The 43,954-nt window shown below is 68.9% G+C and carries 38 protein-coding genes, 1 tRNA gene and 2 pseudogenes; 23 read left to right on the top strand and 18 right to left on the bottom strand.

All coding sequences use genetic code 11. The features are described from left to right. Positions 1 to 40 precede the first annotated feature (40 nt). The gene (locus tag CVV76_RS21955) at positions 41 to 880 is read left to right on the top strand and encodes a TIM barrel protein (protein WP_102226830.1); all 840 of its coding nucleotides are present in this window, start codon (positions 41 to 43) and stop codon (positions 878 to 880) included. An 11-nt stretch (positions 881 to 891) separates the two neighbouring features. Here the strand turns inward: CVV76_RS21955 and CVV76_RS21950 are convergent, their stop codons facing one another. Then, on the bottom strand, positions 892 to 1,803 hold the full coding sequence (locus tag CVV76_RS21950) for a LysR family transcriptional regulator (protein WP_102226829.1): 912 nt from the start codon (positions 1,801 to 1,803) through the stop codon (positions 892 to 894). A gap of 134 nt (positions 1,804 to 1,937) precedes the next feature. Here CVV76_RS21950 and CVV76_RS21945 point away from each other — a divergent pair, with 134 nt between their 5' ends. The 3 genes from CVV76_RS21945 to CVV76_RS21935 all read left to right on the top strand — a co-directional run bounded on the left by CVV76_RS21945 (position 1,938) and on the right by CVV76_RS21935 (position 4,257). Beyond that, positions 1,938 to 2,360, top strand: coding sequence for a DoxX family protein (locus tag CVV76_RS21945; protein WP_102226828.1), 423 nt, complete (start codon positions 1,938 to 1,940; stop codon positions 2,358 to 2,360). A 49-nt stretch (positions 2,361 to 2,409) separates the two neighbouring features. Continuing rightward, entirely contained in the window at positions 2,410 to 3,228 is an 819-nt protein-coding gene (gene ygiD / locus CVV76_RS21940; protein ID WP_102226827.1) for a 4,5-DOPA-extradiol-dioxygenase, read from the top strand. A 72-nt stretch (positions 3,229 to 3,300) separates the two neighbouring features. After that, the gene (locus tag CVV76_RS21935; RefSeq protein WP_102226826.1) at positions 3,301 to 4,257 is read left to right on the top strand and encodes a glutathione S-transferase family protein; all 957 of its coding nucleotides are present in this window, start codon (positions 3,301 to 3,303) and stop codon (positions 4,255 to 4,257) included. A 59-nt stretch (positions 4,258 to 4,316) separates the two neighbouring features. Here the strand turns inward: CVV76_RS21935 and pdxR are convergent, their stop codons facing one another. Then, complete coding sequence (gene pdxR / locus CVV76_RS21930; protein ID WP_102226825.1) at positions 4,317 to 5,774, bottom strand: MocR-like pyridoxine biosynthesis transcription factor PdxR; 1,458 nt, start codon at positions 5,772 to 5,774, stop codon at positions 4,317 to 4,319. A 61-nt stretch (positions 5,775 to 5,835) separates the two neighbouring features. On the opposite strand from pdxR, the gene CVV76_RS21925 reads away from it, so the two are divergent. Further along, entirely contained in the window at positions 5,836 to 6,486 is a 651-nt protein-coding gene (locus tag CVV76_RS21925) for a pyridoxamine 5'-phosphate oxidase family protein (protein ID WP_102226831.1), read from the top strand. 9 nt (positions 6,487 to 6,495) lie between these two features. On the opposite strand, the gene CVV76_RS21920 is transcribed toward CVV76_RS21925, so the two are convergent. The 8 genes from CVV76_RS21920 to CVV76_RS21885 form a co-directional block, all read right to left on the bottom strand. After that, positions 6,496 to 7,473, bottom strand: coding sequence for an ABC transporter ATP-binding protein (locus tag CVV76_RS21920; protein WP_102226824.1), 978 nt, complete (start codon positions 7,471 to 7,473; stop codon positions 6,496 to 6,498). After that, the gene (locus tag CVV76_RS21915; protein WP_102226823.1) at positions 7,467 to 8,477 is read right to left on the bottom strand and encodes an ABC transporter ATP-binding protein; all 1,011 of its coding nucleotides are present in this window, start codon (positions 8,475 to 8,477) and stop codon (positions 7,467 to 7,469) included. The genes CVV76_RS21920 and CVV76_RS21915 overlap by 7 nt, the downstream gene beginning before the upstream one ends. Then, positions 8,477 to 9,382, bottom strand: coding sequence for an ABC transporter permease (locus CVV76_RS21910; RefSeq protein ID WP_102226822.1), 906 nt, complete (start codon positions 9,380 to 9,382; stop codon positions 8,477 to 8,479). The genes CVV76_RS21915 and CVV76_RS21910 overlap by 1 nt, the downstream gene beginning before the upstream one ends. Positions 9,383 to 9,386: 4 nt before the next feature. After that, positions 9,387 to 10,418 carry an ABC transporter permease gene (locus CVV76_RS21905; RefSeq protein ID WP_102226821.1) on the bottom strand — a complete coding sequence of 344 codons (1,032 nt, stop codon included), beginning with the start codon at positions 10,416 to 10,418 and terminating at the stop codon, positions 9,387 to 9,389. A gap of 100 nt (positions 10,419 to 10,518) precedes the next feature. Then, positions 10,519 to 12,120 (bottom strand): ABC transporter substrate-binding protein, encoded by a 1,602-nt coding sequence (locus CVV76_RS21900; RefSeq protein ID WP_102226820.1) that lies wholly within the window; start codon positions 12,118 to 12,120, stop codon positions 10,519 to 10,521. 61 nt (positions 12,121 to 12,181) lie between these two features. Then, on the bottom strand, positions 12,182 to 13,672 hold the full coding sequence (locus CVV76_RS21895; RefSeq protein ID WP_102226819.1) for an aldehyde dehydrogenase family protein: 1,491 nt from the start codon (positions 13,670 to 13,672) through the stop codon (positions 12,182 to 12,184). A 150-nt stretch (positions 13,673 to 13,822) separates the two neighbouring features. After that, the gene (locus CVV76_RS21890; RefSeq protein WP_102226818.1) at positions 13,823 to 14,734 is read right to left on the bottom strand and encodes a CobW family GTP-binding protein; all 912 of its coding nucleotides are present in this window, start codon (positions 14,732 to 14,734) and stop codon (positions 13,823 to 13,825) included. Between the two features lie 51 nt (positions 14,735 to 14,785). Further along, a complete protein-coding gene (locus tag CVV76_RS21885; RefSeq protein ID WP_102226817.1) occupies positions 14,786 to 16,432 on the bottom strand; it encodes an amidohydrolase in 1,647 nt (548 codons plus the stop codon). 308 nt (positions 16,433 to 16,740) lie between these two features. Here CVV76_RS21885 and CVV76_RS21880 point away from each other — a divergent pair, with 308 nt between their 5' ends. From CVV76_RS21880 to CVV76_RS21870, 3 genes are all read left to right on the top strand, one after another. Continuing rightward, a complete protein-coding gene (locus CVV76_RS21880) occupies positions 16,741 to 18,111 on the top strand; it encodes an aminotransferase family protein (protein ID WP_102226816.1) in 1,371 nt (456 codons plus the stop codon). A 32-nt stretch (positions 18,112 to 18,143) separates the two neighbouring features. Next, positions 18,144 to 18,884, top strand: coding sequence for a sulfite exporter TauE/SafE family protein (locus tag CVV76_RS21875; protein ID WP_102226815.1), 741 nt, complete (start codon positions 18,144 to 18,146; stop codon positions 18,882 to 18,884). A gap of 218 nt (positions 18,885 to 19,102) precedes the next feature. Further along, positions 19,103 to 20,566, top strand: coding sequence for an aminotransferase-like domain-containing protein (locus CVV76_RS21870; protein WP_102226814.1), 1,464 nt, complete (start codon positions 19,103 to 19,105; stop codon positions 20,564 to 20,566). 12 nt (positions 20,567 to 20,578) lie between these two features. Here the strand turns inward: CVV76_RS21870 and CVV76_RS21865 are convergent, their stop codons facing one another. Then, positions 20,579 to 21,505 carry a BKACE family enzyme gene (locus tag CVV76_RS21865; RefSeq protein WP_102226813.1) on the bottom strand — a complete coding sequence of 309 codons (927 nt, stop codon included), beginning with the start codon at positions 21,503 to 21,505 and terminating at the stop codon, positions 20,579 to 20,581. 304 nt (positions 21,506 to 21,809) lie between these two features. Here CVV76_RS21865 and CVV76_RS21860 point away from each other — a divergent pair, with 304 nt between their 5' ends. The 12 genes from CVV76_RS21860 (at position 21,810) to CVV76_RS21805 (ending at position 34,049) form a co-directional block, all read left to right on the top strand. Further along, on the top strand, positions 21,810 to 22,592 hold the full coding sequence (locus tag CVV76_RS21860; protein ID WP_146010348.1) for an IclR family transcriptional regulator: 783 nt from the start codon (positions 21,810 to 21,812) through the stop codon (positions 22,590 to 22,592). 88 nt (positions 22,593 to 22,680) lie between these two features. After that, positions 22,681 to 23,814, top strand: a complete 1,134-nt coding sequence (locus CVV76_RS21855; RefSeq protein WP_102226811.1) for an ABC transporter substrate-binding protein — start codon at positions 22,681 to 22,683, stop codon at positions 23,812 to 23,814. Between the two features lie 7 nt (positions 23,815 to 23,821). Beyond that, positions 23,822 to 24,535 carry an ABC transporter ATP-binding protein gene (locus CVV76_RS21850; protein ID WP_102226810.1) on the top strand — a complete coding sequence of 238 codons (714 nt, stop codon included), beginning with the start codon at positions 23,822 to 23,824 and terminating at the stop codon, positions 24,533 to 24,535. Further along, positions 24,489 to 25,475 (top strand): branched-chain amino acid ABC transporter permease, encoded by a 987-nt coding sequence (locus CVV76_RS21845; RefSeq protein ID WP_102226809.1) that lies wholly within the window; start codon positions 24,489 to 24,491, stop codon positions 25,473 to 25,475. The genes CVV76_RS21850 and CVV76_RS21845 overlap by 47 nt, the downstream gene beginning before the upstream one ends. Positions 25,476 to 25,478: 3 nt before the next feature. Further along, complete coding sequence (locus CVV76_RS21840) at positions 25,479 to 26,252, top strand: ABC transporter ATP-binding protein (RefSeq protein WP_102226808.1); 774 nt, start codon at positions 25,479 to 25,481, stop codon at positions 26,250 to 26,252. After that, positions 26,245 to 27,144 carry a branched-chain amino acid ABC transporter permease gene (locus tag CVV76_RS21835; protein WP_102226807.1) on the top strand — a complete coding sequence of 300 codons (900 nt, stop codon included), beginning with the start codon at positions 26,245 to 26,247 and terminating at the stop codon, positions 27,142 to 27,144. Before CVV76_RS21840 ends, CVV76_RS21835 begins: the two co-directional genes overlap by 8 nt. 27 nt (positions 27,145 to 27,171) lie before the next feature. Then, on the top strand, positions 27,172 to 28,077 hold the full coding sequence (locus tag CVV76_RS21830) for a cupin domain-containing protein (protein WP_102226806.1): 906 nt from the start codon (positions 27,172 to 27,174) through the stop codon (positions 28,075 to 28,077). Positions 28,078 to 28,081: 4 nt separating this feature from the next. Next, positions 28,082 to 28,798: an NAD(P)H-dependent oxidoreductase gene (locus CVV76_RS21825; protein WP_102226805.1), complete on the top strand. Its 717-nt coding sequence runs from the start codon at positions 28,082 to 28,084 to the stop codon at positions 28,796 to 28,798. A 98-nt stretch (positions 28,799 to 28,896) separates the two neighbouring features. Further along, entirely contained in the window at positions 28,897 to 29,826 is a 930-nt protein-coding gene (locus CVV76_RS21820; RefSeq protein WP_102226804.1) for a DUF6282 family protein, read from the top strand. 70 nt (positions 29,827 to 29,896) lie between these two features. Further along, positions 29,897 to 30,670: an HpcH/HpaI aldolase family protein gene (locus CVV76_RS21815; RefSeq protein ID WP_233193097.1), complete on the top strand. Its 774-nt coding sequence runs from the start codon at positions 29,897 to 29,899 to the stop codon at positions 30,668 to 30,670. A gap of 73 nt (positions 30,671 to 30,743) precedes the next feature. Further along, positions 30,744 to 31,796: a beta/alpha barrel domain-containing protein gene (locus CVV76_RS21810; protein ID WP_102226802.1), complete on the top strand. Its 1,053-nt coding sequence runs from the start codon at positions 30,744 to 30,746 to the stop codon at positions 31,794 to 31,796. Between the two features lie 201 nt (positions 31,797 to 31,997). Next, positions 31,998 to 34,049 (top strand): methyl-accepting chemotaxis protein, encoded by a 2,052-nt coding sequence (locus tag CVV76_RS21805; RefSeq protein WP_102226801.1) that lies wholly within the window; start codon positions 31,998 to 32,000, stop codon positions 34,047 to 34,049. A 215-nt stretch (positions 34,050 to 34,264) separates the two neighbouring features. On the opposite strand, the gene CVV76_RS21800 is transcribed toward CVV76_RS21805, so the two are convergent. The 7 genes from CVV76_RS21800 to CVV76_RS21770 form a co-directional block, all read right to left on the bottom strand. After that, positions 34,265 to 34,339 (bottom strand) — tRNA-Glu (locus tag CVV76_RS21800). 103 nt (positions 34,340 to 34,442) lie between these two features. Further along, positions 34,443 to 36,242, bottom strand: a complete 1,800-nt coding sequence (recJ, locus tag CVV76_RS21795; RefSeq protein ID WP_102226800.1) for a single-stranded-DNA-specific exonuclease RecJ — start codon at positions 36,240 to 36,242, stop codon at positions 34,443 to 34,445. A 159-nt stretch (positions 36,243 to 36,401) separates the two neighbouring features. Then, entirely contained in the window at positions 36,402 to 37,652 is a 1,251-nt protein-coding gene (locus CVV76_RS21790) for an alpha/beta hydrolase family protein (RefSeq protein ID WP_102226799.1), read from the bottom strand. Positions 37,653 to 37,907: 255 nt separating this feature from the next. Further along, positions 37,908 to 38,876, bottom strand: a complete 969-nt coding sequence (glpX, locus tag CVV76_RS21785) for a class II fructose-bisphosphatase (RefSeq protein WP_102226798.1) — start codon at positions 38,874 to 38,876, stop codon at positions 37,908 to 37,910. Between the two features lie 150 nt (positions 38,877 to 39,026). Then, entirely contained in the window at positions 39,027 to 39,680 is a 654-nt protein-coding gene (locus tag CVV76_RS21780; protein ID WP_102226797.1) for a helix-turn-helix transcriptional regulator, read from the bottom strand. Positions 39,681 to 39,971: 291 nt separating this feature from the next. Beyond that, positions 39,972 to 41,273: a homoserine dehydrogenase gene (locus CVV76_RS21775; protein ID WP_102226796.1), complete on the bottom strand. Its 1,302-nt coding sequence runs from the start codon at positions 41,271 to 41,273 to the stop codon at positions 39,972 to 39,974. A 104-nt stretch (positions 41,274 to 41,377) separates the two neighbouring features. Then, the gene (locus tag CVV76_RS21770) at positions 41,378 to 41,635 is read right to left on the bottom strand and encodes a hypothetical protein (RefSeq protein ID WP_102226795.1); all 258 of its coding nucleotides are present in this window, start codon (positions 41,633 to 41,635) and stop codon (positions 41,378 to 41,380) included. Between the two features lie 106 nt (positions 41,636 to 41,741). Between CVV76_RS21770 and CVV76_RS21765 the strand changes: the two genes are divergently transcribed. The 3 genes and pseudogenes from CVV76_RS21765 to CVV76_RS25710 all read left to right on the top strand — a co-directional run. After that, a complete protein-coding gene (locus tag CVV76_RS21765) occupies positions 41,742 to 42,338 on the top strand; it encodes a TetR/AcrR family transcriptional regulator (protein ID WP_102226794.1) in 597 nt (198 codons plus the stop codon). Positions 42,339 to 42,877: 539 nt separating this feature from the next. After that, a pseudogene (locus tag CVV76_RS21760) lies at positions 42,878 to 43,771 on the top strand (IS110 family RNA-guided transposase); the annotation flags it as partial. Between the two features lie 58 nt (positions 43,772 to 43,829). Next, positions 43,830 to 43,954 (top strand): annotated as a pseudogene (locus CVV76_RS25710) (hypothetical protein); the annotation flags it as partial.

The following is a 43,954-nucleotide window of genomic DNA, read 5'->3' as shown; positions in this document are numbered from 1 at the left end:
CCGCGAAAGAGGTCGAACCGATCATGGAGCGAGACGCAAAATGAAAAAACGGTTCAAGAGGGCTCTGAACCAGAAGACGGCGCGGCATCTGCCTTTCGCCGGGTATCTCGACCTCGCGGAGCGGCTGGGCTGCGTGGGGGTGGAGTGCCGAAACGACCTCGGCCGGCCGTTCTTCGACGGGATCGCGCCGGCGGAGGCCGCGAAGATGGCGGAGGCGCGCGGACAGCGCCTGCTGGGGCTGAGCGAAGTCTATGCCTTCAACGTCTGGGACGCGGAGCGCGATGCGGCGATCCGGTCGCTGATCGCCACGGCGGAGGCGGCGGGGGTCGAGACCATCAGCCTGATTCCCTGCGTCGACGCGCGCAGGCCGCCGCCCGAGGCGCAGGACCGTGCGGTGCGCGACGCGATGGCGCGGGTGGCGCCGATGCTGGAGGGCACCGGCGTGGTCGCGCTGATCGAGGTGATCGGTTTCGAGACCTCGTCGATCCGGCACAAGGCGTGGCTGGCCCGGACGCTCGACGAGGTGGGGGCGGGGCGGTTCAAGCTTATCCACGACACGTTCCAGCATTGCATCGCGGGCGAGACCGGGGTCTTCGCGGCCCAGACCGGGATCGTGCACATCTCGGGCATCTCGGATCCGTCGGTGGCGCTGGATGCGGAGCAGGACGGGCACCGGATCCTCGTCGAGGCGGACGACCGGTGCGACAACGTCGGCCAGATGCGGGCGCTGCTGGCGGCGGGCTACGACGGGGCGTTCTCGGTCGAGGCGACGGCGCCGGAGGTGCTGGACAGCCCGACGCTCGAGGCCGATCTGCGCCGTTCCTTCGATCTGATCGACCAGGCGCTTTCGGTGCCGGGCGCCCAGGGCGGGGGCAACTAGGGCGGGGGCACCTAGGGCGGGGGCACCGTTCCGAGGCCCGCGCCGGGATAGTCGGCGCGGGCGAAGTCGATCAGCGCGCGCAGCTTGCGGGGCAGGGTGCGGCCCTCGAGATAAACCGCGCTGACCGGCAGGCGGATCGGCGCGTGATCGGGAAAGAGCCGCACCAGCCGCCCCGCGGCAAGGTCGTCACCAAGCACGAAGCTGGGACAGAAGGCGACCCCCTTGCCCGCCACGGCGAGGTCGCGCGCCACCCGTGCACTGTTCACCAGAAACCGCGTTGGGACGGTCACGCTGACCGGCGTGCCGTCGCGCACCAGCGTCCAGTGCCGAGGGTCGGCGCGGTTGGTGTCGGCGATGCAGAGGTGATCGCGCAGGTCCTCGGGCCGCACCGGTGCGGGGTGCTGCGCAAGGTAGGCGGGCGCCGCGACCACGACCGAGGTGATCTCTCCCATTCGGGCGCGTTTCAGCGACGATATCGCGGTGGTGCCGATGCGGAAGGCCAGGTCTATCCCGTCGGCCGCGAGATCGGCGTAGCGGTCGTCAAGCCGCAGGTCGATCGTCAGGTCGGGGTGGGGCGCGGCGAAGCGGCTGAGCAGGTCCATGACGTAGATCTCGCCGAACGTCACGGGGGCCGAGATCCTCAGCGTGCCGCGAAATCCGTGGGTGTCTTCGGTCACCGCCGCCAGCATCTCGTCGAGATCGTCCAGCAATGCAGGGGCGCGTGCCAGAAGGTCGGCCCCCGCGGGCGTCAGGCCAAGCCGGCGCGTGGTGCGCTGGATCAGCCGCGCACCCAGCCGGGTTTCAAGCTCGGCCACGTATTTCGAGGTCAGTCGGTTGGAAATGCCCAGCCGCTCGGCCCCACCGGTGAAAGACCCGGTCTCGACCGTCGCGACGAAGGCGCGCAGCCCGTCGATCACATCCATGCGCTGCCCCTATTAGGAACAATTTGGTCATAGTCATTCCATTTATTCTACATTTCATTCCTGAATGGCAAGGCGCATCTTCCGGGGCAGATGACCCCCCGGGCCCGACCGGCCCGCCCCATTGGAGAGAGACGATGCTCGACACCCGCACGGCCCCCTATGCCGCCCTGATCCTGCGCCTCGTGACCGGCGCGCTGTTCCTGACCCATGGGCTGATCAAGCTCCTGGTCTTCACCCCCGCCGGGACCGCCGGCTATTTCGCGTCGCTCGGGCTGCCGGGTTGGCTTGGCTACCTGACCATGGCGGTCGAGATCCTCGGCGGCATCGCCCTGATCCTCGGCCTCTGGACCCGGATCGTCGCGGTGATCGAGGTGTTCCCGCTGCTCGGCGCGATCCTGTTCGTGCATGCGGCGAACGGCTTTGGCTTCACCAACCCGGGCGGCGGCTGGGAATACCCGGCGCTGTGGATGATGGCGATGATCGTGCTGGCCCTTCTGGGCGACGGCGCCTACGCTCTGCGTCCGACGCCGGCCCCGCGCCGGGCGGTTGCCGCCTGAGCGGCGCCCCCTGGTTTCCACGACAGGCACCCGAGAGGAGGGACACGCCATGAGTATCGTTCAATCGCTCGAACGGCTGAAAGAGGGGCTGGCCGCCTCGGACCGGATGCCTGTCGTCTTCCTGGGGCACGGCTCGCCCATGAACGCGATCGAGGACACGCCCTATTCGCGCAGCTGGGAGGCTCTCGGACGTGCGTTGCCGCGGCCGCAGGCGATCCTCGTGGTCTCGGCGCACTGGATGACGCGCGGGTCGACTCTGGTGGACGTCTCGGCCATGCCGAAGACGATTCATGATTTCTACGGCTTCCCGCAGGCGCTGTTCGACCAGCAATATCCCGCCCCGGGTGCGCCCGACATCGCGAAGGAGGTCGTCTCGCTCCTGGCCAGCCACCATGCCGAGGGCGACGATACCTGGGGTCTCGACCACGGCGCGTGGTCGGTGCTGAAATGGCTTTATCCCGGGGCCGACGTGCCGGTGTTCCAGCTGTCGCTCGACATGACGAAGGACCTGCCGCATCACCTCGAGATCGGGCGGGCGCTGAGGGCGCTGCGCGACCGCGGGGTGCTGATCCTCGGGTCGGGGAACGTGGTTCACAACCTGCGCGCCATGCGCTTCGACGCGCCGGCCTACGACTGGGCCGAGGAATTCGACCTGACCTTCTCGGACCGGCTGGCGGCTGGCGATCTGGCCGCGTTGACCGACCGGGCGGGGATGGGAGACTTGCTGAAGCTGGCGCATCCGACGGTGGAGCATTACCTGCCTGCGCTGACCGTGGCGGGGGCGGCGGACGCCTCTGACCGCCTGACCTTCATGAACGCCTCGATCGACATCGCCTCGGTCTCGATGCGGTCGTTCATCTACACCTGAGGGGTGGCCGGCCCCCGGGCGCCGTAAAGGCCCGGGGCGCCGCGAGGCCCCCATACGCCCGAAAGGACCACCATGCTTGTCGATGGGAAATGGACGGGAGATTGGGACCCGGTGCAAAAGGCCGATGCCAAGGGCCGTTTCGTCCGTCAGGTGTCGAGCTTTCGCAACTGGATCACCCCGGACGGCGCCCCCGGTCCGACGGGCGAGGGCGGGTTCGGGGCCGAGGCCGGGCGCTACCGCCTGTACGTCGCCTATATTTGCCCCTGGGCCTCGCGTGCGCTGATGGCGCGCAAGCTCAAGGGGCTGGACGGGCTGATCCCGGTGACGGTTGTCAACCCGGTGCTGGGCGACGAGGGCTGGTCCTTCGGCGGCTACCCGGGGGCGGACGAGGATCCGCTGTTCGGGGCAGGCCACATGCACGAGATCTACACCCGCGCCGATCCGCATATCACCGGACGGGCCACCGTGCCCGTGTTGTGGGACATGAAGCGCGACGTCATGGTGAACAACGAAAGCGCCGATATCCTGCGCATGTTCGACACGGCGTTCGAGGGGCTCGTGCCATCGGACCTGCGGCTTTACCCCGCCGATCTGGCGCCCGAGATCGACGCGCTGAACCCGCGGCTTTACGACAAGCTGAACAACGGGGTCTACAAATCCGGCTTCGCCTCGACGCAGGCGGCCTATGACGAGGCGGTCGCCGGGGTGTTCGAGATGCTCGACGAGCTCGAGGACCGGCTGAGCGGCGATTACCTCTTCGGCGACCGGCTGACCGAGACCGACATCCGCGCTTTCGTCACGCTGATCCGGTTCGACGCGGCCTATCACGGCATCTTCAAGTGCAACCGCCGCCAGATCGCCGATTACCCCCGGCTTTCGGCCTACATGGAGCGCGTCCTGCACCTGCCGGGGATCCGAGAGACGGTGAACATGGATCACATCACCCGCGGCTATTACTCGATCAAGGCGCTGAACCCGACCTGCATCGTGCCCACCGGACCGGCCCATATCGCCCGGCTTCTGGGCTGAGGATCCACGGCATGGGCGTTGCGGGGGGCGTTTGAACGCGCCCTCTGCCGGCGCGGCGCTCAGACCTCGCGCAGCACGGCGATCAGCCGGGCGGCGGCGTCGCTCAGGGCCTCTTCGGGGAAGGCGGCATAGCCGGTGAGCAGGGCCTCGGGCGCCCCGGGCAGAACGCAGTGCGACGACAGGGCGCCGACCTGCATCCCGGCCCCGGCGCAGCGGCGGGCGATCTCGCGATCGGTCGCGCGGGCCGAGAGGGCGGGGCGCAACGGCAGGCAAAGGTGCATGCCCGCCGCGTCCGGCGCGAGATCCAGAAGGTCGCGCACCGGGGCCAGCGCCGCCAGCAGATGGGTCTGCCGCTGGGCATAGATCCGGCGCATCCGCCGGAGGTGGACCGCGAATTCCCCGCTCGCCATGAAGCCCGCAAGCGCCGGCTGGGGCACCAGCGACGCGCGCGCCCCCGCCCGGTCGAGATAGGCGCGCACCTGTGCCACATGCGCCCTTGGCACCACCATGTAGCCGATCCGGATGCTGCCGCTGACGAGCTTGGAGAAGCTGCCGACGTAGATCACGTGCCGCAGTCCGTCGAGCCCGGCGAACGAGGGCAGGGGCGACCCGCGGTAGCGGAATTCGCTGTCGTAATCGTCCTCGACGATCAGCCCGCCATGCCGCGCGGCCCAGTCGAGCAGCGCGACCCGGCGCGACAGCGGCAGGCTGCGCCCGGTGGGGTAATGCCGCGACGGGGTGACCACCACCGCCGTCGCCTCCGCCGGGATCCGGGCCGCGTCGATCCCGTCGCGGTCGATCCTGACCGGCAGCGGCCGGGCGCCCGCCGTGGCCAGCACCTCGCGCGCCCGGGGCCAGCACGGATCCTCCACCGCGACCGCCTGCCCGGGCGGGGTGAGCCCGCGAAACACGATCTCGTAGGCCTCCGCCGCGCCGGAGGTGATGACCACCTGGTCCGGGTCGCAGTCGAGCTTGCGCCAGGCGGCAAGGTGATCGGCGATCGCAACGCGCAGAGGCTGCCAGCCGAGCGGATCGGGGCGCCCCAGCAGCGCCGGCCCGGGGTCGCGCCACGCCCGTTCCAGGTGGCGCGCCCATTGCCGGTGGGGCACCAGTGCCGGGTCCGGGATGCCGGTCTGGAACGGTTGCCAGCCGCAGGGTTCCGCCCTGTCCGGGGCCCGCACGGCCCTTTGGGGCGCGGGTTCCCCGGGGGGTGGCGGCGCGAGGTGGGTGATCTCCTCGGCGACGAAGGTGCCGCTGCCCCGGTGGGCGACAAGGTAGCCCTCGGCCATCAGCTGGTCATAGGCCGCCTGCACCGTGGTGCGCGACACCGACAGTTCCGCCGCCAGCGTCCGGCTGGCCGGCAGCCGCGCGCCGGCGCGTCCCGGCGCGGCGGCGAGGATCGCGCGCAGCGCGTCGAGGAGCTGCGCCTGCAACGCCACCCCGCTGCCCGGGTCGAGCGTCAGGGCGAACAGGTCGCGGCTTAGATTGGACTGAGAGGATTTTGCAAAAGTGGCCATTTGTGAACGGCCAATAATGCGGCATCACGGCGGCAGCAAGTTCAACCTTTGGAATACAGCCATGTCCGACACGCTTCTCTCCACCGACAGATCGCGCCTGCGCCGCTCGCACGAGCGCGGGCATTTCGATCGCGCCACGGTGGATGCCATCCTCGACGCCCAGCCGATGTGCTCGGTCGGCTACGTGATCGACGGCCGGCCCTTCGTCACCCCGACACTGCAGTGGCGCGAGGGCGATCACGTCTACTGGCACGGCTCTTCCGCCAGCCGCGCGTTACGCAATTCCCGCGACGCCGAGGTCTGCCTGAACGTCGCCATCCTCGACGGCTTCGTGATGGCGCGGTCGGGGATGCACCATTCGGTCAACTCGCGGTCCGTCACGCTCTATGGCACCGCCTTCAAGGTCGAGGACCCGGCGGAAAAGCTGGAACGGTTGACGCGCTTCGTGAACGGCCTCTTTCCCGGGCGCTACGAGGGGCTGCGCCCGGACCATGCGCAGGACCTGAAGGCCACGACGGTGCTGGGGATGCAGATCCGCGAGGGCAGCGCCAAGGTCCGCACCGGCCCGCCCGGCGACGAGGAGGCGGATTACGCCCTGCCGATCTGGGCCGGGGTGATCCCGGTCCGCACCGAGGTGGGCGAACCGGTCCCCGACCCGCGCAACCTGCCCGGGGTGGAGATGCCCGACCACGTCAGGAACTTCCGGCTCTAGCGCCGGGTGTCAGACCGCCTCGGCCAGCTCCGGCAGGGGCGGGGTCAGCTCGCCCGCGTAGTGGCAGGCGACGGCATGGCCCTGGGTCATCGACCGCAGCACCGGTTTCTCGGCCCGGCAGCGGTCGGTGGCGAAGGGGCAGCGCCCGGCGAAGCGGCAGCCCGGCGGCGGGTCGACGGGCGAGGGCGGATCGCCGGTCAGCACGTAGTCGCTCTGTGCCCGGCCGGTTTCGGCCGAGGGTGCGGCGGCCATCAGCGACCAGGTGTAGGGGTGTTTCGCCCGCGCGAAGAGGGTTGCGGTATCGGCCACCTCGACGAATTCGCCGAGGTACATCACGGCGACCCGGGTGCAGATGTGCTGCACCACCGCCAGATCGTGCGAGATGAAGACATAGGCGAGGCGCTTGTCGCGCTGGAGGCCATGCAGAAGGTTCAGGATCTGCGCCTGGATCGCCACGTCCAGCGCGCTGACCGGCTCGTCGCAGACCACGAGGCGGGGCTCCGTCACCATGGCGCGGGCGATGCACAGACGCTGACGCTGCCCGCCCGAGAACTGGTGTGGAAAGAGGCGCCGCGCATCGGGATGCAGGCCCACGGCGCGGAACATCGCCTCGACCCGCTTCTCGCGGTCGGCCGGGGCGCCGATGCCCATCAGGTCCAGCGGCTCGCGCACCGCCGCGCCCGCCCGCATGCGCGGATTGAGCGACGAGAACGGGTCCTGGAACACCATCTGGAACTGTGCCCGGACGCGGCGCAGCGCGCCCGCGTCCATGGTGGCCAGGTCGTTGCCCAGAAGCTCGATCCTGCCCTCGGTCGGGTCGACCAGCCGCATCAGCGCCTTGGCCGTCGTGGACTTGCCCGAGCCGCTCTCGCCGACGATGCCGAAGCTTTCGCCCTCGCGCACCGAGAAGCTGACGCCATCCACCGCGTGCACCGTGGCGCCCGAGGAAAGCGGGAAGTGGACCTTGAGGTTCTCGACCGTCAGCATGCGGGGGCGGCCTCCCGGGCCTCGTTGGGGTGCCAGCAGAGCGTTTCGTGATCGGGGCCCAGGCGCACCGTCTCGGGGGGCGTCGCGTGGCATTTCTCGGTGGCACGCGCGCAGCGCGGGGCAAAGCGGCAGGCGGGGGGAAACTGGCCCAGCGGTGGCACCATCCCCGGGATCTCGCCCAGCCCGCGGGCAGGTGCGGTGAGGGCCGCGCGACCCAGCCGCAGCTTCGGCGTGCAGGCCATCAGGCCCGAGGTATAGGGATGGGCAGGCGCGGCCAGAAGCTGCGCCGCCGGCCCGGCCTCGATGCACTTGCCGGCGTAGAGCACTGCCACCTCGTCGGCCATCTCGGCCACCGCACCCATATCGTGGGTGATCAGCATGATCGCCGTGTCGGTCTGCATCTGCAATTCGCGCAGCAGGCGGAAGATCTGCGCCTGCACCGTCACATCCAGCGCGGTGGTGGGTTCGTCGGCGATGATCACGCGGGGACGGCAGGCCAGCGCGATGGCGATCATCACCCGCTGCCGCATGCCGCCCGAAAGTTCGTGCGGGTAGGCCGCCAGCCGCGTCTCGGGCGAGGGGATCTGCACCGCGCGCAGCATCTCCAGCGCGATCTCGCGCGCCTGGGCGCCGGTCTTGTCCTGGTGCAGTTCCACCACCTCGGCGATCTGGCGTTCCACCGTCAGCACCGGGTTGAGCGAAGTCATGGGTTCCTGGAAGATCATCGACATGGCGTTACCGCGCAGCGCGCGCAGGCGCTGCGGGCGGACCTGCACGAGGTCTTCCTCGCCCAGGAGGATCTGACCCGCCGCGATGCGGAACCGGTCGGGCAGAAGGCCCATGGCGGACAGCGCGGTCATCGATTTGCCGCAGCCGCTTTCGCCGACCACGGCCAGCGTCTGGCCGCGCCGGAGCGTCAGGGTCACCCCGTCGAGGACGGAATGCACGGCGGTGCCGGTGTCGACCTCGACCTTGAGGTCCTTGATCTGGAGAACGGGGTCCATCAGCGCCTCCGCAGTCGGGGGTTGAGGGCGTCGTTGATACCGTCACCGACGAGGCTGATCGCCAGCACGGTCAGGAAGATCGCGACGCCGGGCAGGGTGACGGTCCACCATGCGTCGAGCAGGTAGTTGCGGTTCTGGCCGACGATCAGACCCCAGCTCATGGTGTTGGGATCGCCGAGGCCGAGGAACGAAAGCCCCGCTTCGAACAGGATCGACGAGCCGACCGACAACCCGGCGGCCACCACCAGCGGGGGCAGCGCACCGGGCAGGATGACGCGGAAGATCAGGTAGCGGTTGCGGGCGCCTGCGGTACGGGCGGCCTCGACATAGTCGAGCTTGCGGATGCGCAGGAACTCCGCCCGGGCGAGGCGGGCGACCTGCGGCCAGCTGACGATGCCGATCGCCGCGGTGATGGTGTAGAGGTTCGATCCGAAGACCGTCACCACCACCATCGCCAGCAGGAGCGTGGGAAGGATCTGGAAGAATTCGGTCACCTTCATCAGTGCGGCGTCGATCGGGCCCTCGTAGAACCCGGCGAGCGCGCCCATGAGGATGCCCAGCACGACCGAGATCACCGCCGCGGCGGCGCCCACGGCCAGTGTCGCGCGGCCTCCGTTGATGATGCCCGACAGGATGTCGCGCCCGACGTAATCGGTGCCGAGCGGGGCATATTCACCCCCCGGCGGGGCGAAGGGCATGTCGACGATGTCGTAGGGGTTCACCGGGTAGATCAGCGGCCCGAGGAAGGTCATGCACAGGATCGCGATCAGCAGCACGAGGCCGAAGAGGGCCGGGCGGTTGGCCGCGAAGCTGCGCGCGAATTCAACCGCGGGGCGGGTGGGGCGCGCGGCCGGGGCCTCGGGGACCGGTGCGGTCAGCGGGGCGGTGTTGGTTGCGTCGGTCATGGTCTTATCCCTTGGCCGGGCCGGGGCTCTTGGAGCCCGGAGCGGCGGGTGTCTTCGTGGCCTTGCGGGTGCGTCCGCCTCCGATCCTCGGGTCGATCCAGCGATAGGCAAGGTCGGTCAGCGCGTTCGCCACCATCACCAGGATCGCTGAGAAGAACAGGATCGCGAGCAGGGTCGAGTAATCGCGCCGCAGGATCGAGTCGAAGGCCAGCCGCCCGAGCCCGGGCCAGTTGAACACAGTCTCGACCAGCACCGCGCCGGCGAGCAGCTGGCCGAACTGCAGCCCGACCATGGTGACGATCGGGATCAGCCCGTTGCGCAGCGCGTGGCCGAAGACCACCCGGCGCTCGCTCAGCCCCTTGGCGCGGGCGGTGCGGATGTAATCGGCCCCCAGCACGTCAAGCATGGCGGCGCGCGCCAGGCGCGAATAGGTGGCGATGTAGATCGAGGCCAGCGTGACCGAGGGCAGCACGAGGTGGCGCAGCAGGTCCAGCGTCTGGGCGAAGAACCCGCCGGTGTCGCGCACCGAGAACATCCCCGAGACCGGGAAGATCGGGATCACCGAGGCGAACAGGATCGTCAGCATGATCCCGGTCCAGAACACCGGCGCCGAGAAGCCGAAGAGCGAGACCAGCGTGACGAGGTGGCTCAGGATCCCGCGCGGCCGTCGGGCCGAGAAGATGCCCAGGAGCGTGCCGATCACCACGGCAAGGATCAGCGACGAGAGCACCAGCACGATGGTGGCGGGCAGCCGTTGCAGGATCAGGTCCAGCACCGGCATGTTGAAATAGACCGAGTAGCCGAAATTGCCGTGGAGCACCTGCCAGAGATACAGGCCAAGCTGCACCGGCAACGGCTTGTCGAGGCCGTATTGCGCCTTCATCTGGGCGATCAGCTGCGGCGAGGCGCCGCCCATGTCGCCGACGATCACCTGCACCGGATCGCCAGGCGCCGCGTGGATCAGCAGGAAGTTCAGGACCAGCACGGCCAGCAGCAGGCCGATGGCCGAAATCAGACGGGGGGCGAGCTTGCGCATGGACGCTCCTCGGGAAGGGGGCTTTCGGGGCCCGAATGGAAATGCCGCGACGGGCGCGGCACGGCGGGAAAGGGGGGCGCTGGCGCCCCCCGATCCGTCATCAGTTCTTCTTCGACCAGTAGACGTTGTCCCACGGCTGGAGCGAACCCCAGATCCCCGCCGGCACGTTCTCCAGCCCCTTCTTGTAGGCGATGGCGAAGGGCACGGTGTTCAGGAACAGGATCGGCGCGTCGCCCACCACGATCTTCTGGAACTCGGCGTAAAGTTCCTTGCGCTTGGCCGGGTCGCCCTCGACCGCGGCCTCGTTCAGCAGCTTGTCGACCTTCGGGTTGTCGTATTGCGCCATGTTGGCCCAGACCACGCCCTTGCGGATGTTCGACGACAGGTAGGTGCGCGCCACGCCGATCACCGGGTCGCCCCAGTTGTAGACGTCATCCTCGGTCAGGTCGAAATCGTAGTTCGAGATCCGGTTGGACCAGGTCGGGAAATCGGGCGAGGTGCGGACCTCGACCTTGATGCCCACCTGCCGCAGGGCCGAACGCATGTATTCCACCACGTTGCGGCCGATGTCGACCGAGCCGGGGATGTAATCCACCGTCATGGTAAAGCGGGTGCCGTCGGCGCCCTTCTTCAGCCCGGCCTCGTCCAGAAGCTCGTTCGCCTTCTTGGGGTTGTAGTCGTAGTGGTTCACGTCGGTCGTGGCCAGGGGCGAGCCCGGCGCGATCGGGCCGTAGGCACGCTTTGCCACCCCGCCCAGCAGCCGGTCGACGATGAACTTCTTGTTGATCGCGTAGCCGATCGCCTGGCGCACGCGCACGTCGTCGAACGGTTTCTTCTTGGTGTTGAACTCAAGCCAGTTGATCGGGCCGATCGCCTCGAACCCCTTGTTCGACACGGTCACGTCGGGCGCCTTCTCCAGCCGCTGGATGTCGCGCACGTCGCTGAGCAGCGGCGCCACGTCGACCTCGCCGTTCTGCACGGCCAGCACCATGTTCTCGGGGTCGGCGAAGATCTTGACGATGATCTTGTCGAGATGCGGGCGCCCCTTGAGGAAGAAGTCGGGGTTCTTCTCGAGCACGTAGCTGTCGCCCTGCTTGTAGCTGACAAGCTTGAACGGGCCCGACCCCACGGGTTTCAGGTTCGCGGGGTTGGTCTGGATGTCGCCCTTGCCATAGACGTGCTCCGGCAGGATCGGCATCAGCGCCGGCGACATCGCCAGCAGAAGCGCCGGGTAGGGATGGGCGAGGTGGATCACCACGGTGTACTTGTCGGGCGTGTCGACGGTGGTGACCGGGGCGAGCATGGTCTTGAACGGGTGATATTTCTTGATCGTCTCGATCGAGAATTTCACGTCCTCGGCGGTGACCGGCGTGCCATCGCTGAACTTGGCGTTGTCGACCAGGTGCAGCGTCACGCTCTTGCCGTCCTTCGCCACCTCCCAGCTTTTCGCGAGATACGGCTCGGGATCCCAGTTCTTGTCGTAGCGCAGCGGCGAGGCGAAGATCTGGGTCGAGGGCAGGGCGGTGGCGATGCCCGACTGGATCGCGCCGTCGAAATGGCGCGGCACGCCCACGGTGCCCATCACCAGCGTGCCGCCATCCTTCGGCGCGGATTGCGCCAGCGCCGGCCCCGCCGTCAGCGAGAGTGCCGCCAGCGAGGTGGCGGCGAGCGCGGCCAAGGCCTTGGTACGAAGTGCTGTCATGTCATTTCCCTGTTGGTCTCGTTGGACGAAAGAGGGGGCCGGCAGGTCCGGCCCCTCCGGATCAGTCGAAGTTCAGGACGATGGTCTTCTTTCGGGTGAAATGCTCGAGCATCGCCTCGAGCGACGCCTCCTTGCCGAGGCCGGATCGGCCGAAGCCGCCATAGCTGACGTTGGGCTGGATCGTCAGGTTCTGGTTGACCTGCACGTAGCCCGCATCCAGCCGCGCGGTGGCGTCCAGCGCGGTCGAAAGCGACGCGGTCCAGACCGTCGCGGCCAGCCCGTAATCGCTGTCGTTGGCGCGCGCGATGACGTCGTCGTAATCATCCCAGCGCTGGATCGCCGCGACGGGGCCGAAGATCTCCTCGCGCAGGCAGGGGTGATCCTCGGGCAGGTCGAGAAGCAGCGTCGGGCGCTCGAAGAGATCGGCCGCGAGGGCGGTATCGTCGGGCAGCGCGCCGCAGCGGAGGACGCGCGCGCCGGGCGTGGCTTCAGCCTTGGCCACGTAGTCGCGCACGATGGCGGCCTGCCGGGGCGAGACGATGGTGCCGATGTCGGTGGCCTCGTCCAGCGGGTCGCCGATCTTCAGGGCGTCCAGCGCGGCGGTCAGCTTGGCCAGGAAGGCGTCGAACAGGCTGTCGTGCACGTAGATCCGGCTGGACGCGGTGCAGCTTTGCCCCTGCCGGGTGAACCGCATGCCGGAAATCGCGCCGGCCACGGCCTTCTCCAGATCGGCATCGGCGCAGACGATCATCGGGCTCTTGCCGCCCAGTTCCAGGCTTACCGGGATGATCTTTTCAGCCCCGGCGCGGTAGACGATGCCGCCCACCTCCTCGGACCCGGTGAAGGTGATCTTGGCCACGTCGGGGTGCGCGGTCAGCACCGCGCCGCAATCCGGGCCGTCGCCGCAGACGACGTTGAGCACGCCGTCCGGCAGGTGGCGCATCAGCACCTCGGCCATCGCGAAGGTCGCGAAGGGGGCCTCTTCCGCGGCCTTGACCACCACGGTGTTGCCCGCCACCAGCGCCGGCGCAATCTTCAGCATCATCAGCACAAGCGGCACGTTCCACGGCAGGATCGCGGCCACGACGCCAAGAGGTTCGCGCGTGGTCAGCGTCATCATGCGAGGGTGGTAGGGCACCGTCTCGCCCTTCAGCTCCGACCCGAGGCCTGCATGGAAGTCGAGGATATCGGTCGCGGTCGCCACCTCGCCCCGGCATTCGGTGCGGATCGCCTTGCCGGTCTCCATCGCCAGGAGGCGGGCGATCGGTTCGGCCAGCGGGGCCAGCGCGCGGGCGGCATCGGCCAGCTTGCGGCCGCGCTGGCGGGCAGGCAGGGCGGCCCAGCCGGGGCCCGCGGCCCGGGCGGCGGTGACGGCGGCATCCACTTCGGGCGCGCGGCTGGCGGCGGCCTCGGCCAGCGCCTTGCCGGTGGCCGGGTTCTCGACCGTCAGGGTCGCGGCGGCGGAGAGGCGGGCGTTGCCGATCAGGTTCACGCCGGCATAGGCGGCCAGTAGATCTTCGGCAGAGGGAAGGACGGGGCTTTGTTCTGTCATGGGTCGATCATCCGTGCTGCACTGCAGCTTTGCTTGGTCCAGAGCGGCGCAATTCATGGGGCCAGTCCGGCCGCGTTCGCAGCCCGGGCCGCCCGGCATCCCGTCCCGCGCCGCAAGGACAGGTGCCGTGACTGGGGCTGGGTCAGAGGGTTAGAGCGTGACGGTATCGGCCAGCGCGGGCGCCAGCGCCTCGGCCAGCCGGAAATCCGGATCGGTGCCGATCGCGACGAGGCCGGGGCGGGCCTTGTCCGGCGCGGGGCTCAGGATCCAGCGGCCCGAGACCCATTGCAGCAGCTGCAACCCGTCCTCTTCCGCCAGATCGAGGCAGCCCTTCAGCCGCAACAGGCTGCGCGGCAGGTGCTTCAGCAGGGTTTCCAGCCGCGCCGGGTGAAGCGGCGCCGGGGGCACCCATGTCTCGCTGTGGAACACGCCCTGATGCGCGGCCTCGCGACCCGCCCCACCGCTTGGAGTCGCGAAGAGCGCGAGCGGCCGGGGCAGGAGAAGCTCGCGCGGGAGGTCGGCCCGCACCGTTTCGGCCCGCGCGGCGTTCGGCGCAAGGCGGGTCACCTCGTCCCGGGCGCGCTTCAGCACCGGGGCGGGGGCGGTGTCTGTGTGATTCAGAACCACGAGGTCCGCGCCGATGAACTGCCGCTCGACGATGTCGCCGACCAGCGGATCGGCAAGGTGCCGGGCGATCTCGCCCGCGTGGGCCAGCACGACGACGAGGTCCAGCCTCAGGCGCGGCTCCAGCAGGGCGAATTCGGCGATGCGGCGGGGTTCGGAGACGCCGCTCGCCTCAATCAGGATCGCCTCTGGCGCGTGGTCCAGCGCGCGAGAGATGGCGGGGCCAAGCCCGTCGGCGAGGGAGCAGCAGATGCAGCCGCCCGACAGCTCCATCGTCAGCCCGTCGTCCGATTGCACCAGCGCCGCGTCGACGTTCAGCGCGCCGAAATCGTTCACCAGCACCGCCGTGCGCGCCGGCGCCGAGGCGAGGATGCGGTTCAGCAGCGTCGTCTTCCCCGCGCCGAGGAAACCGCCGAGGATGGTGGCCGGGATGCTCATGCGCGCCTCCTCATGATGTCACGGTCCTGCCGTCACCTGCCTGCCGCGCCCTCATGCGGGGATTGCGCTTTCGTGCCAGAGGCCGCCGCTCACCGTGCCTTCGACGCGGATGTCGCGCAGGGCCTCGGGGGCGGTCTCGAACGGGTCGCGGTCGAGCACGGCGAAATCGGCGAACTTGCCGACCTCGATGGAGCCCACGAGGTGGTCGAGCTTCAGCTGCCAGGCGGCTCCCAGCGTGATCGCCTCCATCGCCTGTTCCACGGTGATCCGCTCTTCGGGGCCGAGGATGCGGCCGGTGGCGGTCTGGCGGTTGACCGCGCACCACGCGGTGAACAGCGGCCCGAGCGGCGTCACCGGCACGTCGGAATGAATGGCCAGCACCAGCCCCTCGGCCAGCGCGGAGCCGCAGGCATCCATCCGGTTCGCCCGCTCCGGCCCCATGGTCAGGGCATAATGCTGATCGCCCCAGTAGTAGATGTGGTTGGCAAACAGGTTGACGCCGAGGTCGAGGGCGCGCGCCTTGCGGAACTGCGCGCGGTCGGCCATCTGGCAATGTTGCAGCACGTGGCGATGATCGGGGAAGGGGGCCTCGCGCAGGCCCTCGGCGAGCGTGTCGATGACGAATTCGCTGGCCTGGTCGCCGTTCACGTGGAGGTGCATCTGCAGCCCGGCGGCGTTGTAGGCCTTGATCATCTCCTTCAGTGTCGCGGGCGGCAGGTTCCACATGCCATTCGGAGCGCCGTTGTAGTAGCCCGGCCATTTCACCCGCGCGGTGAACCCCTGGATCGAGCCGTCGGTCATGATCTTGACGAGGCCGGGATAGAACCGCTCGTTCCCCATCTGGCGCAGCGCGGTGGCGCGGGCGACGCCTTCCTCGATGCCGTAACCGATCGCGCCCATCGCGGGTACGACCCGGAGCGGGTAATCGGGGGCCGAAGTCGCTTCGGCGAAAGCCATGACGACCTGGTCTGTCATGGTCTGGTGCAGGTCGGCGGCGGTCGTGACGCCCGCGTTCACCGCCGAGCGCCCATAACGCCGAACGCTTTCCACATCGACGTCGCGCAGGCCGAAGGCGGCGCCCACGGCCTTTTGTGCAAGGAACATCGTGGCCATTTCCTGAAGCTCGCCGGTGATGTCGCCCTGGGCATCGCGCAGGATCCCCTCGGCCTCGACCTCGCCGAACATCCCCGCCATCTCGAGCACCGGTGTGTTCACGCTCATGATGTGAAAGCTTGCGTGAATTATCAGGATCGGCCGCGTGGTCGACACGCGGTCGAGATCGTGCCGGGTCAGCCGCGCGCCGGCGAAGTAGATCGGGTCGAAACCCCAGGCCAGCAGCGGCGCGTCGGGGTCCTCCATCGCTGTCTCGCGCTCCTTGAGCCGGGCGATGACCGCCTCGACATCCTTCAGGCCGCCTTCGAGCTCGCCCTCGGGCGCGTGGCGGTGGAAATAGCCGAGGAACAAGTCGCGCCAGACACTGCCCTCCATCGCGTGGCCATGGGCCTCGACGAAGCCGGGCATCAGGACCTTGTCGGCGAAGCGCTTGTCCAGCGTGGCGGGGCCCCAGCCCTGGCACTCGGCGAGGGTGCCGACGGCGAGGATGCGACCGTCGCGCACGGCGACATGGGTGGCCAGCGGTTGCGCCCGGCTCATGGTGCGGATGGCGCGGGCGCTGAAGATCGTGGTCTGTGCGGTCATGTCCTGTCCTTCCTGCGATCCGCCCGAACCTAGGGGGCGGCATTCGGCGGGGGCAGGTCCACCGGCACGGCGCGGACTGGGCCAGAGGCTTGGGCCAGAGGGTTGGGCCAGAGGTAAGGGATGGGCCAGAGGGTGATGGACGTAACATGGGGTGCGCGTTTCAGCGCGCCCTCCGCGCTGCGGCTGCGTGTCCCGTCGTCGCCCGTTGCGCCCGGCGGTGGCCCCATCAAATCCGAACCGCTGGCCCTGTCCTCCTTCCCCTGCGCGGCACCAAGACGGGGCGACCGATAAACGCGCGAGGGTATGCGATGTACGACAACGACATTTCCGGGCTGGTCGAGGCCGACCGCAGCCATGTCTGGCACCACCTGACCCAGCACCGCGCGTTCGACGAGAAGGACCCGCGGATCATCATGCGTGGCCACGGCATGAAGGTCTGGGACCAGAACGGCCGCGAATTCCTCGATGCGGTGTCGGGCGGCGTCTGGACCGTGAACGTGGGCTACGGCCGCGAAAGCATTGCCGACGCGGTACGCGAGCAGCTGGTGACGCTGAACTACTTCGCGGGGTCGGCAGGCTCGATCCCAGGCGCGCGATTTGCCGAGGCGCTGATCGCCAAGATGCCCGGGCTGAAGCGCGTCTATTATGCCAACTCCGGGTCGGAGGCGAACGAGAAGGCGTTCAAGATGGTGCGCCAGATCGCCCATCGCCGCCATGGCGGCCGCAAGACCAAGATCCTCTACCGCGAGCGCGATTACCACGGCACCACCCTCGGCGCGCTTTCGGCCTGCGGGCAGGAGCAGCGCGCGGCGGAATACGGCCCCTTCGCGCCGGGCTTCGTCGAGGTGCCGCACTGCCTCGAATACCGCAGCCAGTGGGGCGCGATCGAGAATTACGGCGAACGCGCCGCCGACGCGATCGAGGAGGTGATCCTGCGCGAGGGCCCCGATACCGTTGGCGCGCTCTGCCTGGAGCCCGTGACCGCCGGTGGCGGCGTCATCGTGCCGCCGAAGGGTTACTGGGAGCGCGTGCAGGAGATCTGCCGCAAATACGACATCCTTCTGCACATCGACGAGGTGGTCTGCGGTGTCGGCCGCACGGGCGAATGGTTCGGCTATCAGAACTATGGGATCGAGCCCGATTTCGTGACCATGGCCAAGGGCGTGGCCTCGGGCTACGCCGCGATCTCGTGCCTCGTGACCAGCGAGAAGGTGTTCGACGCCTTCCGCGAGGATGCCGCCGATCCGATGAGCTATTTCCGCGACATCTCGACCTTCGGCGGCTGTACCGCGGGGCCGGCGGCAGCGCTGGAGAACATGCGCATCATCGAGGAGGAGGGCCTGCTGGCCAACACCAAGACCATGGGCGTGCGCCTGCTGGACCGGCTCGAGGCGATGACCGAGAAATTCGCCGTGGCGGGCGAGGCGCGGGGCGCGGGCCTGTTCTGCGGGCTGGAGCTGGTGGCCGACCGCAAGACGCGTGAGCCCCTGGACGAGAAGATCGTGCAGCGGGTGGTTGCGGAATGCGACGCGCGGGGCGTGATCCTCGGCATGACCAACCGTTCGGTCCCGGGCTATAACAACACGCTCTGCCTCAGCCCCGCGCTTATCGCCGGCGAGGCCGAGATCGACCGTATCGCCGACACGATCGAAGAGGCGCTGACCGCCGTCACCGGCTGAGATCGGGGCGGCCGCGCAGAGGGGCGGCAGGAATGAGCATCGAGACGCTGGCGGTGGTGATCGCCGCCGTGTTCCTGTCGGCCTTCGTCAGGGGGCTTGCGGGGTTCGGCTTCGCGCTGGCTGCCGTGCCCGCGGTGTCGTTCTTCGCCCCGCCGCTGGAGGCGGTGGCCCTCGCCGTGATGCTGCAGCTGATCGTGGGGCTGCGCGACGTGGTGACGCTGCGCGGCAGCCTGCACCTGCCGTCACTGGCGCGGCTGGCGATCGGGTCGCTGATCGGCATTCCGATCGGCATCGCGGCGCTGGCCGGGCTGAGTCCGAATGCCGCGCGAATCCTGATCGCGTTTGCGGTGCTTTCGGGCCTTGGGCTGATCCTGCGGCGGCGTCCGGCCGGGACCGCACCGCACCCGGGGCTGGCGCTGGGGGCGGGGGTTGCCTCGGGGGTGTTTTCCGGGCTGGCGGCTATGCCGGGCCCGCCCGCGGTCGCCTATTACCTGACGACGGGGCTGGCGCCGGTGCAGACCCGCGCCACGCTGCTTGTCTTCTTCTGTTTCACTTCGGCGATGGCAATGCCGGGGCTGGTGCTCGCCGGGGCGATCGATCGGCAGAGCCTGATGCTTACGGCGCTGTCCTTGCCCGCCATGCTGATCGGGACATGGGCCGGGATGGCCGCCTTCCGCCGTCTCGATCATGCCCAGTACCGCAGGCTGGCGATCGCGGTCATGGCCTGCTCGGCGCTGTTTGCCGGCGCGCGGGGACTGGCTGGCCTGATCTGACCCGCGCCCGCCCTGGACGCTCCGGGAAATGCCCGGGGCAGGGTGGTGTGCGGCGGGATGATCCTGGAACGCGCTGCCCAGAGGTTCGGCAGCGTGCCCGGTTGTTGTGCAGTTTCTGGCCGCGGGCGCGCCCGCACCCGCATGCGCCAAAGCGGGGAACTGGACGCTGACGGGCGGTTCGGGGCATTGGTGCGGGATCACGCACAAGGTCACTTCGCATGCTTCCCCCGATCCGCCGCGACAGCGGCGCCCCGATCCAGTCCCAACTTCGCCGTTCGATCATCGACGCGATTCACGCCGGGCAGATGCAGCGGCGCCAGAAGCTGCTGCCCTCGCGGCAGCTGGCCGGGCAGCTGGGCATCGCGCGCAACACCGTCACCGCGGTCTACGAAGAGCTGGTCGCGCGCGGCTATCTCGAGGCGCGGCCGCGGCGGGGCTATTTCGTGGCCCCCGATCTTCCCGCCGCCGACCCCGCGGCCGCGCAGACGCCCGCGCCGACGGGAGGCGGGAGCGTGGACTGGTCCCGCGCGCTGCGCCAGCGGCCGTCGCAGCACCGCCACCTCGTCAAGCCCGCGAACTGGCAGGATTTTCCCTATCCTTTCGTGTATGGCCAGGTCGACCCGGCGCTGTTTCCGATCAACATCTGGCGCAGCTGTTCGCGCGATGCGCTGGGGCGCGCGGCGATCGACTGGTGGGCGGCCGATCGCGCCAACGAGGACGACCCGCAGCTGATCGAGCAGATCCGCACCCAGATCCTGCCCCGCCGCGGCATCTTCGCCCGGCCCGAAGAGATCCTGATCACGCTGGGCTCGCAGCACGGCTTCTACCTGATCTCGCGCCTTCTGGTGCGCGAGGGAACGCGGGTCGGGGTCGAGGTGCCGGGCTATCCCGACAGCCGCAACATCGTCGAGGCAGAGGGTGCCGAGATCGTCGAACTGGCCGTCGATTCCGCCGGCGCGCGGCTGGGGGGCGGGGCGCTCGACCTCGCGTTGCTGACGCCCGCGCACCATTGCCCGACCAACGTGACCATGACCTCCTCGCGCCGGCTCGAGACGCTCTCGCTGGCGCGGCAGAACGGCACCATCCTGGTCGAGGACGATTACGAGGGCGAGACGACATTCTCGGGCGACGGCGTCACGCTCAAGTCGCTCGACGAGGACGGGCGGGTGATCTACCTCGGCACGCTGTCGAAGGTGCTGGCGCCGGGGGTGCGGCTGGGCTTCATGGTCGCCGATGCCGCGCTGATCGAAGAGGCCCGCTGGCTGCGCCGGCTGATGCACCGGTCGTGCCCGCTCAACAACCAGCGCACGGCGGCGATCTTCCTGGCGGAGGGCCATTACCTGCAGTTGATCCGCAACCTGCAGGACGCGCTGGAGCGCCGGTTCGAGCGCGCGGCGAAGGGCGTGACCCGGCACCTGCCGAAGCTGCGCCTCGGGCCCGGGGTCGGCTCCAGCCTGTGGCTGGAATGCGCGCCGGGGCTGGACGGCCGAGCACTGCTGGCGGCCGCCGCGCGCCGCGGCGTGCTGATCGAAAGCGGCGACCCGTTCGTCGCGCCGCGGGACGCGGGCCGCTACCTGCGCATGGGCGTGGGCTATATCGGAGAGGACCGGATCGACGCGGGCCTGCATGAGCTTGGCGCGGCGATCGCGGACCTTCCGGGTGCCTATGCCGACATTGCCTAGGGCGCCGGCCCCCTAGAACGCCACCTTGTCGCCGCCCTTGAGGTTCAGGATCTCGCGCGCCTCGTCCGGGGTGGCGACCTCGAACCCGAGGCTTTCGACCATCTGCCGGGCCAGTGTGACCTGCTCGGCATTGCTGCGCGCCAGGCGGCCGCGCCCGGCATAGAGCGAATCCTCGAGGCCCACCCGCAGGTGGCCGCCCAGCAGGACCGATTGAAGCGCGACCGGCATCTGGTGCCGGCCCGCCCCCAGCACCGACCAGCGGTAGGCGTCGCCGAACAGCCTGTCGGCCGTGCGCCGCATGTGCAGTACGTCTTCGCCGTGGGCGCCGATGCCGCCGAGGATGCCGAACACCGACTGCACGAAGAACGGCGGCGTCACCAGCCCGCGGCGGACGAAATGGTCCAGCGTGTAGAGGTGCCCGATGTCGTAGCACTCGATCTCGAACCGGGTCCGGCTGTCGGCGCAGGTGGTCAGGATGCTCTCGATATCGGCGAAGCTGTTGCGGAAGACCCGATCGCGCGAGCCTTCCAGGTAATCGATTTCCCACGCCTGGGCGAAGTCCTGCTTCTTGTCGAGGATCGGGTAGAGGCCGAAGTTCATCGACCCCATGTTGAGAGATGCGACCTCGGGCTGGAAGATCGCCGCGGGGCGCAGGCGTTCCTCGACCGACATGGTCGGCGCGCCGCCGGTGGTGATGTTGATCACCACGTCCGAACGCTGCTTGATGACCTTGAGGAACGGCTCGAACGCCTCGGGGCGCTGGTCGGGCTGGCCTGTCGCGGGGTCGCGGGCGTGCAGGTGGACGATGGCCGCGCCGGCCTCGCGCGCGCCGACGGCGGCCTCGGCGATCTGGTCGGCGGTGATCGGCAAATGGGGCGACATCGACGGGGTGTGGATCGACCCCGTGACGGCGCAGGTGATGATGACTTTCCGGCCCATGATTGTCCTCCCGGCCTGTGGCCTGCGCGGGGCAGGCACCCTTGACATCATGTTTTCCCTAACGAAACATGACGAGTGCCGTGGATCGTTGGTCGCAACGCGAGGGATGTCAAGGCATCCCCTGTGCGCCGGATGCGAAACGCCGACCCTGCCGTGTCGGGGGGCAGGGGCCAGTGCGGGATTCGCGGAAATTCATCGCAACTTGTTTCGATAGGAAAAACATAATAGCAATTTTTGAAGGAGACAGAAAATTGTGAACGCGCTGGCCAAGGCAGGCCCGCGTTCCCGGATCAAGGAGGCAGGAATGCCCAAGGTGACAGGCGAAGGCGGCGAAGGCGTCCAGGCGGTTGCGCTGGCGCTGAAGATACTCGAGCGGCTCGCGGAAGAGGGGAAGCCCATGGGGGTGACCGCGCTGGCCGAGGCGCTTGGCACGACGAAAAGCCGAATCTTCCGGCATCTGCATACGCTCAAGCAATACGGCTACATCCTGCAATCAGAGACGACGGAGCGGTATCGGATCGGCTCGCGGCTGCTGGCGCTGGCGCGGGCTGCAAGCGACAACCAGGACCTGGCGATCGCCAGCTACCGTGCGCTTCGTGCGCTGCGCGAGGGCCTTGGACATTCCGCCGTCCTGTCGCAGGTGGAGCCGGAAGGCGCGCGTATTTTGTCAACGATTACAGGTAAGTCAACGATAGAGATCGGTGTCAGGGCCGGGTCCTTGCTGCCGTTCCATTCCTCGGCGCATGGCAAAGTGGCGCTGACCTTCGGGTCCGAGAGCCTGCGGGCCGAGGTGCTGTCGTCGCGGCTTGAGAAGATGACCGAACACACGATCACCACCGCCTCCGCCCTGCGCGCCGAGATCGAGAGAATCCGTCACCGGGGCTGGGCCACCGCCCCAAACGAATCGCTGATCGGCATCAACACGCTGGCCGCCCCGATCTTCGAGGCGTCGGGGGCGCTGGTGGGCGCGGTGGCGATCGTCGACTCGGTCCAGTTCATCGCGCCCGAGCCGACGAAGGAACAGATCGCCGGCGTGCTGGAGGCCGCCCGCAGCATCTCGGCAGAGCTCGGCTACGTCCTCGATTGAGCCTGAGGGCTTGACATCTCCTCCCTCCCTGTTTCAGAAATACGAAACATCGTTTCGTTAAACGAAATGCTGCTCTGGGAGGAGGAACATGAAGAGACGCATCACTCTTGCGGCTGCGCTGGCGCTTGCGCTCGCAGGCCCGGTCCATGCCGCGGATGTCTACAAGATCGGCGCGGCGGTCGGCCTTACGGGCTATGCCGCGACCACCGATCGCGGCTGGCGCGACGGGCTTCAGCTCGCGGCGGATTACCTCAACGGCAAGGGCGGGATCGACGGCCACAAGGTCGAGCTGGTGGTCGAGGACAACAAGTCCGACCCGCAGCAGGCGGTCGTCGCCTATCAGAAGATGATGTCGAACGACCACGTCCAGATCTTCGCGTCGGGATGCGTCTCGGCCGGCAACTTCGCCGCCGCGGGCGCGGTGGCGCGGGCAAAGATCCCGATGGTCCTGTGCTCGATCCTGCCGCGCCGCGAAAACGAGATCCACTGGGCCTTCAGCTTCCTGCCGCCGCCGATCTACGAGCTGCAGACGCGCATGGCCTATCTCAAGGACAACACCCAGATCCGCAAGGTCGGCATCCTCAACGATCCCTCGCCCTATGCCATGCTGATGGCCAAGCTGGCCGAGACCGCCGCCAAGCAATACGGCATCCAGGTCGTCGCCCACGAAACCTACCAGCAGGACGACAGCGACATGAGCGTTCAGGTCGGCCGGATCAATGCCGCCGGGGCGGGCGCGATCATCAAGATCGGCATCGGCGGATCGACCGTGACGATCGCCAAGAACGTCAAGCAGCTGGGTCTCAAGGACATGCTTCTGCTGTCGGGCCTCGACGATGCCGCGCCCTATGTGCAGGCGGGCGAGGTGCTGGGCGATCACTTCATGTTCGCGGCGACCGCGGTCCAGATCCCCAGCGCCGTCACCGATGCCGAGGCGAAGGCCGCGCTGGACGCGTTCCTGACCCGCTGGAAGGCGAAGTACGGCGACCGCGACGGCAGCGCCGCCTCGCGCGCCTGGGACGCGATGATGGTGATCGACAAGGCGGTAACCCTGGCGAAGTCGACCGACGGGCCCAAGGTGCGCGACGCGCTCGAGGAGATCACCCATTACCAGGGGGCTGCCGCGCTTTACGAGTTCTCGCCCAAGCAGCACAACGGGGTGGTCAAGAACCCCTTCGTGATGGGTGAGGTGAAGGACGGCGCGCTCGTCCAGGTGAAGTGAGCCGGTCATGACCACGCCACTTCTCGAGATCCGCGACCTGTCGGCGCGCTACGGCCATGTGCATGCGCTCAAGCCCACGTCGATCACGGTCGCGGAGGGAGAGCTTGTCACCGTCCTCGGCCCCAACGGGGCGGGCAAGTCGACGCTGCTGCGCGCCGTCACCCGCCTGACGCCGGGACCGGGCACGATCCTTTTCCAGGGGCAGGACGTCAGCGCGCTGCCCACGCACCGGTTGTCGGAGCTGGGGATCATCATGGTGCAGGAGGGGCGCGGCCTCTTCTCCGAGATGACCGTGCGCGAGAACCTGATCCTCGGCGGCTACAACGCCGGCGGGGACGCGGGCGAACTGTCGGCGCGGATGGAGAGGGTCTTCACCCTGTTCCCGCGCCTCAAGGAGCGGCTGGACCAGACCGCATCGCTGATGTCCGGGGGCGAGCAGCAGATGCTCGCCATCGGGCGGGCGCTGATGGCGGGGCCAAAGCTCCTGATGCTCGATGAACCGTCTCTCGGCCTCGCACCGCGCGTGGCCGCCGAAATCCTCGAAACCCTGGGCGAGCTCAACCGCGAAGGCCTCGGGATCCTGTTGGTCGAGCAGAAGGCGCCGCTGGCGCTCCGGCTTGCCCAGAGGGTCTACGTGCTGTCGCTGGGGCGCGTCGTCGCGGAGTTGCCTTCCCATGAAATCAAGTCTCACCATGACCTTGCCCGATACTACCTCCACTAGGAGCGGGCTTCCCTGGCGCCAGATCCTGCTCGGGGTGCTGGCCGTCGCGATCGTCGTCTATTCCTTCACCGCGAACGGCTATGTCGTCACGGTGATCGGTTTCGCCGCGATCTACGCGCTGTTCTGCACCGGCCTGAACTTCTTCATGGGGTTCACCGGGCAGGCCTCCTTCGGCCAGAACGCCTTTGCCGCGCTCGGCGGTTACGGCAGCGCGATCCTGACCGCCGATTACAGCGTCGAACCGGCCGTTGCGCTGGTGCTGACGATGGGCTTTTCGGGCCTCGTCGCGCTGATCGTGGGCTACCCGACGCTCCGGCTGCGCGGCCATTATCTGGCGATGGCGACCTTCGCGCTCGGGCTGATCACCTACGAGATCTCGATCAACTGGACCGACCTGACGCAGGGCTACATGGGCTATTCCGGGATCCCGCCGCTGGGGATCGGCCCCTATTACGCCGACAGCCCTAAGGCGCAGCTTGCGGTCATCTTCGTGCTGCTGGCCCTCGGTGTCATCGCCGCGGCGCGGCTGAAGAACTCGCGCTTCGGGCGGGCCTGCCGGGCGATCGCGGGGTCAGAGCTTGCCGCCGGTGCCCTGGGCATACCGGTGGCGCGCTACAAGCTGATCTCCTTCGTGATCGCCGCGGTCTATGCCTCGGCCGCGGGTTCGCTGTTCGCGCATTTCGTGGGCTTCATCAGCCCCGAGGTCTTCGGCACCGCCATGGTCGTGCAAAGCTTCACCATGCTCTACCTCGGCGGCATCGGCACGATCGCGGGCCCGTTGATCGGCGCGGTGGTGGTGTCGATGCTGCCCGAGGTGATGCGCGGCCTCAAGGATTTCCAGACCGTCGGCTACCTCCTGCTGCTGCTGGCCATCCTGATCTACGCACCTAGGGGGCTGCATGGCCTTCTGGAGCGGATCCTGCCGGACCGGGAGGGCTGAGCCATGACGATGCTCGATATCCGCGACATCACCAAGCGCTTCGGCGGGCTGGTGGCCAACGACAGCATCGCCTTCACGGTCGAGGCGGGGCAGATATTCGCCGTCATCGGGCCGAACGGCGCAGGCAAGACCACGCTCTTCAACATGGTGGCGGGCACCTTTCCGCCGTCCGAGGGCGAGGTGGCCTTCGACGGGGCGGTGATCTCGGGGCGTTCGGTCGCCGAGATCGCGCAATCCGGGCTGGTCCGGACTTATCAACTGGTTCAGCTCTTCAAGCAGATGACGGTGGCCGAGAACGTGATGGTGGGGTTCCACCGGGTCACGACCGGCGGGGTCTTCTCGGCCCTGGTCCGTCCACCCGGGGTGCGCCGGCAGGAACGCGAGATCCGCGAGAAGACGGCCGAGATCCTCGAGTTCGTGGGCCTGTCGCACCGTGCCGACGTGACCGCCGATCTGCTGCCCTACGGCGAGCAACGCCTGCTCGAGGTGGCCCGCGCCCTGGCGGCGGGGCCGAAGCTTCTGCTGCTCGACGAACCCGCGGCGGGGCTGAACACCGAGGAGACGGCAGAGCTTGCGCGTGTGGTGCGCAAGGTCAACGAGAACGGCGTCACCATCATGCTGATCGAGCATGACATGGGCCTGGTGATGCAGATCGCCCACCGCATCGCGGTGCTCGATTTCGGACGCAAGATCGCCGAGGGCACGCCGGAGGAAATCCGCGCGCATCCCGAGGTCATCGCCGCCTATCTCGGCGGTACGGAGGGATACGATGATTGATGCCGTGCAACTTGTGCAGAACCTCGTCAACGGGATCGGGCTGGGGCTGATCTACGGCCTGGTCGGGATCGGATTCTGCGTGATCTACAACGCCTCGGGGATCGTGAACTTCGCCCAGGGCGTGTTCGTGATGCTGGGCGGCATGATCTGCGCCACACTGCTGGCGCGGTTCGGCCTGCCGATCTGGCTGGCGGCGATCCTGACCGTGCCGATCGTCGCGCTGATCGGCGTGGTGATGGAGGTGGCGGTGGTGCGCCCGATGTGGACGCGGGGCGCCTCGATCTTCGCCATCATCCTCGCAACGCTGGCCAGCCAGATGCTGCTTGAACAGGTGACGTTGTTGACGCTGGGCGACCAGCCCCGCACCTTCAACAGCTTCACCCCCGGCGGCCCCCTGATGGTGGGCGGAGTGGCGGTGCCGTACCAGCTGTTCTGGGTGCTGGGATGCGGCGCGCTGATGGTCGGGGGGCTGTGGCTCTTCTTCACGCGGACGCGGATGGGGCGGGCGCTGCGCGCCTGTTCGCAGAACGCCGAGGCCGCGTCCCTTCTGGGCATTCCGGTGCGCCGGATGATGATGCTGTCCTTCGCGCTGAGCGCCGCCCTGGGTGCCATCGCGGGGATCCTGATCACCCCGAGCCAGATCACCGCCTACAACATCGGCACGCCTTTCGGGGTGAACGGCTTCATCGCCGCGATCATCGGCGGGTTCGGCTCTGCCGGGGGCGCGGTGGCGGGCGGGCTGCTGCTGGGCGTGCTGCAGGCCCTCGCGATCGCCTTCCTGGGCGCAAGTTTCAAGAACGTCGCGGCGCTCAGCGTGCTGCTCGTGGTGCTGCTGGTCTTTCCGCAAGGCGTCTTCGCCGGGCTGAAGACCCTGCGCGCGAGCCGCCGCTAGGGATCCGCAGGAAAGAGGAGGACACCCATGTACGACCCCACCGACCCCCGCGCCAGCCTGGCACCCGCTGCCGGCGCAGGCCCCACATTCACCGCCTATGCCGCACCCGACGTCGGCCGTTTCTATCAGGAGGCGCCGCAATCTGCCGGAGACGGCGCCGAGAGCTGGCTCATCCGTTCCCAGAACGCCGTGGTGGCCTATGCCAAGGCACGGGACGGCGCCCGCTTCGAGCGCGCGGACCAGCCCGATGAATACGTGCTGCTGCTGCCCGGCCACGATGCCGCGGCATCGGTCGACTGGAACGGTACCACGACGGAGGTGCCGGCCTTCTCGATCGCCTTCATCCCGCCGGGCGCCAGCAAGGTGACGATCCGCGGCGCGGGCGAGGTGGTGCGGATCTTCACCACCGCGGCCGAAGACCTCTGCACGGCCTGCGGCAACGCCGAGGCCTATGCCGAAGATCACCCCAACGTCGCCCCGGTCGTGCCCTGGCCGCAGCCGAAGGACGGGCGCAAGGTCCGGGTCTACTCGCTCGACGTGCCGCCCGAGCCGGGCCGCTTCGGCCGGATCTGGCGCGGCGAGACGCTCATGGTGAACTTCCTCGACCCGCAGGTGGGGCCGCGCGACATCACCAAGCTTTCGCCCCACCACCACGACGATTTCGAACAATGCTCGCTGGCGCTGGAAGGAACGTTCATCCATCACCTGCGCTGGACCTGGACGCCCGACATGCGGATGTGGCGCGAGGACCGGCACGAGGAATGCGCCTCGCCCTCGGTCCTCGTGATCCCGCCGCCGGCGATTCACACTTCGCGCGGCATCGATGCGGGCGTCAACCAGCTGGTCGACATCTTCTGCCCGCCGCGGGTGGACTTCTCGCAAAAGCCCGGCTGGGTGCTGAACGCCGACGATTATCCGATGCCCGGGGAATGAGCCGATGCGCGTGCTGATCGTCCTGGCGCATCCCGAGCGGACCTCGTTCAACGGTGCGCTGACCCGTGCCGCGGTCGAGGCGCTGGAGGCCGCGGGCCACGAGGCGGAGGTGTCAGACCTCTACGCCGAGGGGTTCGGCGCGGCGGCGGGGCGCGGCGATTTTGCCGCCGCCGCCGATCCGCTGAGGTTCCACTACCAGGCGGAGCAGGGCCATGCCGCCGAGACGGGCGGTTTCGCCCCCGAGATCGCGCGCGAACAGGCGCGGGTTCGGGCGGCGGACCTGCTGGTCCTGCAATTCCCGCTGTGGTGGGGGGCGCCGCCGGCGCTGCTCAAGGGCTGGTTCGAGCGGGTGATGGCCTATGGCTTCGCCTATGTCGATGGGCGCCGCTTCGACACCGGGCTGTTCCGGGGACGCCGGGCGCTGATGTCGGTCACCACCGGGGGAACGCCCGGGCGGTTCTCTGACGGTGACGTCTACGGGCCGATCGAGAGCGTGCTCTACCCGGTCCGGCGGCTGGCGCTGGAATACATGGGCTACGAGGTTGACGACCCCTTCGTCGCCTATGCCGCTCCCCGCATCGGCGCAGAGGAGCGCGCCGCCTGCATCGCGGCGTGGCAGGCCCGGATCGTTGCCGCGGCCGACGCCGCGCGGCGGATCGAGATCGCGGACCCGCTGGCCGCGCTCGCCGAGGTCGGCGCCGGCGCCTGGAGCCGCGCCTAGAACACGACGGGCCGGACCCGGCGCCCGACCGGACCCGGCCGTTTCCGCGGCGTGCCCCACAAGGGCGCGCCGGTCCCAGACTCGAGAGGAGAGAGGCTATGCTGGACACCCCCTTCACCACCGACCCAGAGACCGCGGCCCGGATCGACAGGATCCTTCAGGGCGCGGTCGACACCCATGTGCACACCGGCCCCTCGATCGCGCCGCGCGCCCTCGACCATCTCGCGCTCGCCCGTCAGGCGTCGGAGGCGGGCTTTCGCGCGGTGGTGACCAAGGATCACGACTATGCGGGCACTGCGACCGCGATCCTGATCAACGACAATTTCCCCGAGCTGAAGACCCGGGTCTACACCTCGCTCGTGCTCAACAACGTGGTGGGCGGGATGAACCCCTACGCGGTGGAACATGCCGCGGCGATGGGGGCGAAGATCGTCTTCATGCCGACACTGGCGGCCGAGAACCACCTTGCCTGGGAAAAGAGCGCGAACTGGTCGCATCCGGCCTCGACCCAGAAGATGCGGCACGCGACGCCGGTTCCGGTGCTCGACGCCAACAAGCAGGTTCGCGACGATGTCAAGGAAGTGCTCGACATCGTGGCCCGAACCGACATGGCGCTGGCCAGCGGCCATATCCACGTGAGCGAAACCTGGAAGGTGTTCGAGGAGGCCAGGGCGCGGGGCGTGACCCGGCTGATGTTCACCCACCCCGAGGACATCGTCGGCGCCTCGATCGACGACGTGAAGGGCATCGCCGGGATGGGCGCGCAGGTGGAACATTCTCTGGGCTTCTTCCTCGAGGGGTCGAAGTTCAAGACCCGCACCGACGAGGACCTGAAGGCGCATATCGAGGCGGCGGGGGTCGACAACACGATCCTCTGTTCCGATCTGGGCCAGGTCGGAACCTTCGCGCCCCTCGACGGCATGCGCCGCGGCGTCGCGCTGTGCCTGTCGCTGGGATACGGCGACGAGGACATCCACAAGATGGTCGCCACCAACGCCGCCGACGTTCTGGGGCTGGACGCGGCCTGACCCCCGCGCCCCGCGGGCGGCAGGGGCCGCCGGCGGGGCGTCACCGGGCCTGCAAAATCTGGAGATGAAGATGACAGCCACTGGCTTTCGCAAGCGCTTTCTCGAGGGAGAGCGGCTCTATGGATCGTTCCTGAAGATCCCGGCGACGATGCCGGCCGAGATCCTTGGTGCGGTCGGGTTCGACTTCGTCGTGGTGGATGAGGAACATTCCCCCTTCAACCGCGAAACCACCGACGCGATCGTGCTGGCCTGTCGCGCCTGGGGCATCGCCTCGGTCGTGCGGGTGCAGAGCGCGGATCCGGCGGCGCTTCTGTCGGTGCTCGACTGCGGCGCGGACGGGGTTTTGGTGCCCCATGTCGACAGTGCCGAAAAGGCGCGCGCGGTGGTCGAGGCCTGCCGCTACCGCCCGGGCCGGCGCGGCTTTGCCCCCACGACGCGGGCAGGCGCCTTCGGCGCGGAAGGCATGGCCGCGCACATCGCCCGGCAGGACGCGCGGGTCACGGTGATCGCGATGATCGAGGACCCCGAGGCGGTGGAGAACATCGACGAGATCCTTGCCGTCGAGGGCCTGGACGGGATCTTCATCGGCCGTGGCGATCTTGGTGCCGCCTACGGCGGGTTGGGGCAGGGCCCCGAGGCGGTGCGCGACGCCGCGTCCCGCGTGCTGGCCGCGGCGAAGGGGCGGAAACCGATCGCGATCCTGCCCGGTTCGCCCGAGGATGCGGCCGACATGGCGGGGCAGGGCGCGTCCGCTTTGATCCTGTCGGCCGACCAGGGCTTTCTGCGCAGCGCGGCGGTGGCGGCCCTGGGCAGCTTTCGCGGCGGCGTGGACGGGGCGGCCTAGCGATGTCGGCCCTGTCCTGCCCCCTGTCCTGCCCCCTGTCCCGGCGCCGTTCCCGCCCCGCGGGAGGCTGCGGATGTCGCGACTGACAAGTCGTCTCGGCCGCCTTGCGCTGAAGAACCCCGTCATCGCCGCCCCGGCCGAGCACATGATCCGCGATGGCGGGATCGAGGCGGCGATCGCCGCGGGCGCTGGCGCGGTCGTCGTGAAGTCGACCAACGAGAGCGCCGCCGCCAGGGCCCAGCTTCGCGCCGCGGAATACGTGGCGCTCGACAGCCGCTGGAGGCCGGTGGCCTGGGGGCCGGAGGCTGATCCGGCGACGATGATCCTGTCGCGCTCGGGCCTGCATCCGCTGGAGTTCGAGGCATGGCTCGACCGGGCGGTGGCCCATGATGCGACCGCCCGGGCGGCGGAGTGCCTTCTGGTGCCGAGCCTGATCCTCGCCGACATCGACCGCGCGGTGGAGATGGCGCGCGCGGTCGAGGCGGCGGGGCTGCGGGTGCTGGAATTCAACATCGGCACCCCCTATGCGCGCGAGGCGGCCGCCGGGGCGGTGGCGACGGAAACCGGCGCCGAGCGGGTCGCGCAGCTGACCCGGCGGATCTGTGAGGCGGTCTCGATCCCGGTCTGGGTCAAGCTGACAGGGCAGTCGAACGACGTCCCCGACCTTGCCCGCGCGGCGGCCGGAGCGGGGGCCGAAAGCGTCATCGTCGCCGGCCGTCTGCTGGGCATGCTGCCCGACCTTGAGACACAGGCGCCGATGCTGGGCACCTCTGGCGGCTATGGCGGGTTCTGGAACCTGCCGCTGACCTGTCACTGGCTGGCGCTGTGCCGCGCGGCACTGGGACCCGAACGAACGCTGATCGGCATCAACGGCATCACCGGTGGAGAGGACGTGGCGCGCGCCCTGCTGGCCGGGGCGTCGGCGGCGGGGCTGGCCTCGGCGGTCATGCTGCGCGGTTTCGGCGTGATCACCGAGAGCATCGCGGGGCTCGACGCCTATTGCGCGGGCCGTGACATGACGGCGGCGGAGCTGGTCGGGCGGGCCGCCGACGCCCGCAAGCGCTTTGCCGACATGCCCGAACTTGCGGAGAACTGGACGGCTTACATCCCGCCGGAAAGCCGGTGAGCGGTTGGGGAAAGGGGGCGGCGGTCAGGTAGGTCCGCCTCGGTCGGTCGCGGGGATGGCGCTGGGTCTTCGGGCTGCGCTTCCCTCTCGCGACGGGCTGGACACGGCGGTTCGTGCCGGGCCGCGGCGTCAAGCGATGAACGATTTCTAAACCCCGGCTGGTGCATCCAGAACACCCCTGTTCCCGACGTCAGGCGAATCATGCTGTTCAGATCCCGTGCCGCGACCGCCCCCGCCCCCGAAGCCGCGCGCCTGCGGGCAATCGAGGAGGAGCTTGCCGTCGTGGTCTTTCGGCCGGATGGCACGATCCTTTCGACCAGCCCCAGCTATGCGGGGATGCTTGGCCATGGGCCCGGCATGCTCGACGGGACGCAACTGCAGGCGTTGATCGCGCCCGAAGCGCGCGGCGCCTTCGGCACGGGGGCCGCATGGCAGGCCCTCGCACGGGGGGAAACCGCCCGGGAGACGCTGCCGCATCAGGGCCGGTCGGGCGCGCGCCTCTGGCTTGACCTCACGCAGGTGCCGGTCCGGGCCGCCGACGGCAGCCTTTCGCAGATCCTGGCCGTCGCAACCGATGTCACCCGCGGGACCGAGGAGGCGGCGCGCAGCCGTGCGATGGTGGACGCGGTGCGCCGTTCGAACGCCGTGATCGATTTCAGCCCCGAGGGCATCGTCCTCGATGCGAACCCGCTGTTCCTGAAGGTGACGGGCTACACGATCGACGAGATTCGGGGGCAGCATCACCGCATCTTCATGCCGCCGGGCACGGCCGAGGGGGCCGCCTACCGGGCGTTCTGGGACGGGCTCAGGCGGGGGGAGTTCCACGAGGGGGAGTTCCGCCGCATCGGCAAGACCGGGCAGGAGATCTGGCTGCAGGCGACCTATAACCCGATCTTCGACACGAACGGCAATCTGGTCTCCATCGCCAAGCTGGCCATCGATATCACCGCCTCGCGCGCCACGGCCCGCGACGCGGCGGCGCAGATCGAGGCGCTCGGCCGGTCGCAGGCGGTGATCGAGTTCGCGCTCGACGGTCGGGTCCTGCGCGCGAACGACAATTTCTGCACCACCATGGGCTGTGACCGCACCAGCGTGATCGGCCGCCACCATTCCGAATTCGTCTGCCCGGAGGATCGTGACGGCCCCGACTACGCCGCGCTCTGGTCGGACCTGCGCAGCGGCAGGTTCCGCGAGGGGGAGTTCCGCCGCATGGCCCGGGGCGGGCGCGAGGTCTGGATCCAGGCGACCTACAACCCGATCCTGGGCGAAGACGGGCAGCCGGTGAAGGTGGTGAAGTTCGCCATGGACGTCACCGCGCGCAAGCGGGCGGTCCTCGACTTCCTGCACGCGGTCGAGGCGCTGCGCGAAGGCGACCTGACCAGCCGGATCACCACGCCGATGCCCGGCGAGATGGAGGCGTTGCGGACCAATTTCAACGCGGCGCTGGAGGGCATGACCGCGCTTGTCGGCGCGATCCAGGGCAATGTCGACATGACGCTGAGCGAAACCGAAAGCCTGACGCGCGCGGCCACCGACCTGGGAACCCGCGCGGAACGGCAGGCCGCCTCTCTCGAGGAGACGGCGGCGGCGATCGCCGAACTTACGGAAACCGTCGGCGGTTCCTCCCGGGGGGCTGCGAATGCGGCCACGGTCGTGGGGACGGCGCGCAGCCGGTCGGGCGAGGGGCGCGAGGTGGTTGCCCAGACGATCGGGGCGATGAACGACATCGCGGAGGGATCCAAGAAGATCTCGCGCATTACCGATGTGATCGAGGATATCGCCTTCCAGACCAACCTGCTCGCGCTCAACGCCGGGGTCGAGGCCGCCCGCGCCGGCGAGACGGGCCGGGGTTTCGCCGTGGTCGCCTCGGAGGTGCGGGCGCTGGCGCAGCGGTCGGCCGATGCGGCGGGCGAGATCTCGGAACTGATCGCGACCTCGGACCGACAGGTGCAGCAGGGCGTCAGCCTGGTCGCCAGGACGGGCGACATGCTGGGCGAGATCGACCGCCTCGTCAGCGATGTCGACGGCCTGGTCCGCGAGATCGCGGTGGCGGCGCAGAAACAATCGCTCGGCCTGACCGAAATCAACGGGGCGGTGGACCAGCTCGACCGCCTGACGCAGCAGAACGCCGCGATGTTCGAGGAAACCTCGGCCGCCATCTCGGCACTCCGCCAACAGGCGGCAACGCTGGCGGAGCAGGCGGCAAGGTTCCGCACCTCCGCCCGGGCGGAAGACCTCCGCCGCGCCTCCTAGGCGGGGGCTTCAGGGCTTGGGTGGCAGGGCGGCGTGACCTGAATTCACCTCCGGCCTCGCGCTGTCCGACGCGACATGGTGATATGTCTCGGTCCTTGGGGGAGCGTGACGCCCGGGTCGTGGCACGGGGTGTGGGCAGGGTCGGGAAGACCGGGCACAGCAGGTTACTGGCCGACCTTGATCTGCCGTTTGTCTTCGACATCATGCGGGAGAAATGGCAGCCCGTAGGGGAGTCGAACCCCTCTTTCCAGGTTGAAAACCTGGCGTCCTAACCGATAGACGAACGGGCCGCGCTTGGCGTGGGGCGGTGTTTAGGCGGTACGGGGATGACTCGCAAGAGGGAAAAGCGAGGTTCGTGACGAAATTCCTGCGTCACCCAATTTCCCCCGCGGATCAGGCCCGTGCGGCATCCTCGAGACGCAGCTGAACCTTCCTGCGGCCGCCCCAGCTGTTTATCTCCAGCCGTCCGGCAAGGTGCAGCCGCGCGCCGCCGTGGCCTTCGATCAGCGGGCCCAAGGGGCCGTCGAAGGCGGAAAAGGCGATCGCGTCCAGCTTTGGCCCTGTGCCGTCGGAAAAAGAGAATCGCAGGTGCGATTCGCCGACGCGCTTGGCGAAGTGAATCGCCTGTGCCGCGAAGGCGAAGCGCGGGGCCGCGGCGCCTGCACCGAAGGGGCCTGCCGTCTCGATCTCGTCGATCAGGTCGGGGGTGGCCGCCCCCGGCATCAGCATGCCGTCGAGGCGCAGGTCGGCCACCCCCATCGCGGAAGCGCCCTGGCGGTCGAGCAATTCGCCCAGCCGGGCCATCGCCGCGTCGAGCATATCGGCGGCCACCGTAAGACCGGCAGCCATCTTGTGACCGCCCCCCTTGATCAACAGCCCTTCCGAGGCGACCCGGTGAATCGCCGCGCCCAGATCGACGCCGGCAATCGACCGGCCCGAGCCCTTCCCCTCGCCGTTTTCAAGCCCGATCACCACGGCGGGGCGGTTGGTCGCTTCCTTCAGGCGGGCCGCGACGATGCCGACGACGCCCGGGTGCCAGCCTTCGCCCGCCGCCCAGACCAGCGGCCCGTCGAGGCCGCGCGCCTCGGCCTGCGCCAGCGCGGCGGCGCGCACGGCGGCCTCGATCTCGCGCCGCTCGGTGTTCAGCTCGTCCAGCCGGGCGGCCAGGGCGCGCGCTTCCTGCAGATCGGGGGTGGAGAGCAGGCGCGCGCCAAGGTCGGCGCGCCCGATCCTCCCGCCCGCGTTGACCCGCGGGCCGAGCACGAAGCCAAGGTGATAGGGCGCCGGCGCCTCGTTCAGCCGGGCAACGTCGGCCAGGGCCACCAGTCCGGGGCGCCCGCGCTGCGCCATGATCTTCAACCCCTGCCGGACAAGCGCCCGGTTGACGCCGATCAGCGGGGCAACATCGGCCACCGTGGCCAGCGCTACGAGGTCGAGCATGCCCATCAGGTCGGGGCCCGTGGCACCGTCGCCGCGCATCTGGCGGTTCGCCTCGACCAGCATCAGGAAGACCACCGCGGCGGCACAGAGGTGCCCCAGATCGCCGCTCTCGTCCTGGCGGTTCGGGTTCACCACGGCCAGCGCGGGGGGCAGTGTCTCTCCGCCCAGGTGGTGATCAAGCACGATCACGTCGGCGCCCGCGGCGGCGGCGATCGGCCCGTGGCTCAGCGTGCCGCAATCGACGCAGACGATCAGGTCGTGCTTCGCCGCAAGCTCCGCCATGGCGGGTTCGTTCGGGCCATAGCCCTCGTCGATCCGGTCCGGGATGTAGAGTGTGGCCTCGCGCCCCATGTCGCGCAGCCAGCAGATCAGCAGCGCGGCCGAGGCGCCGCCGTCCACGTCGTAATCGGCGAAGACCGCAATCTTCTCGTTCCCGCGCACCGCCTGGAGAAAGCGCTCCGCCGCCGCACCCATGTCGCGCAGGGTCAGTGGATCGGGCAGAAGCTCGCGCAGCGTAGGGGCGAGGAAGCCGCTTGCCTCCTCCGGTGCAACGCCGCGGCGGGCCAGCGTCGCGCAGAGCGGGCGGGGAAGGCGGGTCGCCTGGGCGATCGCCTCGGCAAGGCGCTCAACCTCGACCGGAGGGCCGACCCAGCGCCGCCCGGTGGCTGACGCCGCGACGTCGAGGAAGGCATCGCCGGGTGGGACAGCGGCAGAGCTGGCGGCGGAAATCTCAATATCTGGGGCAATGTCCATTTCGACATACTAGAAGAAGCGAGGGAGATTCGCCATTCCAACCCGCGCCCGGGGGCCGGAAACTCCAGGGTTGGTCGCGCGGGATCTGGTGGTGCCGGCGCATCACCGCGCTGGCCGCGTGCGCCCGGCTTGCGCCGAGGCCGAGCCTAGGCGCGGACCTCAGTGCAGCTCGCTGTCGAGCAGCGACCGCAGTTCATCGGCCAGCACGGCATGGGCGGCATCGCGGGCGGGGCCGCTGTCGTTGCAGATCGGCGCGTCGCTTCCGGAATCCTTCAGGATCGCCGCCCCCTTGGCGGTGCATTGGGTGAAGGCGTCGAAGCGGGTGACCGTGGGCAGCCGCAGGTAGGTCAGCGACGGGGCGGCGTCAGCCAGCACCTTGCCCTCCATCCCTTCGGGCGTTTCCCCGGGTTTACCCAGGTCGACGATCGCCATCGGTACCGCGCCGCGGGTCAGGCTGGCCGGGTCCATGCTGGCGGCATATTCCGGCGCCACGGCGATCGCGAATCCGATGCGGTGGTCCCGGGTCAGCTTGGCGAGCGGGGTCAGGTCGGCGGCGTGCAGGTTCAGCCCGCCCTGCCGGAACCATGCGCAATCGAGGCCGGGCCCGTCGCGTTCTGCGCCGCTGGCCTGCTTGGCGGTGGCGGGCTTGGCGGGTGCGGCCTTGCCCGGCTGCGCGGCGCCTTTGGCGATATCGGCAGGGGTGGTGGCCGGCGTCGGGTCGCAGCTGCGGGCAAACGCCGCGGGGTCGAACGCCGCGCCAGCCAGCGACAGCGCCGCGGTACCGCCAAGGAAAACCCCGATGGCCGCGATGCGGTCGGGCGCGATGCGGGCCTCCCAGTCGGGGTTGGCAAGCACGGCATCCAGCGCCCCCCGCAGGTCGTAGGCCCGGTTCGCGATCTCGTTCACGGCCAGCGGGGCATCCTTCGCGCCCAGCATCGGGCCATCCTCGGCAACGACGACATAGCCCGCGCGGGCCAGCCGCCGGGCAAGCCATGCCCCGGTATTGTCGGCCGAGCGCAGGCCGCCGTGCGACAAAAGCACCATCGGGTGCCGCCCTGGCAGGATCGGTGCCCCGCGCTCGCCCGAGATCCCCTCGAACACCGCGTTGCCGCCGAGGGTGACCGGCGTGCCCGGGCCGCTTGCCGGATACCAGACGGTCAGCGCCAGATCGCGGCCGGTGAGGGCGTCGTGATAGGTCGAGGTCGTCACACCCACGGGGGCAGGGCTTTCCGCCGCCGCGGCCGCTGGGGCGCTGGCCGGGGCCGAAGCGGGCGCCGGGGTCGTCACCTGCGGCGTGTCCGTCGTCGCGGCGGCACAGGGCCGGGCCCCGACGGCCAGCGAGAGGGATACCAGCGGCAGGACTGCAAGCGACAGGGCGCCGAGCGCGGGGGCAGAAATCGACAGGCGCATTGGGGCTCCGGCGGGACAAGGGGCGTTCCGGTTGAAGCCCAGCGTGCGCCCGGGGTCAAGCCGGGATCTGAGCTGAACGACCACGGAATCGCAATAGCTTGGCCGATGGACCGATTGTCCGGGGATGCGGCGCCGGGCGTGTCAGACCTCAGTGGAGGGGCGGAGAGGGGGCCTTGGCAGGAAATGCATGGGACCGGGGGAAGCTCATCTCCCCCCGGTCCCGTTTTCCCTACCGGCCGCGTCAGGCGGCCCGTGTCACTTGTCGATCGGCGTGCGGTAGACCATCCGGCGCAGCGACCCGGTCTTGGAGCGCATCAGCAGCGTCTCGGTGGTGACCCAGCCGGGTTCTCGCTTCAGCCCGCGCACCAGCGAGCCGTCGGTGACGCCGGTGGCGGCAAAGATCACGTCGGCCGTGACCAGTTCGTCGCGCGAATAGATCCGGTCGAAATCAGTGATCCCGGCGCGGGTCGCGCGCTGACGCTCGTCATCGTTGCGAAACAGCAGCTTGCCGAAGATCTGCCCGCCCATGCATTTCAGCGCGGCCGCCGCCAGCACCCCCTCGGGCGCCCCGCCAGAGCCCATGTACATGTCGATCCCCGTCACGGCGCTGTCGGCGCAGTGGATCACACCGGCCACGTCGCCGTCGGTGATCAGCCGGATCGCGGCGCCCGTGGTGCGCACCTCGGCGATCATCTCCTCGTGCCGGGGGCGTTCGAGGATGCACACTGTGATGTCCTCGGGCGCGCAGCCCTTGGCCGCGGCCAGCGCGCGCACGCGTTCCGCGGGCGACATCTCAAGGCTGACGACGCCGGGGGCGAAGCCGGGGCCGACCGCCAGCTTGTCCATGTAGACATCGGGGGCGTGCAGCATGGTGCCGCGCGGGCCCATGGCGATCACGGTGAGGGCGTTGGGCATGTCCTTGGCGGTCAGCGTCGTGCCTTCCAGCGGGTCGAGGGCGATGTCCACCGCGGGGCCCTGGCCGGTGCCGACCTCCTCCCCGATGAACAGCATCGGGGCCTCGTCACGCTCGCCCTCGCCGATCACCACGACACCCGCGATGTCGAGCTGGTTGAGCTGTTCGCGCATGGCGTTCACGGCGGCCTGGTCGGCGGCCTTCTCGTCGCCGCGGCCGACCAGCCGGGCCGAGGCGACCGCGGCTGCCTCGGACACCCGGGCGAGGCCCAGCGAGAGCATGCGGTCGTGGAAGATTGCGTCGTCGGCCATGTGCGAAAATCCTTGCGGGTTGAATGGGTCGGCCCCTTGCTAGCCCGTGGCCGGGCGGGGGGCAACGTCGGTAACGCTAACAGCACCCGCGGCATGCGCAAGGGGCAGGGGGCCGCCGGGATCGGGGGGCGGGAAAGGGCGGTCGGCCGCTCAGTCCCGCGGGATGCCCCGGTCGAGATCGGCATAGGTCGGGCTATCGATCTGGCCCGTCACGACCGCAAGGCGCACCGCCTCGGCATTGTCATGGGCGAGAAGGGCGTGACGGGCGCCCTTCAGCCGGTTGCGCAGCGCGGTCCGCGAGATCCCCAGCCGCGCGCAGGCCTCGTCATAGGTCAGCCCGTCGGCCAGTGCCTGGAGCGCTTCCGTCTGGGTGGTCTTGAGGTTCGTTTCCGCGCCGAGGTGGTCATGGATCGCGCCGACGACCTGTTCGAGCTCCCGGATCTCGGCATCGGTGAATTCCCGGTCGGAGCGGGCGCAATTGCCGATCGTCCGGGAATTCCCCTCCCCGCGCGAGAAAGTCGCGCCGAACCGCAGCCCGTGACGCTCCGCATCGGCGAACAGGCCCACGGTGTCCGGCAGGTCGACCTCGGACCAGCGAATGCTGCCCTCGTTCGTGACGGCCCAGATGACCGTCGGGTCGCATACTATGTAGGTTCTGGCGGTGTAGGTTCGGATCCACACCTTGTCATAGCGCGAACGGGTCAGAAGCGGGCGGCTGAACCGGATGTGGAACCCGAAGCTGCTTCCTGCCGGCGAAAGGGCATCAAGGCGCGCGAAGTGTCGTTCCAGTGTCTCGTCCTGCATCGCATTCGTCTTGTATTCGCCCCAGAGTAGATATTGGCATATGATTTGCCACCGCACACGCGGTCATTATTAAAAAGAATCCAGGGCTGTGTGAATAGGAGGTTGACGGATGATATAGGAATGCCGGCGCCCGGCAAGATGTCTCTCCGGGCGACGGCGATAGATCGTGCTGTGACAAGGGACGGACAGCATCTCGGGCGCTTCCCGCGCCCCGTGGTCGAGGAGGGGCGCACCGGACGTGTGGCCGCGACTTCGCGAAGGCAGGGCGCGCCGCGGGAGCGGCGCGCGGGGTCAGACCTCTTCGATGCGGATCGCCACGGGCGTGCCCTGCACGACGCCGGTCGCGCCGAACCGCTCGATCGCGTGGGCGATGTCGGAGCCGGTGGTGCGGTGCGTGACGATCAGCACCGGGGCCGAGGTGTCGGAATGGTCGTATTGCCGCATCCGGTGAATCGAGATCCCGGCATCGCCAAGGGCTGCGGCTACCTTGGCCAGCGCGCCCGGCTTGTCCAGCAGCGCCATGCGCAGGTAATAGGGCGCCGGCGCCGTGACCAGTGCGGGGACCGGCTCGGCAAGGCCTGCGGCGGGCTGGCCGAAGACCGGCTCGGCAAAGCCGCGGGCGATGTCGATGACGTCGCCCATGACGGCGCTGGCCGTGGGGCCTTCGCCCGCGCCCGCGCCGCGCAGCACGATCTGGCCGACGCTGTCGCCTTCCAGCACCACCATGTTGGTCCCGCCCTGAAGCTGGCCCAGCGGGCTGTCGGCCGGCACGAGGCAGGGCGACATGCGCTGTTCCAGCCCGCGGCCGGTCATCTGCGCAACCCCCAGAAGCTTGATGCGGTAGCCCATGTCAGCGGCCGCGCGGATATCCTCGATTGTGATCCGCTGGATCCCCTCGAGCTCCACCTTGTCGAAGCTCACCCGGGTGCCGAAGGCGATTGCCGACAGCAGCGCTAGCTTGTGCCCCGCGTCGATGCCGCCGACATCGAGCGTCGGGTCCGCCTCGAGATAACCCAGCTGGCGGGCCTCCTCGAACACTTCGTCATAGGGCAGGCCCGCGTTCTCCATCCGCGTCAGGATGTAGTTGCAGGTGCCATTCATCACCCCCATCACCCGGCGGATCGCATTGGCGGCCAGCCCCTCGGTCAGGGCCTTGATCACCGGGATGCCGCCCGCCACCGCGGCCTCGAAGCGCAGCGAGACGCCCTTCGCCTCGGCCACCTCGGCGAGGGCCTGGCCGTGCAGTGCCAGAAGCGCCTTGTTGGCGGTGACCACGTCTTTGCCGGCGGCGATCGCGGCCTCGGTCGCGGCCTTGGCGGGGCCGTCGGAGCCGCCCATCACTTCGACGAAGACGTCGATATCGTCACGTTGGGCAAGGGCGACCGCATCGTCCTCCCAGGCATAGGCCGAGAGGTCGGCGCCGCGGTCCTTGGTGCGGTTGCGGGCCGAGACGGCGGTGATGACCACGGGTCGCCCGGCGCGGCGGGCAAGAAGGTCGGCGTGACGCTGGACGATCTTCACCGCGCCGATGCCCACGGTGCCGAGGCCCGCGATGCCGAGACGCAGGGGGCCTTTGGACGTGAGGTCGGACATGGAAAGCTCCGTCAGGGAAAAGATTGCCTGCGTCTGCTATCGCATCGCGCGTGTCGGTGCAACGCGGCGTGCCTCGCAACCCCGGTCGGCGCGGCCGCAACGCCTCAGTTCGCGGGGCTGTCGTAGATCTTCTGCGCCTGCGCCCGGAGCGCCGCTCCCTGGGAGGAGAGCGACTCCGCGGGGTTCTCGGGCGGCTTGGCGTCCGCCGCCGGCGTGACATCGCTCAGCGGTGCGAGATGGGGGTAGGGCGCGTGGGCCGCCTCGGGGCCGACGGCGGCGTCGACCTTGGGGAACTTGGTGCAGGAGGCGAGCGCGAGGCCAAGCGCGGCGGCAAGCGTGAAGGTCAGGGTCAGGCGCGGCATCCACAGGGTCCGATCGATGGGGTCCCGCGACCTTAGCGCCACAGCGGGGGGACGGGCAAGTCGCAGCCGGGTTGAACTGAACGGGTGTTCAGATAAAGCTGCTGCCATGGCCCGCAAGACAGGATCGCATTCCCAGACCACCGGCCCGCGCGTCCGTGCCGCGGCGGCGCGGCTGATCGCGCGGCATGGCTATGCCGCCGTCTCGATGCGCCAGATCGCGGCCGAGGTGGGGGTGCAGGCCGGCGCGCTCTACCTCTACACGCCCGACAAGCAGACCCTGCTCTATGACCTGATGCGCGATCATCTCGAGGAACTGCTCGCCGCATGGCAGGCGGTCCCGGCCGAGACCTCGCCCGAAGGCCGCCTGCGCGCCTTCGTACGCTTCCACATCGGTTTTCACCTCGACCGGGCCGAGGCGGTGTTCATCGCCTACATGGAACTGCGCAACCTCGAACCCGCCCGCTTCGCCGAGATCGAGAAGCTGCGCCACGCCTACGAGGACGCGCTCGAGGCGATCCTTTCCGCGGGCCAGTCCGACGGCAGTTTCAGCATCCCCGACACCCGCCTCGCCACGATGGCGCTGATCGCGATGCTGACCGGCGTCACCAACTGGTACCGCGAGGGCGGCCGCCTCGCCCGCGCGGAGATCGAGACGATCTACACCGACATGGCCCTCAACGCCGTCGGCGCGACCCGGGGGTGAGTGCCCCCTCGTCGTCCGAATGAGGCATTGTAGCTGGTCCGGTTGCTTGAGCGGCAACTTGTGCAGGTCGGTATTGGTGCCAGTCGTTTCCCACGATGGGGGCCAACCCTTGATGGTTTTGGAGGTGGTGGGGCAAAAGGGCCGTCTCGCCGCTACCGGGTTCGCCGAGCACCATGATGCCGCGGGTCTCAAGGCCGCCAGTGTGCATCCGGGGAACGATGGTTCCATCATCGTTGTCGCTCTGGCGAAACAGCCGTCAAAATGGCCGGTGAACTTATCTGTAGCGGGCGTGACGATGTGGTTTGCGGCGAGCTTGGAGGGATAGACAAGGCTCTGTTGCACAAATCGGATGACGGGCGCGGCTCCCCTTTCCCCGGACGGATTTATCCCACGGTCTCTGTGACGGGTATGCCGAGGGCGGTGTAGCCGTTCAGGAATGAGCCATGTCGCGCCATTGATGGAGTGGATGGCTCCCGCTCCCGGCATCGCAATGTGCCACATTGGGTGCTGTCAAAAGTCACCTCAAAGGGGAGCCATCCATGACGGAGATTACCACGGTCGGCGTTGACCTCGCCAAGTCCGTTTTCCAAATTCACGGCGTTGATGCCGAAGGTTCGGTCGTTCTGAGGCGGCAGCTGCGGCGGAACCAGATACTGGAGTTCTTCCAGCGGCTTGCGCCCTGCGTGGTCGGCATCGAAGCCTGTGCCGGGGTCCATCACTGGGCTCGGGAACTCGGAAAATTCGGTCATGACGTTCGGCTTATGCCGCCATCCTATGTCAAACCCTACGTCCGACGCGGAAAGACTGACCAAGCCGATGCGGAGGCAATCTGCGAAGCAGTGACCCGGCCGTCGATGCGGTTCGTGCCGGTAAAGAGCGAGGAGACGCAGGCCCTCCTGATGACCCACAAGGCCCGGGAATTCCTGGTGCGGCAGCTGACGCAGGTCACCAACGCGATCCGTGCGCATCTGGGCGAGTTCGGCATTGTTGCTCCGAAGGGCGTCCACAATGTCGGGCGGTTGCTTGAGGCCGGCGAGCGTGCCGACCTTCCGGCGGCTGCCCGGGCACCGCTGCGCTTGCTGGCTGACCAGTTCTTTGAGACCCGCAAACGGATTGATGCGCTCACAAAGGACATCCGCCGCGAAGCGGAGGCCAACGTGGCTGCGAAGAGGCTGCAGACCATTCCCGGCATCGGCCCGATCACCGCGACGGCGCTGGCGGCAACCCTGCCGGATGTGACCGGCTTCCGTACATCCCGTGACCTGTCAGCCTGGCTTGGCCTCACGCCGAAGCCGCATTCCAGCGGCGGCAAAGAAAAACTCGGGCGCATCTCGAAGATGGGTAACCGATACCTGAGGCGGCTGCTCTATCTTGGCGCAATGTGGGTGATCAGTGCCCGACGGCGGGGGCCGCCCGGCGACGATTGGCCTTCGGCGCTCTGAACGGAGACGGCGGTGAGAAGCGCCTGAACGTGGCGGTGGGGCGACTTATCACGGCTCCGCCACCGCGCGGGACCGGGACAAGGTGCGACAGGCCGTGCTGGAAAACCTTGGCTGGACGATCTTCCGGATCTGGTCGACCGACTGGTTCCGCAATCCTGTGGCTGCGGTCGAACG

It is taken from the genome of Acidimangrovimonas sediminis, assembly GCF_002871005.1.
GTDB classification, from domain to species: domain Bacteria; phylum Pseudomonadota; class Alphaproteobacteria; order Rhodobacterales; family Rhodobacteraceae; genus Acidimangrovimonas; species Acidimangrovimonas sediminis.
Note: the sequence above shows the minus strand (reverse complement) of the source record. Positions and strands in the feature narration are given on the sequence as shown.

What these genes read in the sequence shown, in the direction of transcription:
- CVV76_RS21955 (WP_102226830.1), top strand. Translation starts at nt 41, where the DNA reads ATGAAAAAACGGTTCAAGAGGGCTCTGAACCAGAAGACGGCGCGGCAT.
- CVV76_RS21950 (WP_102226829.1), bottom strand. Translation starts at nt 1,803, where the DNA reads ATGGATGTGATCGACGGGCTGCGCGCCTTCGTCGCGACGGTCGAGACC.
- CVV76_RS21945 (WP_102226828.1), top strand. Translation starts at nt 1,938, where the DNA reads ATGCTCGACACCCGCACGGCCCCCTATGCCGCCCTGATCCTGCGCCTC.
- ygiD (WP_102226827.1), top strand. Translation starts at nt 2,410, where the DNA reads ATGAGTATCGTTCAATCGCTCGAACGGCTGAAAGAGGGGCTGGCCGCC.
- CVV76_RS21935 (WP_102226826.1), top strand. Translation starts at nt 3,301, where the DNA reads ATGCTTGTCGATGGGAAATGGACGGGAGATTGGGACCCGGTGCAAAAG.
- pdxR (WP_102226825.1), bottom strand. Translation starts at nt 5,774, where the DNA reads ATGGCCACTTTTGCAAAATCCTCTCAGTCCAATCTAAGCCGCGACCTG.
- CVV76_RS21925 (WP_102226831.1), top strand. Translation starts at nt 5,836, where the DNA reads ATGTCCGACACGCTTCTCTCCACCGACAGATCGCGCCTGCGCCGCTCG.
- CVV76_RS21920 (WP_102226824.1), bottom strand. Translation starts at nt 7,473, where the DNA reads ATGCTGACGGTCGAGAACCTCAAGGTCCACTTCCCGCTTTCCTCGGGC.
- CVV76_RS21915 (WP_102226823.1), bottom strand. Translation starts at nt 8,477, where the DNA reads ATGGACCCCGTTCTCCAGATCAAGGACCTCAAGGTCGAGGTCGACACC.
- CVV76_RS21910 (WP_102226822.1), bottom strand. Translation starts at nt 9,382, where the DNA reads ATGACCGACGCAACCAACACCGCCCCGCTGACCGCACCGGTCCCCGAG.
- CVV76_RS21905 (WP_102226821.1), bottom strand. Translation starts at nt 10,418, where the DNA reads ATGCGCAAGCTCGCCCCCCGTCTGATTTCGGCCATCGGCCTGCTGCTG.
- CVV76_RS21900 (WP_102226820.1), bottom strand. Translation starts at nt 12,120, where the DNA reads ATGACAGCACTTCGTACCAAGGCCTTGGCCGCGCTCGCCGCCACCTCG.
- CVV76_RS21895 (WP_102226819.1), bottom strand. Translation starts at nt 13,672, where the DNA reads ATGACAGAACAAAGCCCCGTCCTTCCCTCTGCCGAAGATCTACTGGCC.
- CVV76_RS21890 (WP_102226818.1), bottom strand. Translation starts at nt 14,734, where the DNA reads ATGAGCATCCCGGCCACCATCCTCGGCGGTTTCCTCGGCGCGGGGAAG.
- CVV76_RS21885 (WP_102226817.1), bottom strand. Translation starts at nt 16,432, where the DNA reads ATGACCGCACAGACCACGATCTTCAGCGCCCGCGCCATCCGCACCATG.
- CVV76_RS21880 (WP_102226816.1), top strand. Translation starts at nt 16,741, where the DNA reads ATGTACGACAACGACATTTCCGGGCTGGTCGAGGCCGACCGCAGCCAT.
- CVV76_RS21875 (WP_102226815.1), top strand. Translation starts at nt 18,144, where the DNA reads ATGAGCATCGAGACGCTGGCGGTGGTGATCGCCGCCGTGTTCCTGTCG.
- CVV76_RS21870 (WP_102226814.1), top strand. Translation starts at nt 19,103, where the DNA reads ATGCTTCCCCCGATCCGCCGCGACAGCGGCGCCCCGATCCAGTCCCAA.
- CVV76_RS21865 (WP_102226813.1), bottom strand. Translation starts at nt 21,505, where the DNA reads ATGGGCCGGAAAGTCATCATCACCTGCGCCGTCACGGGGTCGATCCAC.
- CVV76_RS21860 (WP_146010348.1), top strand. Translation starts at nt 21,810, where the DNA reads ATGCCCAAGGTGACAGGCGAAGGCGGCGAAGGCGTCCAGGCGGTTGCG.
- CVV76_RS21855 (WP_102226811.1), top strand. Translation starts at nt 22,681, where the DNA reads ATGAAGAGACGCATCACTCTTGCGGCTGCGCTGGCGCTTGCGCTCGCA.
- CVV76_RS21850 (WP_102226810.1), top strand. Translation starts at nt 23,822, where the DNA reads ATGACCACGCCACTTCTCGAGATCCGCGACCTGTCGGCGCGCTACGGC.
- CVV76_RS21845 (WP_102226809.1), top strand. Translation starts at nt 24,489, where the DNA reads ATGAAATCAAGTCTCACCATGACCTTGCCCGATACTACCTCCACTAGG.
- CVV76_RS21840 (WP_102226808.1), top strand. Translation starts at nt 25,479, where the DNA reads ATGACGATGCTCGATATCCGCGACATCACCAAGCGCTTCGGCGGGCTG.
- CVV76_RS21835 (WP_102226807.1), top strand. Translation starts at nt 26,245, where the DNA reads ATGATTGATGCCGTGCAACTTGTGCAGAACCTCGTCAACGGGATCGGG.
- CVV76_RS21830 (WP_102226806.1), top strand. Translation starts at nt 27,172, where the DNA reads ATGTACGACCCCACCGACCCCCGCGCCAGCCTGGCACCCGCTGCCGGC.
- CVV76_RS21825 (WP_102226805.1), top strand. Translation starts at nt 28,082, where the DNA reads ATGCGCGTGCTGATCGTCCTGGCGCATCCCGAGCGGACCTCGTTCAAC.
- CVV76_RS21820 (WP_102226804.1), top strand. Translation starts at nt 28,897, where the DNA reads ATGCTGGACACCCCCTTCACCACCGACCCAGAGACCGCGGCCCGGATC.
- CVV76_RS21815 (WP_233193097.1), top strand. Translation starts at nt 29,897, where the DNA reads ATGACAGCCACTGGCTTTCGCAAGCGCTTTCTCGAGGGAGAGCGGCTC.
- CVV76_RS21810 (WP_102226802.1), top strand. Translation starts at nt 30,744, where the DNA reads ATGTCGCGACTGACAAGTCGTCTCGGCCGCCTTGCGCTGAAGAACCCC.
- CVV76_RS21805 (WP_102226801.1), top strand. Translation starts at nt 31,998, where the DNA reads ATGCTGTTCAGATCCCGTGCCGCGACCGCCCCCGCCCCCGAAGCCGCG.
- recJ (WP_102226800.1), bottom strand. Translation starts at nt 36,242, where the DNA reads ATGGACATTGCCCCAGATATTGAGATTTCCGCCGCCAGCTCTGCCGCT.
- CVV76_RS21790 (WP_102226799.1), bottom strand. Translation starts at nt 37,652, where the DNA reads ATGCGCCTGTCGATTTCTGCCCCCGCGCTCGGCGCCCTGTCGCTTGCA.
- glpX (WP_102226798.1), bottom strand. Translation starts at nt 38,876, where the DNA reads ATGGCCGACGACGCAATCTTCCACGACCGCATGCTCTCGCTGGGCCTC.
- CVV76_RS21780 (WP_102226797.1), bottom strand. Translation starts at nt 39,680, where the DNA reads ATGCAGGACGAGACACTGGAACGACACTTCGCGCGCCTTGATGCCCTT.
- CVV76_RS21775 (WP_102226796.1), bottom strand. Translation starts at nt 41,273, where the DNA reads ATGTCCGACCTCACGTCCAAAGGCCCCCTGCGTCTCGGCATCGCGGGC.
- CVV76_RS21770 (WP_102226795.1), bottom strand. Translation starts at nt 41,635, where the DNA reads ATGCCGCGCCTGACCCTGACCTTCACGCTTGCCGCCGCGCTTGGCCTC.
- CVV76_RS21765 (WP_102226794.1), top strand. Translation starts at nt 41,742, where the DNA reads ATGGCCCGCAAGACAGGATCGCATTCCCAGACCACCGGCCCGCGCGTC.